This is a genomic window from Novilysobacter longmucuonensis (assembly GCF_046600735.1).
GTDB classification, from domain to species: Bacteria; Pseudomonadota; Gammaproteobacteria; order Xanthomonadales; family Xanthomonadaceae; genus Novilysobacter_A; species Novilysobacter_A longmucuonensis.
Genome location: NZ_JBJMAW010000004.1, coordinates 170944 through 225860, shown reverse-complemented (window position 1 = coordinate 225860; position 54917 = coordinate 170944). Strand labels below are relative to the sequence as shown.

Genomic DNA, 54917 nt, shown 5'->3' with positions numbered 1-54917 from the left:
CGCACGATCAGCAGCATCTTGGCGTGGGTCTTGTAGCCGACCACGCCGTAGACGACCTGCACTCCGGCCTCCTGCAGGCGGTCGGCGAAATCCAGGTTGGCCTCCTCGTCGAAGCGCGCCCGCAACTCGACCACCACCGTGACGTCCTTGCCGTTGCGCGCGGCCTGCACCAGCTGCTCCACGATCGGCGAATCCTTGCCGGCGCGGTACAGGGTCTGCTTGATCGCCAGCACGCTGGGATCCTCGGCCGCCTGGCGCAGCAGCTCCAGCACCGGCGCGAACGCGTCGAAGGGATGGTGCAGCAGCACGTCGCCCTGGCCGATGCGGTCGAACATCGCATCCACGCCCGCGATCAGCCGCGGCTGGAAGGGCGGAAACTTCAGGTCCGGACGGGCCACCAGGTCATAGACCTGGGTCACCCGGTTGAGGTTGACCGGGCCGTTGATGCGGTACACCGCGTTTTCGTTGAGGTCGAAGTTCTTCAGCAGGCTGCGCACGATCGGCTCGGGGCACTGCCCGGCGATCTCCAGCCGCACCGCGCGCAGGTAGCCGCGGCCGATGAGCTCGTCGCGCAGCGCCAGCGCGATGTTGTCCACCTCCTCCTCGTCGACCAGCAATTCGGAGTTGCGGGTCACGCGGAACTGGTACGCGCCCTTGACCTGCATGCCCGGGAACAGTTCATCGACGAAGCTCGACAGCACTGCCGACAGGAACACGAAGTCGTGCGGGCCGCCGGAGATGTGCTGGGGAATCTGGATGATGCGCGGCAGCGATCGCGGCGCGCGCACGATCGCCAGGTTGCCGTCGCGCCCGAACGCATCGCGGCCCTTCAGCACGACGACTATGTTCAGCGACTTGTTGAGGATCTTGGGGAACGGGTGCGCCGGGTCCAGCCCCAGCGGCGACAGCACCGGCATGACCTCGTCGCGGAAGTACGCGCGCAGCCAGCGCGTCTGCTTCCAGTTCCAGCTGTCGCGGGCGAGCACGCGCACGCCGGCCTCATCCAGCGCTGGGCGCAGCACGTCGTTCCAGCATTCGTACTGCGCCTCCACCAGCTCGGCGGCGCGGTCGTGGATGCGGCTCAGGACCGTCGCCGGTGCCAGTGCATCCGGGCCCGGCGTCAGTCCGAGGTCCTGCGCATGGCGCAGGGTGCCGGCGCGGATCTCGAAGAATTCGTCGAGGTTGGTGCAGGAAATGCACAGGTAGCGCAGCCGCTCCAGCAACGGCATCTGCGGGTCCTGCGCCTGGGCGAGCACGCGGAAGTTGAAGTCCAGCTGCGACAGTTCGCGGTTGAAGTACAGCGAAGGATCACGCAGCGGGTCGGACTCGCCCGCGGGTTTCGCGCTGAGCGCGGTCTCGTCGTTCTTTGCGGTCATGGCGTGGCCTCCACCGCTTCGCGTTGGCGCACCCGCTCGCCACCGAAGTGGCAGGAGAAGGTGCTGCCGCGGCCGACTTCACTGGCGATGGTGAGCCGGGCCTGGTGCAGGTTCAGCACATGCTTGACGATCGCCAGCCCCAGCCCGGTGCCGCCGCTCTCGCGCGAGCGGCTGGTGGAGACCCGATAGAAGCGTTCGGTGATGCGCGGCAGGTGGTGCGGCGGAATGCCGTAGCCGCTGTCGCTGACCGCCAGCACCACGCCCTTGCGATCGCCGGAGGCCTCGTCCCGCAGAAAGCCGATCGTGACCGTGCCGCCGGCCGGGGTGTAGCGCACCGCGTTGCTGACCAGGTTGGAGAACGCGCTGTGCAGCTCCTTGTTCGAGCCGAACAGGTCGACCTGGATACGGTCATCGAGCACGATCTCGTGGCGGCCCTGGCTGAGCGCGTTGGCCTCGCGGCGCAGCGTGTGCAGCATCGAACCCATCGAGACCGTTTCCTCGGCCGGCAGGCTGTCCTGCGACTCCAGCCGCGACAGGGTCAGCAGGTCCTCGACCAACTGGGTCATGCGCTGCGACTGGCGCTGCATCTCGGCCAGGATCGGTGCCCAGTCGGGGTGTTCGGCCGCATCGAGCATGTCGAGGTAGCCATGCACCACCGTCAGCGGCGTGCGCAGCTCGTGCGAGACGTTGGCGACGAAGTCGCGACGCATCTGCTCCAGTTGCAGCAGGCGGCTGACATCGCGCGCGACCAGCAGCCACAGGTGTTCGGAGTACGGGATCAGCCGCAGGCTCAGGGTGATGGAGGTGTCCAGCGGCGAGGGCGTCTCCAGCGGCTCGACGGTGCGCCCGCCGGCCATCCAGCGCGCCAACGGCAGCGGTTGCAGCCGCTGCACCAGCGAGGCGCCGATGTCGTGCGGGTAGCGCAGGCCGAGCAGCGGGGTGGCGGCTTCGCTGAACCACAGCACGCGCTGGCTGTCGCGGTCGACCACGATGATCGCATCGGGCAGGGCGGCCGCGGCGGCGCGGTAGGCGCGCAGCATCTCGATCAGGCGCCGCTGGCGCGCCTGGGTCTCGTGCTGGCTGCGGTGGAGCAGCCGGTCGAGCTCGTTCCAGACGCCCGTGCCGGTGGGCGCCGCCAGTCGCTGCCGTGCGGCCAGTCGCAGCAACACGCCGTGCAGCCGCCAGTGGTGCCAGGCAACCACGCCGAGTGCGGCCAGCGCCAGCATCGGCCACACCTGGCCGACAAGCTCACCAAGCAGCGCGGCGGCCGCCAGGATCAGGGCAAGCTGGCCGAGCGTACGAAACCAGACGGTGCGGGCACGGGAGGGCATGGGCCAAGTCTAAGCGCGGGCGGCAACCTGTGGGTGTAGAGCGGAGCTTGCTCCGCTGCCGCGTGCAAGGGCCAGCCGGGCAAGAGGTCGAGCAAGAGACGGCCGGGCAAGCTCGACTCTACCGCGCGCGCTCACCCCTCGACCGATGCCGAAAAGCGATACCCGGCGCCCCGCACCGTCTGCACCATGCCGTCGATCTGATAGGGCTCCAGCGTCTTGCGCAGGCGGCGGATGTGCACGTCGACCGTGCGCTCCTCGACGTACACGCTGCCGCCCCAGACATGGTCGAGCAGCTGCGTGCGCGAGTAGACGCGCTCGGGATGGGTCATGAAGAAATGCAGCAGCCGGTATTCGGTGGGGCCGATCTGCACGGGCTGCTCGTTGCCGTCGGCCTGCGCGAACACGCGATGCGCGGCGCCGTCGATGCGCAGCGAGCCGATCCGGACGCTGCCGTCTTCGTCGTCCTCGCGCGAGCGCCGCAGCACCGCGCGGATGCGCGCCAGCAGCTCGCGCGCCGAGAACGGCTTGACCACGTAATCATCGACCCCGGCCTCCAGTCCGCTGACCCGGTCGTTCTCCTCGCCGCGTGCGGTCAGCATGATGATCGGGACCTCGCGCGTGAGCGGGTCCTTGCGCCAGCGCCGGGCCAGTTCCAGGCCGCTGCTGCCCGGCAGCATCCAGTCCAGCAGGATGAGGTCGGGGACGTGGTCGGCGATCGCGTTCTGCGCTTCGCGCGCATCGCCGGCCTGGACCGGCTCGTACTCGCCCTTGCGCAGGGCGAAGGCAACCATGTCGCGGATGGCGGGTTCGTCCTCGACGATCAATATGCGTTTTTGCACGCGGTCACCGGAGCAGGTTTTTCAACGCCGCCAGTACACTACCGTTTTGTGACGTGGTGGTGACAGCGTGCTTCCGGCGCTGCAGGGTAGAGCGGTTTCGATGCAGTCCGCTTTTGTAGGCTGGGCTGCCAAGCCCAGCACCCGGAGCGTACGGAAAAAACGCTGGGCTTGGCAGGCCCAGCCTACGAATCCTGACCATTTACAGCTCGCGCAGCGAGCGACTTACAGGCCGCGCGCGGCCGACTTACCAGGCGGCGCAGCCGCCGATTCAACGTCGGCGCAGGTCTTCGTCGCGGATGCCCTGGCGGCGCAGCTCGAGCACGATCGGGGTGATCGCGGCGATGCGCGACTCGATCCGGGCGCGCGCGTAGTAGTCGACTTCCGGTCGCTTCTTCAGCGTCTTCAGCTGCACCAGCGCCTGTTCCGCGCGGCCACTGAGGAAGGCCGCCTCGGCGTGGGCCTCGCCGGCGCGCACCGGGTCGCCGGCGATGTCGCTGGCGCGGGCGAAGGTGCGGTGGAATACCGCGTCCTCCGCCGAGCGGCCCAGCAACGGGCGCAGCACCGCCTGCGCGCGTTGGCCGGCTTCGACGGTGTTGCGCTCGCCCAGCACGTCGGCGTAGGTCAGCGCGACCGCGCGGTTGTGCGGGCCCTGGCGCAGCAGGGCGTTGAAAATGGCATCGGCCGACTCGGCCTTGCCGCTGCGTGCCTCCGCCTGGCCCAGGGCGAGCTTCAGCCACAGGTGGTCCGGGCGCTCGTCCAGCAGCTCGGTCAGGTGCTTGGCCGCCGCCGCCGACTGATTGTCACGCAGCAGCGCAATCGCATGGCCGTAGCGCTGCGCCGGGCTCAGCCCGCCGGCCACGCGCAGTTGCCGGTACTCGCGGATCGCGGCCGAGGCGGTGTCGGCACTGAGCACGCGCAGCCGCTCGCGGGCGAACTCGAAATCGCCAGTGCCGCCGGCGGCCGGGGCGCTGCTCGACAAGGCGAATCCGCCGGGCAGCAGGGGGTTGTCGCTGCGGCCGACGTCGCCGAAGTAACCGGCCGGTGCGCGTGCGATCTGCTGCGATCGCGATTTGGCCTCGCCGATGCGGGTAGTCGTGACCGGGTGGGTCATCAGGTAGTCGGGGGTGTCGTAGTAGCCGGCGGCGTTGGTGCGCGAGGCGACCAGCATCTTCTCGAAGAAGTCGGCCATCGCCTGGGTGTCGTAGCGGCTGCGCGAGAGGGTCTGGATGCCGAGCCGGTCGGCCTCGTGCTCGTTGGAGCGGGTGTAGTCGATCTGGCGCTGCTGGGCCAGGCCCATCGCCGAGATGATCGCCGCCTGCGCGGCGTTGTCGCCGGAGCGCCCGCCAGCCGCCTGCGCGGCGACGATCGCACCGAGCATGCCCAGCAGGATCGGCAACTGGTCCTTCTGCGCACGCTCGACCCCGCGCAGCACGTGCAGCTGGGTGACGTGGGCGATCTCGTGCGACAGCACCGCGGCCACCTCGTCCTCGCGGTCGGCCTCGAGCACCAATCCGGCGTTGACCCCGATGTAACCGCCGAGGGTGGCGAACGCGTTGATCTGGCGCTGCCGCAGCATGAAGAAGGTGAACGGTTGGCCCGGCTGGTCGCTGTTGGCGGCCAGACGCGTGCCCAGCGTATCGAGCCAGTGGTCGATCAGCGGATCTTCAAGGATGTAGTCGTAGTGGCGCAGTTGCGCCAGGAACATCTCGCCGTATTCCTCCTGCTCGGTGGGGCTCAGCAGTGTGCCGGCCGAGGAGCCGATGTCGGGCAGCCGCGATTCCTGCGCGGGTGCACAGACGCTGGCGATGGCCAGGGTGAGGGCGGCGGTGAACAGGGCGATGCGGCGCAAGGCAAGCTCCAGGGCGGGTGGGGCGCGGTGGGAGCCGCAGGTGCGGCCACCATCTGCGGAGCGGGGTGAATCGGCGGTTAACCTTCACCCGTGGGTGAAGTCCATTATCGGCACGCCGGCTTGCCGGTTTGCGCGCGGACTGGAAATGCCGCCGTGGCGAACCCATATTCGACCACACCACACACTACAGGTTCACACCGGAGCACCGCCTTGAGCGATCCAGCCACCCCCGCAGACGACAATGCCCCCGCGATCACGATCTACAGCAGCGCAATCTGCCCCTATTGCGTGGCGGCCAAGAATTTCCTCAAGAGCAAGGGCCAGTCCTGGACCGAGGTGCGCATCGACCTGGATCCGGGCGCGCGCGAGCGCATGGTCGCCTCGACACGCCGCACCAGCGTGCCGCAGATTTTCATCGGCCAGACCCACGTCGGCGGCTACGACGACCTGATCGCGCTGCATCGCCAGGGTGGTCTGGAACCGCTGCTGGCGGGCGAAGCATGAACGGCGGTGCGTCCGGCCCCGGCGACGAGGACCGCGCCCCGGGTGAAAGCAGCGCATCGGGTGACAGCCGGGCGGCCGAGTTCAGCGCCTACCGCAAACGCATGAACGAGCGCATCCTGGCCGAGCCCAACCAGGTGGTGCGGCGCTTCTTCGCGCTCGACACGCAGACCTACCAGCCCGGCGCGCTCGACCTCAAGACCAAGGAGCTGCTTGGCCTGGTCGCCTCGATGGTGCTGCGCTGCGACGACTGCATCAGCTACCACGTGGCCCAGTGCCGGCAGGCCGGGGTCAGCCGCGAGGAGATGTTCGAGGCGTTCTCGGTCGGGCTGGTGGTCGGCGGCAGCATCGTGATCCCGCACATGCGCCGCGCGGTGGAATTCCTCGACGGGCTGGAGCAGGGCCAGGCGCAGGCGCCGACGGCGCACGAACACGGCTAGCACCGAGCCGCGTGGAGGGCGGCCTGCCGCGCGGGACCGCCTGTTACCGCCGCGGGGTCTGTGAAGTGGGGCCGCGGCGCGGCATAATTCCCCGGCTCACACACGCCGCCGTACGTCGCACTTGCGGTGGCCAACAGCTGGAAATCCCCCAATGACGCAAACCATTACGGTCATCCGTGGCGACGGAATCGGCCCCGAAATCATGGACGCCACCCTGCACGTGCTCGACGCGATGCAGCTCGGCCTGCAGTACGAAGGCGCCGACGCCGGCCTCGCCGCGCTGGAAAAACACGGCGAGCTGCTGCCGCAGGCGACCATGGACTCGATCCGCAAGAATCGCGTCGCGCTCAAGAGCCCGCTGACCACGCCGGTCGGGGAGGGGTTCTCCTCGATCAACGTCGAGCTGCGCAAGCGTTTCGACCTGTACGCCAACGTGCGTCCGGCCCGGTCGTTCGCCAACACCCGTTCGCGTTTCGGCTCGGGGGTCGACCTGATCACCGTGCGCGAGAACACCGAAGGCGCCTACAGCGCCGAAGGGCAGGCACTGTCGGAGGACGGCGAGACAGCCACCTCGATCACCCGCACCACCCGCCGCGGCTCCGAGCGCATCGTGCGCTACGCCTTCGAACTGGCCCGCAGAACCGGCCGCAAGAAGGTCACCGTGGTGCACAAGGCCAACATCCTGAAGTCGACCTCGGGCCTGTTCCTCAGGACCGCGCGCGGCGTGGCCGCGGAGTACCCCGACATCGAATGCAACGAGATGATCGTCGACAACACCTGCATGCAGCTGGTGATGCGCCCGGAGCAGTTCGACGTCATCGTGACCACCAACCTGTTCGGCGACATCATCTCCGACCTGTGCGCGGGCCTGGTCGGCGGCCTCGGGCTGGCGCCGGGTGCCAACATCGGCACCGACGCGGCGATCTTCGAAGCCGTGCACGGCAGTGCACCCGACATCGCCGGGCAGGGCATCGCCAACCCCTGCGCGTTGCTGCTCGGCGCGGTGCAGATGCTCGACCACCTCGGCCTGCCGGACAAGGCGGCGCGGCTGCGCGACGCCATTGTCGCCACGCTCGAAGCCAAGGACTCGCTGACCCCGGACCTGGGCGGCGACGGCAACACGATGGATTTCGCCAAGGCGATCGCCAGCCGGGTCTGATCCTGGCGGCCCCTCACCCGCCCGCGGGAGAAGGGCACAGCGCTCGCGCGCCGGCTTTCAGCCCCCCTCCCGCTGGCGGGAGAGGGCTGGGGTGAGGGCACGCGACACCACGGGTGCTACGCGAACGGCCAACCCGCGTGCCGTTGTGTCGTCGCAGCCCTCATCCGCCCTTCGGGCACCTTCTCCCGCCCGCGGGAGAAGGGCACTGCGCCCGCGGCACCACGGGTGTTGCGCGCGGCCGCCCCTTCGCGCATCCCGTTTCCGCACTCGACAAGCCCGGTGAAGCACCGCAGAATCCGCGTTTCTTTCCATTCGGATAAAGCGATGAATGATCCGGTGCGGCCTGCTCCGCCCGCCGCGCCGAGCGCGCTCGCCCTGACGCCGTTGCTGGTGTTCCTGGCGCTGTTCTTCGGCGCCGGCATGTACTACACGGCCCAAGGCGAGACGATGGGCTTCTACCAGTTGCGCGCGCCGGTCGCGATCCTGCCCGCGCTGGCGCTGGGGGCGTGGCTGGCGTGGCGTCGCGGGATCGCGCCGCTGGAGACATTGCTGGCCGGCATGGGCCACAGCAACATCATGCTGATGTGCCTGGTGTTCCTGCTGGCCGGTGCGTTCGCGGCGGTGTCGCGCGCGGTCGGCGCGGTGGATGCGGTGGTCGCGCTGGGCCTGGGTGCGCTGCCGCCGGCGCTGATCCTGCCGGGCCTGTTCCTGGTCGCCTGTTTCGTCGCGCTGTCCATCGGCACCTCCATGGGCACGATCGCCGCGGTGGTGCCCATCGCGCTGGGCGTGGCCGATGCGGCGGGGCTCGATGGGGCGCTGGTGCTGGGCGCGGTGGTTGGTGGGGCGATGTTCGGCGACAACCTGTCGGTGATATCCGACACCACCATCGCCACCACCCGCAGCCAGGGCTGCCGGATGCGCGACAAGTTCCGCGAGAACTTCAAGATCGCGCTGCCTGCGGCCGTGGCGACGATGGCGCTGCTGGCGGTGCTGGGCGATGCCGCCCCGGTGGTCGCGCCCGACGCGGCCTCGCCGTGGCTGGTGCTGCCCTACCTGGTGGTGCTGGCGCTGGCCCTGGTCGGGCTCAACGTGGTGCTGGTGCTTGCACTGGGCATCGCACTGGCGGCCGTCGCCGGCTTTGCGTCTGGTCCGGGCTATGACCTGGTGAGCTTCACCGGCGACATTTACCTCGGCTTCGAGAGCATGGTGGAGATCACCCTGCTGGCGCTGCTGATCGGCGGCCTGGCCGCGCTGATCCGGGCCGCGGGCGGGCTGGAGTGGCTGGCCGCGGCGATCGCCCGGTTCGCCCGGGGCCACCGCGGACGCCGCGCGGGCGAGGTCAGCATCGCCGCGCTGGCGGCCGGCGGCGATGTGCTGACCGCCAACAACACCGTCGCGATCCTGATCAGCGGCGATCTTGCCCGCGACATCGCCCAGCGCCACGACATCACCCCGCGGCGCTCGGCGAGCCTGCTGGATATCTTTTCCTGCGTGATGCAGGGGGTGCTGCCGTACGGGGCGCAGATCCTGCTGGCCGGTTCACTGGCCGGGCTGTCGCCGCTCGCGATCGCCGGCAAGGTCTATTACTGCTGGTTGCTGGCGGTGGTCGCGGTCGGCTTCATCGCGTGGCCGAGGCGCAGCGGGGCGGCGGAATCGCCGCCAGCGTAGTGCCGAGCTTGCTCGGCAGCGTGCGGGTCCGCTGGCGATTTATCGGGCAAGTTCGGAGGGTGCGGGCCCGCTAAGGCGATGTGCCGAGCAAGCTCGGCTCTACAGCCTCGGCATACAGGGCGGTCCGGGTGCACACACGCGAAACCGGCGGGGCAACGTCGCCGTTGCCCCGCCGGTGGCCTTTAGCCGCGCGATCGGTCAGTCGACCGCTCGGGCAAGCCGCTTCACGGGCTGCCGTTGCAGTTCACGCAGGGGCACAACGGGCATTCATCCGATGCGGTCTGGTACTGCAACTGGTCCTCGGCCGGGACATCGGGATTCAGCAGGGCCGGCACCGCCGAGACATTGACGATGTTCTCGAACTTGGCCAATGCCGGGTCGGTCACGCCGCCGTCGGGTCCTGCGGCGTTGAAGCACAGCTCCTCGTCGGCGTCGATCGTGCCGCTGTTGTCACTGTCACCGCCCAGCAGGATCGAGTCGTTCGCCGAGCCCTGTGGCCCAAGGCTGGTGCCGGACGGCACCAGCGAGACGGCACTCATCCGCGGGTCGTCGACTTCCAGGTCGTTGAGCTGCACATCGCCGGTGTTGGCGATCTCGATCGTGAAGCAGGCGCGTGCCAGCATCCCGTCGCTGGTATTGACCAGCCGGACCCCGTCACCCACGCAGTCCTTCTCGACCGACAGCATCGGGGAGATGGTGGCGGGGCATTCATCTCCGCTGCCCTTGACGATGTCGTAGGTGCGGATCAGGTCCGGCGGTGCGCCGGCGGAACTGCTCGAGCGAGCCTCGACCTTGTTGAGGAACGGATTGGACATCGAGTCGCATTCGACGGTGGCGTCGATGTAGCTCTTGCGGTTGATGGTCTGCGCCACCTCGACCGCGACGCCGGTGCTCAGTGCCAGGCCTCCGCTCGGGATCACCAGGGCCGGACTGGCGGGGGTGCCGCTGCCGGACGGGATGTCGACCGCAGTCAGCGCGCAGCTGTTGCCGGAGGTCCCGCCCAGCAGCGCGGTCTCGAGCAGTTGCACGTCGTTGATCGCACCGGCGCCCGGGTTGCTGATGCGGACCCGGAACTTGGTGTGGATGCTGGTGCCGTCGGGGTTGACGATCGGACTCACGTCCGGCTCGACCATGCAGGCCTTGGCCACCGCCATGTCGCACAGGCTGAAGTCGCCCAGCGCGAAGTCCTTGAGCTGGGCCGACGTCGACGCCGAGGTGCGGGTCATCGCCATGAACGAGCTGAAACACGGTGTTTCGCCTTCACCGAACACCTGGGTCATGTCGATGCCGCCTTCGAAGAAGGTCCGCTCGGGGAACTGCAGGCGCTTCTCGAAGGTGCCGCCTTCGCGATAGAAATAATCGCTCCAGGAATCCGGCACCGGTTCCACGCCGGAGTTCGATGCCGCACAGGCCAGCGGCTTGCCGCCCTCGAGGCAGAAGCGGTCGCCGACGGTGCTGCCGCCGAGGGTGGTCGATGAGCCGACAATCTCCAGCGGCTTCTGCCCGCCGATCCAGCGATACACGTTGACCTCGCCGATCGTGCCGCCCTGGACATAGTCGGAGGTGATCAGGATGTCGCCGATGGTGTGCCGGCCATTGAACGAGCCGTTCGACCCCAGGCTGACCTTGTCCTTGAAGAACCAGAACCCGGTCGCGGCATCGCCACCCGAGCCGGAGCGGTCCAGGCCGAAGTAGATGTGCAGGTGGTCGTCGGCCGGATCGATGTAGGCGGCGGCGAACGCGTGCCCGATCTCGTTCTTGATCGGGCTGACCTGGCCGGTGGTGTGTTGCCACAGGTCGAGGTCGCGCACGTCCTTGGAACCGCCGCCGGTGAAACCGGTATCGGTCTCGCCGATGCCGTCGCTCTGGAAGGTGAAGGCGATCGACTTGTTATCGAGGCTGACGCCGGAGCCAGGGCGGGCGGCGGCGATATTTTCCCAGTCGTCACCGGAGCCGCTGAAGCTGGCGTCGCCTTCGATCTCGAAAATATTGCCGTTGGAGACCGAAAGCACGGCCAGGGGGATCGCCAGCCCGGAGGCCAGCAGTGCCGCCAGGGCGCGTCTGCGCCAGAGGCGGGATTGTCCAGGTGTTTTCATCGCAGTAGTCCGGTTGCAAGGGGGGGACGTCCAAGTCGCCCCCCCGATCGGACGTGCCGCCAGAATCTTCTGTTCACGTGAGGTTTTGAATCACCCGCATGGGTGAGGTGCGGACGTACGGGTGACGCGCGGACTGGCCGCACGCGACCGCGGACGCCGTTCAGAAAATGTGGCGTGCAGGACGTCGTTCCCTGCCGGGCAGTAGGGCCAGCGCAATGGGAAAGGTGCCGATTCTGGTCATCGGGAGCGATCGCAGCTGGCGGCTGCGGATGGAGCGGGCGGTGGCCGTGCGCGGCGAGTTGTCCTGGTGCGGGGCCTGCGATGCCGATGCGGTGGCCCAGGCGCGGTGCCCGCAAGGCGCGGTGTGGCTGCTCGATGGCGACGATCCGGCAACCGGGCGATTGTGCCGTCGGCTGCATGCGCGGCAACCGACGCGTCTGCACTTCCACCGCAATCCGGACGCAACCCTGTTGCGTCGCACGGTGCAGGCCGGCGGCAGCGGTTGCCTGGATAAACTTGCGACGCCCGAGGTGGTCCTGCGCGCAGTCCGCGCAGTCAGCTCGGGGCTATTCGCGGTGGAGTCGGCTCTGCTGCTGCAAGCGTTTCTGGATGAAAGTATCCGCGTGGAGTTCAGCGCGGTCGCAGATCGTCTGCTGGTCGAAGACTGGCCGCGGTTGACCGATCGCCAGCGCGAAATCGTGCACTGCGTCGCGCGCGGGCTGAGCAACAAGCAGATCGGCCGGCTGCTGGGCATCAGCCCCGAGACGGTCAAGACCCATCTGCATCACGTGTTTTCGCGCGAAGGGATCAGTGGCCGGATGGCGCTGGCGGCGCAACACCGGACCGGCGAGATGCCCGCATTGCAGGCCTTGCCGCCAAGGCCTCCCGGGCCGTAGCCCCGCGAAGCAGCATCGGCCGCCGCCGGTGTAGCGGCGACGGCGATCAGACGGCCCGCCGGCGATCAGCGCGACTGCAGCTTCGACAGCAGGCGCAGGAACTCGATGTACAGCCACACCAGGGTGACCATCAACGCGAACCCGCCGTACCACTCCATGTACTTCGGTGCGCCCTGCGCCACGCCGGTGTCGATCAGGTCGAAGTCCAGCACCAGGTTCAGTGCCGCGATTACCACCACGAACAGGCTGAAGCCGATCCCGACCAGGCCCGACTCGTGGATCAGCGGGATCTGGATGCCGAAGAAGCTCAGCCCGATGCTGGCCAGGTAGACCAGCATGATGCCGCCGGTCGCCGCGGCCACGCCCATCTTGAACTTCTCGGTGGGCTTGATCAGGCCCGAGCGGTAGGCGAACAGCATCGCGAACAGCGTGCCGAAGGTCAGCACCACCGCCTGCATCACGATGCCGTCGTACATGTGGTTGAACATCGCCGAGATCGCGCCCAGGAACAGGCCCTCGACCAGCGCGTAGGCCGGCGCGGTGAACGGCGCCCAGTGTTTCTTGAACACGGTGACCAGCGCGATCACCAGACCGCCGATCAACCCGCCCCAGACATACGGCCCGGCGCCGACCACGCCGTCGGGGGTGCTGACCTGGGACCAGGCGAAGGTCGCCGTCACCACGGCGAGCAGCAGCAAAAAGCCGGTCTTGTTGACCGTGCCGGCCTGGGTCATCACCTGATCGCCACCGCGTACGACCGCGCCGCTGCCGGTGTCGAGGAACATGGACTCCTTCAGAGCCGGATTGCCGCTGCGCATGGTGGGACCCCTCGCTGATGATGTAGTGGCGTGATGTTGCCTGATCGCCGGCGATAATTGAACGATCCGGTCAATGCGAGGATACACGCCGGCCCTGAACGGCCATCGGGGCCGGAATGATTTCGTTGACAGCGGCGGGGGGGGGCGCCCAAAATGGCCGGCCTTTCGCGGCGCTGGCGCGCAGCGACTGGCCTGGCTCCGGGGCATAGCGCAGTCTGGTAGCGCATCTGGTTTGGGACCAGAGGGTCGGGGGTTCGAATCCCTCTGCCCCGACCATCCAGGCCCGGCCATCCAGGGCTCCGCCGGTTAAGATGCAGGCCACGCGCCCGTAGCTCAACCGGATAGAGCACCGGCCTTCTAAGCCGGTGGTTGCAGGTTCGATTCCTGCCGGGCGCGCTAGGTTTCCGTACCGATCGATGGTGGATGTAGCTCAGTTGGTTAGAGCACCGGATTGTGATTCCGGGGGTCGCGGGTTCAAATCCCGTCTTCCACCCCAGCATTCTTTGCAACAAAGTTATTTGCTACAATTTTGCGCATAGCGGGCCGTTAGCTCAGTTGGTAGAGCAGTTGACTCTTAATCAATAGGTCCAAGGTTCGAATCCTTGACGGCCCACCAGTTGAATCAAGCGCTTAGGAGCAATCCGAGGCGCTTTTTTTTGCCTCCGTAAAAGTCCTCCGTAAAAAGCGAACCGCAACCGGACCAGCGGCCTGGCATGCCGATCGCGGCTGAAGCCGCTCCTACAGGCCCGTTGCGATCTCGCGCTGGCGCGGTCGCGGCCCTAGAATGCTCCGCGGCGCACCGGACGGCTCCAGCGGCAGCGCGAAAGTGGCGGAATTGGTAGACGCCCTGGCTTTAGGTGCCAGTGAGGGTGACCTCGTGCGGGTTCGAGTCCCGCCTTTCGCACCAACCCAGGCAGAGAACCAATAGCCCGGCCGATCCAACGAGCGTTCGCGAGCGCCGTACCATCCCGTCGAGGTTGACTTTTCTCTTCGGGCAAGCACGCACGCACGGCCGGGCAGCGCACAACTGGCGGCGCCGGCAGGAATCGGCCAAACTAGTACGTTCCGCCGCGGCGGTCGCAGGTTTGTCCGACCGGTCGGCCAGATCATCAACACCAGATCATCAACATCGTGCCGCGGCCGCTCGCCGCGGTGGCAGGAGTGGATATGCAAGTTTCGGTCGAATCGCTCGGTAACCTCGAACGCCGTATGACCTTCAGCCTTCCGGCCGAGCGCCTGGAGATCCAGGTCGGCGGCCGCCTGCGCGAGATCGCGCGCGGCGCCAAGATCAAGGGGTTCCGTCCCGGCAAGGTGCCGACCAAGGTCATTGAGCAGCGCTACGGCCAGCAGGTCCGCGCCGAGATCCTCGATGGCATGCTGCGCGAGGAGTTCCGCAGCGCGGTGCGGCAGGAGTCGCTGCAGATCGCCGGCAACCCGCGGATCGAGCCGGCCGCCGAGGCTGCCGAAGCGCTGGCCTATGTCGCCACCTTCGAGGTGGTGCCGGACTTCGGCGAGATCGACGTGGCCAAGCTCACCGTGGTCCGCCACACCGCGGAAGTCAGCGACAGCGACATCGACGCGATGATCGAGAACCTCCGGATGCAGCGCCGCACCTGGAACCCGGTCGATCGTGCCGCGCAGGAAGGCGACGCGGTCGAGATCGAAACCTGGTCCCAGGCCGGCGACGAGCGCATTCCGGCCGAGGGCGTGGAGCGCGGTGCATCGGTGCTCGGTTCGGGCGGCATGTTGCCGGCGATCGAAAGCCTCATGGCTGGCCTCAAGGCCGGCGAGGAGAAGGAGGCGGAGGTCGAGTTCCCGGCCGACTGGCGCGTGCAGCAGTTCGCCGGCCGCAAGGTCCAGGTGCACCTAAAGGCGACCAAGGTCTCCGAGCCGGTGCTGCCGGAGGTCGATGCCGATTTCATCAAGAGCTTCGGCATCAAGAGCGGTGACGCCGAGCAGTTCCGCGCCGACATCCGCACCAACCTGGAGCGCGAACTCAAGGGCGCGCTGATGACCCGGCTGCGCCGTGAAGTCGGCGAGCAGCTGATTGCCGCGTACGAGCAGGTCGAGATGCCGCCGAAGCTGGTCGAGAACGAGGCCGGCGACATGGCCCGCCAGGCCGTCGAGCAGGCGCGCCGCCAGGGCCGCCAGATCGGCGAGCTGCCGGCTGATGCCCACCAGTCGTTCATCGAGCCGGCTCGTAAACGGGTACTCGTCGGCCTGCTGGTCGGTGAGGTAGCGCGCCGCAACGAGCTCAAGCTCGAGCCGGCGCGCGTCACCGAGACCCTCAAGCTGATCGCCTCGACCTACGAAGAGCCGCAGCAGGTGATCGAGCTCTACCGCAACGACGCCCAGCTGATGTCCGGCCTGCAGAACCGGGTGATGGAGGAGCAGGTGATCGACTGGATCGCCGAACGCGCCCAGCACACCGAGCAGCCGATGTCGTTCAGCGAGGCGATCCGGCAGTAGAGCCCAGATGGTCCGCAAAGAGCGCAAAGGTCGCAAAAAACAGCAAGGCAATCTCGTAGTTCTTTTGCGTCCCTTGCGTCTTTCGCGGACGGGTTTGCTCTGCAGCTCTTGCGACACCGTCCGATCGGCCCCAAGTCGATCGCATTGCAAACCACGTCAGCCACAGGTGCCGCACTGATGGACAACCGAACCCAAGCCCTGAACCTCGTGCCGATGGTGGTCGAACAGACCAGCCGCGGCGAGCGCGCGTACGACATCTATTCGCGCCTGCTCAAGGAGCGGGTGATCTTCATGGTCGGCGGCATCGACGACCACATGGCGAACGTCATCGTCGCGCAGATGCTGTTCCTGGAGGCCGACAACCCCGAGAAGGACATCAGCCTGTACATCAATTCGCCCGGCGGCGTGGTCACCGCGGGCATGGCGGTGTACGACACCATGCAGTACATCAAGCCGGACGTGAGCACGATCTGCGTCGGCCAGGCCGCCAGCATGGGCGCGCTGCTGCTGGCTGCCGGGGCCAAGGGCAAGCGCTATGCGCTGCCGAACTCGCGGGTGATGATCCACCAGCCGCTGGGCGGCTTCCAGGGCCAGGCCTCCGACATCGAGATCCACGCCCGCGAGATCCTGTCGCTGAAGCAGAAGCTCAACGAGATCCTGTCCACGCACACCGGCCAGTCGCTGGAGACGATCGCGCGCGACACCGAGCGCGACAACTTCAAGAGCGCCGAAGCCTCGCGTGAATACGGCCTGGTGGACGAGGTGCTCGAGCGTCGCCCGGACGAATCGGTCCAGCCGGGTTGATTCGCATCTTTCTTTGTAACTGTTTGAACATAAAGACATTTAGTTCCAGCGATCGGGTCCGGAGCCGGGCCGGATCGCTGTGCTATTCTCGGGCCGAACTGCAGGCACGGACACTGGAACGCGCCTGCGCAGGGCGGGTTCGCGATACCAGCACCATTTGGGCACAAGCATGAGCGACGACCGACAGGGCCGCAGCACGGGCGACAGCAACAAGATCCTTTATTGCTCGTTCTGCGGGAAAAGCCAGCACGAGGTGCGCAAGCTGATCGCGGGTCCGAGCGTGTTCATCTGTGATGAATGCGTGGAGCTGTGCAACGACATCATCCGCGAGGAGCTCGAGGAAAAGGCGCAGTCGGCCCGCAGCCACCTGCCCAAGCCCAAGGAGATCCTCGAGGTGCTGGACCAGTACGTCATCGGCCAGGCGCGCGCCAAGCGCACGCTGGCGGTCGCGGTGTACAACCACTACAAGCGCATCGAGAGCCGCCAGAAGAACGACGACGTCGAGCTGGCCAAGTCCAACATCCTGCTGGTCGGGCCGACCGGGTCGGGCAAGACCTTGCTGGCCGAGACCCTGGCGCGCATGCTCAACGTGCCGTTCACGATGGCCGACGCGACCACGCTGACCGAAGCGGGCTACGTCGGTGAAGATGTCGAGAACATCATCCAGAAGCTGCTGCAGAAGTGCGACTACGATGTCGACAAGGCGCAGCAGGGCATCGTCTACATCGACGAGATCGACAAGATCTCGCGCAAGTCCGACAACCCCTCGATCACCCGCGACGTGTCCGGCGAGGGCGTGCAGCAGGCGCTGCTGAAGCTGATCGAAGGCACCGTCGCCAGCGTGCCGCCACAGGGTGGGCGCAAGCACCCGCAGCAGGAGTTCCTGCAGGTCGACACCCGCAACATCCTGTTCGTGGTCGGCGGCGCGTTCGCCGGGCTCGACAAGATCATCCAGCAGCGCAGCACCGAAGCCGGCGGGATTGGCTTCGGCGCTAAGGTCAAGAGCAGCGAGCGCAAGCTTGAGGTTGGCAAAATCCTCGCCGGGGTCGAGCCCGAAGACCTGATCAAGTTCGGCCTGATCCCCGAGTTCGTCGGCCGCCTGCCGGTGGTCGCCACGCTGGAGGAGCTGGACGAGGCGGCGATGGTCACCATCCTGACCGAGCCCAAGAACGCGATCACCAAGCAGTTCAAGAAGCTGTTCGACATGGAGGGGGTCGAACTGGAGTTCCGCCACGACGCCCTAGTTGCGATCGCGCGCAAGGCGCTCAAGCGCAAGACCGGCGCGCGCGGGCTGCGGACCATCGTCGAATCGGTTCTGCTGGACACGATGTACGACCTGCCCTCGCTGGAGAACGTCAGCAAGGTGGTGGTCGACGAATCGGTCATCGACCACAAGACCGAGCCGTACCTGATCTATCAGTCGCCGCCGGCCGCCGTGCCCAAGGCAGCCTCGGGCGACTGAACCGGCGCGCGCCGGCCAACAACAGCGGCCGGCTAGTCATGACGCGATGCTGCCGACGCGGCAGTGTCCCCTGTAACGCGCCCCTGAATGCAGCGAGCTGCGGCGAATTGACGCGACTTTGCCACTGCGCAGGGCAAGGTGCTGACTGTCAACGGATCGGCCGCGTGCTGCGGTGCCAGCCGGCCGGGCACACCGCTTGCATCCATCGGCGTGGACCCCCATAACCGAGCCCAGGGCCGCCGCACGCACCTTTCTGACTTTCCGAGACGGGCGCGTTGGTGCCCGGCTCCCGCTTCGGAGCACGACCATGACCGAACACATCGAATCCGACACCTTCGCCCTGCCGGTACTGCCGCTGCGCGACGTTGTCGTCTTTCCGCACATGGTGATTCCGCTGTTCGTCGGTCGCGACAAGTCGATCCGCGCGCTCGACCTGGCGATGGAGTCGGACAAGCGCATCCTGCTGGTCGCGCAGAAATCGGCCGAGACCGACGACCCCCAGGCCCGCGACCTGTACGGCGTCGGCACGCTGGCGCACGTGCTGCAGCTGCTGAAATTACCCGACGGCACCATCAAGGTGCTGGTCGAAGGCGTGGCGCGGGTGGACCTGAGCCATGTCGCCGAACGCGCCGGTGCGCTAGCCGGCCACGCCGAGATCGTCGACCCCGTGCTCGACCGCGATGAGCGCGAACTGGAGGCCATCACCCGCTCGCTGATGGGCTTGTTCGAGCAGTACGTCAAGAGCAACCGCAAGCTGCCGCCGGAGCTGATGCAGACCTTGTCCGGGATCGACGATCCCGGCCGCCTGGCCGACACCATCGCCGCGCACCTGGGCGTGCGTATCGGCGACAAGCAGAAGCTGCTGGAAACGCACGAGCTCGGCACCCGGCTGGAGCAGCTGGTCGGCCTGGTCGATGGCGAGATGGACGTGCAGATGCTGGAGAAGCGCATCCGCGGGCGGGTCAAATCGCAGATGGAGAAGAGCCAGCGCGAGTACTACCTCAACGAGCAGATGAAGGCGATCCAGAAGGAGCTCGGAGACAGCGACGATGCGCCCAACGACATCGAGGAGCTGACCCGCAAGATCGCCGAGGCCGGCATGCCCAAGCCGGTCGAGACCAAGGCGCGCAACGAGCTCAACAAGCTCAAGCAGATGTCGCCGATGTCGGCCGAGGCCGCGGTGGTGCGCAACTACCTGGACTGGGTGCTGGGCGTGCCGTGGAAGAAGCGCAGCAAGATCCGCAAGGACCTGAGGGCCGCGCAGGACGTGCTCGATGCCGACCACTTCGGCCTTGAGAAGGTCAAGGAACGCATTCTCGAGTACCTGGCCGTGCATACCCGGGTCAAGAACATGAAAGGCGCGATCCTGTGCCTGGTCGGCCCGCCGGGCGTAGGCAAGACCTCGCTGGGCCAGTCGATCGCCAAGGCGACCAACCGCAAGTTCGTGCGCATGAGCCTGGGCGGGGTGCGCGACGAGGCCGAGATCCGCGGCCACCGCCGCACCTACGTCGGCTCGATGCCGGGCCGGGTGGTGCAGAACCTCAACAAGGTCGGCACCCGCAACCCGCTGTTCATGCTCGACGAGATCGACAAGATGTCGATGGATTTCCGCGGCGACCCGTCCTCGGCGATGCTCGAGGTGCTCGACCCGGAGCAGAACGACTCGTTCAACGACCACTACCTCGAGGTCGACCTGGACCTGTCGGAGGTGATGTTCGTGGCGACCGCGAACTCGCTCAATATCCCGGGCCCGCTGCTGGACCGCATGGAAGTGATCCGCATCCCCGGTTACACCGAGGAGGAGAAGCTCAACATCGCCATGCGCTACCTGCTGCCCAAGCAGATCAAGGCCAACGGGCTCAAGCCCGACGAGATCAAGATCGCCGAGGGCGCGGTGCGCGACATCGTGCGCTATTACACGCGCGAATCGGGCGTGCGCAACCTGGAGCGCGAGATCTCCAAGATCTGCCGCAAGGTGGTCAAGGAAGTCGCACTGGCCGGGCCGCCGAAGAAGGGCGCGGCAAAGAAGGGCGCGCTCAGCATCAACTCCAAGAACCTCGACAAGTACCTGGGCGTGCGCCGCTTCGACTTCGGCCGCGCCGAGGAAGAGAACGAGATCGGGCTGGTCACCGGCCTGGCCTGGACCGAGGTCGGTGGCGACCTGCTGCAGGTCGAGACCACCCTGGTGCCTGGCAAGGGGCAACTGCTGTTGACCGGCCAACTCGGCGAGGTGATGAAGGAGTCGGCATCGGCCGCGCTGTCGGTGGTGCGCGCGCGCACCGAGCGGCTCGGTATCGATCTGGAATTCCTGCACAAGCACGACGTGCATGTGCACGTGCCCGAAGGCGCGACGCCTAAGGACGGGCCGAGCGCAGGCATCGCGATGGCCACCGCGCTGGTGTCGATGTTGACCAAGAACCCGGTCAAGGCCGAGGTGGCGATGACCGGCGAGATCACCCTGCGCGGCCGCGTGCTGCCGATCGGCGGGCTCAAAGAAAAGCTGCTGGCGGCACTGCGCGGCGGCATCCGCACGGTGATCATTCCGGAGGAAAACGCGAAGGATCTGGTCGACCTGCCCAAGGCGGTGACCGACGGGCTGAAGATTGTGACCGCCAAGTGGATCGACGAAGTGCTCGACATCGCGCTCGAACGGCCGCTGTCGCCCGCGCCGGTTTCGGGGCAGGCCGAGGTACCGGTGCGTCGCGGCAAGACGCCGGCGGCGCAGGCAGGTGTCAAGCATTGAGCGACGGCACGTGTCCAAATCTGCCCTGATTCGCTGAAACCCGCGTCATTGCTGGCTTTCAGGCTTGCGCCCCCAAAATCCCGCTGGTATAACGAGGGCAACCGCACTACGGCTGCAGCAAGCAGGTGGTGCGGTCAATCGATCGGCGGGTCGTCCCGTGCGCGGGGCCCGGCGATTCTCAGAACATTGCGGCACTGCCGCACAGGGAGTCCATACGAATGAATAAGGCTGATTTTGTTGGTGCCGTCGCCGACGCCGCCGAGCTGTCCAAGACCGATGCCGCCAATGCCGTCGACGCGATGGTCGGTGTCATCACCAAGGCGCTGAAGAAGGGCGACACCGTGACCCTCGTCGGCTTCGGCACCTTCCAGGTGCGCAAGCGCGCCGCGCGCCAAGGTCGCAACCCCAAGACCGGTGAAGCCATCAAGATCAAGGCCTCGAAGAATCCGGCGTTCAAGGCTGGTAAGGCGCTCAAGGATGCCGTAAACTAAGCAGCTCGGCCGGCGACGCGAATGCGTCGGCGGCGGCTCGCAAAAGCGACATGCTTTGTAGAAGCGAGGGTGCTTAGCTCAGCGGTAGAGCGTCTCCTTTACACGGAGAGGGTCGGGGGTTCGAAACCCTCAGCACCCACCACCAGCACCTCGCCGCTACACCCGTCGGCATCGGCGGGTTGCTCGTTCAGGATGTTCGGTTCCAAGATGTTTGTTCCAACGTGTCAGTTTGCAACGTGTTCGTTCTAGACGTGGAGTGGTAGTTCAGTTGGTTAGAATGCTGGCCTGTCACGCCGGAGGTCGCGGGTTCGAGTCCCGTCCACTCCGCCAGTAACACCAGGGGCGCCGGGAGCATTTCCGGCGCCTTTGCTTTAAGTGAGAGCAGTGCGGACGCGTCCGCGTTCAATCATTGCCTCGAAATTCTGGAGCGGTAGTTCAGTTGGTTAGAATGCTGGCCTGTCACGCCGGAGGTCGCGGGTTCGAGTCCCGTCCGCTCCGCCAGTTCTGCTTCACGAAAGGCGCCGGTGACGGCGCCTTTTTTTGTCCAGTGCCCTACCGCCACCGCGGGTTGCGGGCCCGGACGCCTGCAAGTGCTCAGGGCCATCTGGCCGGCGCACTGGAGGCACTTCGGAGCCAACGCCTCGCGCGCCCAGAAACGCAGCGCTCGGCCGCGGCCATGTCGCAGCCCCCCGCCGCACGGGCCGAGGGCGTTGAAGCGCGTTAAACTGTGCGGCTTCCGTACCGACGCGATCCGAACATGCTGCTGAAAATCCGCGAAAAGACGACCGGCTTGATTGGCACCGCGATCCTCGTGATCCTGATCGTGCCCTTCGCCCTCTTCGGCCTCGATCAGTACATGGTGCAGGGCACCGACAACTCGGTGGCCCAGGTCGAGGCGCCGCCGGCCTGGTGGACCTCGGCGCCGTCGTGGTGGCCGGTGTCCATGTTCTGGGAGCGCGAAGAGGTGACCGTCACCGAGTACCGCAACCGCCTCGAGCAGGTCCGCCAGGAGCAGCGCGCGCAGCAGGGTGAAGCGTTCGATGCTCGCGGGTTCGAAAGCGCCGACAACAAGCGCCTCATCCTCGAAGGGCTGATCGACCAGAAGGTGCAGGCGCTGGCCGCGCGCAATGGCGAGGTCGCCGTCAGCGATGCGATGGTGCGCGACGCGATCCAGGAGATCCCGGGCTTCCAGGTCGACGGCCGCTTCGATGCCGACCGCTACCAGCTCACCCTGGCCTCGCAGGTGCCGGCGCAGTCGCCGCGCCAGTTCGAGCAGTTCGTGCGCGAGAATCTGCTGCAGACCCTGGCCGGCACCGGCGTGGCCGGCAGCAGTTTCGTCACTGCCTCGGAAATGGACCGCCTGGCGCGGCTGATGGGTGAGACGCGCGATGTCAGTGCGCTGATGCTGCCGGAGCCCGATGTCGCTGACGCGGCGGTCGGCGGCGCCGAGATCCAGGCCTGGTACGACAGCCACACCGAGGACTACCGCGCCCCCGAGTCGGTGACGCTGGAGTATGTCGAACTCGACGCCAGTGCGATGCCGGCGCCGCCGGCGGCCGACGAGGCCGTGCTGCGTGAGCGCTTCGAGCAGCGCCAGGCGCGGTCGGCCGCGCAGGAAGAGCGCCTGGCCTCGCATATCCTGGTGCAGGTCGAGGACGACGCCGACGCGGCGGCCGAGCAGGCCGCGCAGGCCGAGGCCGCGCAGCTCGCCGAGCAGGCGCGGTCGCCCGATGCGGATTTCGCGGCACTGGCGCAGGCCAGCAGCGACGACCCCGGCTCCAGCGCCGGTGGCGGCAATCTCGGCTGGATCAGTTCGGGAATGATGGAGGGCGCGTTCGAAGACGCGCTGTTCGCGATGGAAGCCGGTCAGATCAGCGATCCGGTCCGGACCGACTTCGGCTGGCACGTCATCCAGTTGCGCGAGATCAACGCCGGCACGCAGGAGAGTTTCGAGGACGCGCGTGAAGCACTGGCGATCGAGCAGGCGCAGGAGGATCGCGAGCGCGCCTTCAACGAATATTCCGGTGAATTGGTCGACCTGATCTACCGCAATCCGTCCTCGCTGGCACCGGCCGCGCGCGAGATGAACCTGCCGGTGCAGACGGTGGGGCCGATCTACCGCGACGCTCCGGCGGGCGCGGGAGACGGCATCGCAGCCACGCCGGCTGTCAGGCGCGCGGCGTTTTCCGACACGCTGATCCAGGACGGTACGGCCAGCGACCTGATCGAGATCGAACCCGGCCGGAGCGTCGTCATCCGCGTGGTGGAACACACCCCCGAGCGCACGCAGCCGTTGCCCCAGGTCCGCGAGCAGGTGATTGCCGCGATCCGGGCCGAGCGCGCGCGCGAGGCCGTTATCGCCGAGGCCGATGCACTGCTGGTGCGGCTGCGCGAGGGCGAGACGCTGGAGGCGATCGCCACCGCCGAGGAACTGCCGCCGCCGCAGTCGGTGCCGAACCTGCCGCGCGGCGCGCCGCTGCCGGAGCCGTCGGTGACCGAGGCGATTTTCGCCGCCGCCACGCCAGCCGAGGGCGAGGTCACCCCGGGCAAGGCGGCGCTGTCGGACGGCCGCATCGTGCTGTTCACGGTCAGCGCCGTGACCCCGGGTGATGCCAGCACGATCGATGATCAGCAGCGCGAAATGCTGCAGCAGCAGATTGGTCAAGTCGCGGGCATGGACGACATGCGCGCGCTGGTCAGCGCGTTGCGCCAGCGCATGGAAATTACCGTCAATGAGGCCAATCTTTGATTCGGCAAGTCGGCCGCTGCGCGGCCTGTGAGTCGCGCCTTCGGCGCTGTAAACGGTAAGCAAGAGCGCGAAGGAGCACCGTAGGCTGGGCTGACAAGCCCAGCTTCTTGGCGACTTGAGCGGTCTTGCCGGAGTGCTGGGCTTGTCGGCCCAGCCTCCGAAGCTCACTGGCCGCGCAGCGGCCGACTTACTGCGCAGCAACATCGGCCGACTTACGGCCTCACTCCTCGCCGATCCCGGTCATCCCGAGGATGTTGTAGCCGGCATCGACATAGGTCACCTCGCCGGTCACGCCGCTGGCCAGGTCCGAGCACAGGAACGCGGCGACATTGCCGACGTCATCGATGGTCACCGTGCGGCGCAGCGGGGCGTTCTCCTCGACGTGGCCGAGGATCTTGCGGAAACCGGCGATGCCGGCCGCGGCCAGAGTCTTGATCGGGCCGGCCGAGATCGCGTTGACACGGGTGCCTTCCGGGCCGAGGTTGTAGGCCAGGTATCGGACCGTCGCCTCCAGGCTGGCCTTGGCCACGCCCATGACGTTGTAGCCGGCGAGCGCGCGCTCGGCGCCGAGATAGGTCAGGGTCAGGATCGAACCGTTGCGCGCGGCCATCATCGGGCGCGCGGCCTTGGCCATCGCGGCCAGTGAGTAGGCCGAGACGTCGTGGGCGATCGCGAAGTTCTCGCGTGTCAGGCCGTCGAGGAACTGCCCGGCGATGGCCTCGCGCGGGGCGAAGGCGATCGCATGCACCAGGATGTCGAAGCCGTCCCAGTGCTGGCCCAGTTGCTCGAAGCAGCGGGCGATCTGGGTGTCATCGCTCACGTCCAGCGGCAGCACGATCTTGCTGCCGCACTCGGCCGCCGCTTTCTCCACCCGCGATTGCAGCTTCTCGTTCTGATAGGTGAAGGCCAGTTCGGCGCCTTCGCGGTGCATCGCCTCGGCGATGCCGCTGGCGATCGAACGCTGGCTGGCGATGCCGGTGATCAGTGCGCGCTTGCCTTGCAGGAAACCCATGGGGTGCTACCTCGATAGTGAGCGGCGGCCGCGGCGGCCGGGGCAAAGACGCTAGTTTGCCCTGCGCGCCGGGCGGCGGCCAATCACGTCTCACTCCGCGGCGCCGGCCTGGGCATCGATGGTGAGCACCTTGCCCGGCTGCAGCACGCTGCCGACCGCGAGCCCGTTGCGCTGGAGCAGGTCGCCCAGTCGGATTCCGTAGCGCCGCGCGATCGTCCAGGGGTTGTCGCCGCGCACCACGGTGTGTCGACGCGGTGACTCCGGCGGCGCGGGCGCGGCCGCAGTTGAGCCGCTCCGTAGGGACGCCGGAGTGGAGGCGGCAATCAGCGCGGAGTGGGTCGCGGTCAACCCGGTCCCGGCGGCGGCGAGCAGCTGTGCCGGGGCAGCGCCGGTCCGGCGGATCCGGCCCTTGCGGAACGCGGGGTTGAGCCGCTGCAGGCGGCCGGCGTCCTGGCCGGCAAGCTCGGCGAACTGCGCGATCCGGTCGATCTCGAGCGGCACCTCGACCGCCTCCAGCCGCGGCACCGGGCGCTCGAGCGCCTGCAACCACTCCTCGCGTGCCCCGGCCTGCAGCAGCAGGCACGACAGCGCATGGATCTTGCGAACGTACGCGTGGGTGATGCGCGGCAGCCCCGGCAGCTCGGCCGGCCGCGCGTCGCGGGCGAGCTGACCGCCGCGCTTGAGCGCGCCGAAGATGCGGTACTCGCCGGCGTTGTAGGCCATCGCCGCCAGGCGCCAGTCGCCGGCGAACATGCCGTGCAGCGTCTTCAGGTAGCGCACCGCGGCGCGGGTCGAATCGACCGGCGACAGCCGCCCGTCGTAGCCGGCGTCGATCGCGATGCGGTGGTTGCGGGCGGTGCGGGTGATCATCTGCCACATCCCGGCCGGGCCGGAGGGGCTGCGCGCGCCGGGCTGGTAGCCGCTCTCCACGAACGGGATCAGCGCGTATTCGGTCGGCAGGCTGGACGCGCGCAGTTGATCGACCACGTAGCCGAACAGCGGCAACAACTCGTCGCCGGGCTCGGCCAGCCGTGTCGGCACGGTCGCGAAGTGGCTGCGCCAGCGCGTGCTGACGTCGGCACCGCAGTCCCGGTTGGCGAGGCCGTCCTGGAAATTGCGGTAGATCTCGCGGCCGCTGCGGTGGTCGGCGTCCGCGATCGGGGCAGACGCGGCGTCGGTCGCAGGTGCAGGTGCGCTGCCGGCCCACGCCGGTACCGCGGCGGCGAAGCACAGGCACGCGACCGCGAGCAGGCGCCTCATGCGCGAAACCCGTCTTTCCAGCGCCGCAGCTCGGCGAGCGTCTCCACCGCATCGCGCGGTGGCCGCCCCAGCCGCGCATGGACCGCGGCGATAACCGCGGGGCAGTCGGTGCGCAGGAACGGATTGCCTGCGCGTTCCTCGGCGAGGGTGACCGGCAGTGAGGGGCGGCCGGCGCCGCGCAGGGTGCGAACCTCCTCGACACGCTGCCGTAGCGCCTGGTTGTCGGGTTCGACCACGCACGCGAACGCCGCGTTGGACAGCGTGTACTCATGCCCGCAGCAGACCGCGGTGCGGTCGGGCAGAGCCGCCAGCCGCGACAGCGAGCCGTGCATCTGGGCCGGCGTGCCTTCGAACAGGCGGCCGCAGCCCAGGCTGAACAAGGTGTCGCCGCAGAACAGCAGTCCTTCGCCGGAGGCGTCGACCAGATGGAACGCGACGTGGCTGCGGGTATGGCCTGGCACCGCGAGCACGTCCAGCGACCAGGGGCCGATCTGCAGCCGGTCGCCGTCGCGCACGCGCTCGGTGGCCGTGCTGATCCGGTCGTCGACCGGCGCGTAGACCGGCAAATCCGGCCAGCGCTGCAGCAGGGCCGGCGTGCCGCCGATGTGGTCCTCGTGGTGGTGGGTCAACAGCACCGCCACCGGTCGCAGGCCCTGCTCGGCGGCGGTGAACACCGGCGAGGCCTGGCCGGGATCGACGATCAGCGCACCGCCGTCATCGGCCGAGACGGTCCAGATATAGTTGTCGTCGAAGGCGGGCAGGGCCTGCAGATGCATGATGCGACACTCCCAGTGTGGGTCCGCCGGCAGTTGCCGCTGCGGTGGAATCGTTTCGGATCTCCCGCCACGGGCTTCCCACGGCACCGTGACCATGCCCGCGCGCTCCCCTCACCGTCAACAATGAGCATCAACGGACCCGCCCACGTAACCGTCAGCCAGACCGACCCGCTGGACTGGTTCGCCAGCCCGGCTGGATGCGGCCTGCTTGCGGCCGAGCGCAAGGCGATGGACCGCGTGCTGGCCGGCGTGCCGGCATTGCCGTGGGCGTGGATCGGGCCGGGGCCGGCGGCCGGTCCGGACCTGGCCCGGCCGCGCGGGGTGCTGCTGCATCGCCATGGCGACGGTTTCGCCGGAGCCCTGCGCTGCCGCCTGCCGTGGCCGCTGGCGAGCGAGACCTTCGGCGCGGTGTTGCTGCAGCACGTGTTCGACGACGGGCTCGATCCCGCGCCGCTTTTCGGTGAATGTGCCCGCGTGCTCGCACCGGGCGGCACCCTGTGGCTGTCGACGCTCAATCCGTGGAGTCCCTACCGCGGCCGCTGGTGGCGCAGCGGGCTGCGCGCGCGCGGGCCCGGCGCGTGGCAGGCACGACTGCGCCATGCCGGTTTCGCTGCCGCCACCGTCCACGTGCAGTGGCTGGGCCCGCGCTGGCGGATCGACCGGACCGGTGCCGGAGTTGCCGCGGCGGACCTGTCGCGCGCGGCGATGGCGATCACCGTCGGCAAGCGCGTCCATGCCGCGATTCCGCCCTCGCCCCTGCACAAACTGCGGCTGCAGACCGGCTGAGCTGTCGCGCCGCCTGCGCTGGCGGCGATAATGCGGCATTGACGAACGAGCAACCGAGCATCGTGGAAAGGAAAATCGTGGAGATCCATACCGACGGCGCGTGCCTCGGCAATCCCGGCCCCGGCGGCTGGGGCGCGCTGCTGCGCTGCAAGGGCCGTGAGCGCGAGCTGGCCGGAGGCGATCCGGCCACCACCAACAACCGGATGGAGCTGATGGGCGCGATCATGGCGCTGGAAACGCTCAGTGAACCGTGCAGCATCACCCTGCACACCGACTCGCAGTACGTGCGCAAGGGCATCACCGAATGGATGCCCAACTGGGTGCGCCGCAACTGGCGCACCGCCGCCGGCGCGCCGGTCAAGAACCGCGATCTGTGGGAACGGTTGCACCTGGCGACGCAGCGGCACGCGATCGAGTGGAAGTGGGTCAAGGGCCACTCGGGCGACCCCGACAACGAGCGGGTCGACGTGCTGGCGCGCAACGAGGCGGTCAAGTTGCGTGCTGCGCACGTTTGAATGCCGGTAAGGCCGCGGTTGCCGCTGCTCCACTTGCAGACGGCGTAGCCGGCGACTTCCCCCTTGCAGGCCGCGCAGCGGCCGACTCACCGCCGCCCGTCGCGGCCGCTTACACTGCCCGCATGCGCCAAGTCATCCTGGATACCGAAACCACCGGCCTGAGCTGGGAACGCGGCAACCGCGTGGTCGAGATCGGCTGCGTCGAGTTCGTCGAGCGCCGCCCCACCGGCCGTACCTTCCAGCGCTACCTGCGTCCGGACTGCGAATTCGAACCGGGCGCGCAGGAGGTGACCGGGCTGACTCTGGAGTTTCTCGCCGACAAACCGGGCTTTGCCGAGGTCGTCGACGAGTTCCTCGGCTTCATCGAAGGCGCGGAGCTGGTGATCCACAATGCCGCCTTCGACGTCGGCTTCCTCGACAACGAGCTGCGCCTGGCCGGCGCTTCGTACGGCTGCCTGGCCGACCGCTGCAGGATCGAGGATTCACTGCTGCTGGCGCGCCACCGCTATCCCGGCCAGCGCAATTCACTGGACGCATTGTGCAGGCGGCTCGGGGTCGACAACACGCACCGCCAATTGCACGGCGCGCTGCTCGACGCGCAGTTGCTGGCCGAGGTCTACATCGGTCTGACCTCGGGCCAGGACGAGATCGGGTTCGGCAGCGCCGAGGCCGGTGCCGAGGTGGTCGAGGCCGTGCAGTTCCAGCTCGATCCAGGACGCCCGCGGCCGCAGGTGGTGGTCGCACCAGAAGAGCAGCTCGCGCACGAGGCGCGCCTGGCAGCACTGCGCAGGAAAGCCGGCCGCGCGGTCTGGGACATCGCGCCCGATCCGGTTGAACTGGTGCCGGCCTGAGCCATCCGGTCGCGGCTTCAACCAGGCCCGCCTCGCCCGCCTCAGTGGCTGCGGACCAGCACCACGGTGACATTGTCCGAACCGCCGCCGTCCAGCGCCGCGGCGATCAGTGAATCGACGCATTCCTGCGCGCTGCAATCCTGGTGGCTGAGCACGCGCGCGATGCTGCGGTCCTCCACTTCCTCGGTCAGCCCGTCGCTGCACAGCAGCAATTGCATGCCGGGCTTGAGCTCCCCGGTCATCGCTTCGACGTTGAGATTGCGCGGGTCGGTCACGCCCAGCGCCTGGGTGACCACATTGCGGTGCGGATGGCTGCGGGCCTGCTCGTGGGTGATCGCGCCGGTGGCGATCAGCTCTTGCACGTAGCTGTGGTCCTGCGACAACTGGGCCAGTTGCCCATCGCGCCACAGATACACGCGGCTGTCGCCGACCCAGGCGACCTCGAAACGGCTGCCGCTGATGCGCGCGGCGACCACCGTGGTGCCCATCGGCAAGGCTTCGTTGCGGCGCTTGGAGGTGCGGATGATCTCCTCGTCGGCGATCCGGATCGCCTGCACCAGCGGGGTGCCGTCGCGGATTTCGCGGACGATCGCATCGCGGGCCAGTGCGCTGGCGACCTCACCGTACTCATGCCCGCCCATGCCATCGGCCACCAGCCAGAGCCCCAGCTCACTGTCACCGTAGTAGGTGTCCTCATTCAGGTCGCGGCGCAGGCCGGGGTGCGTGAGGTGTCCGAATTCGATCATGGGGCCATCATGCCGGTCGCGTCGTCGGGTCCATTCATCATCAGAAGATAAACGAAATCATCGGGGGGCGGGCGGCCGTGGGCGAGGTGTGAAGCGGCGCAGCCCGGCCTCTCCTAGGGGATACGCAAAAACCGTCGCAAGTGGGGCGTTGCGCCGGATATGGTGGACAAATGGGCGATCCGGGAGGCGCGAGCGCCGTGATGGACTGCGCCCGGGGGAAGCTCGGCTTGCGTACCTGCGGGCCTTTGCAGATACGCAAAACGCCCCTTGCGGGGCGCTGTGCGTATCTGGCGGAGAGGGGGGGATTCGAACCCCCGAGGCGCTATAAACGCCTGCCTGATTTCGAGTCAGGTACATTCGACCACTCTGCCACCTCTCCGGTGACTGGACCTGCCCATCGGCCGCGGTTCCATCGTCGGCGTCCGATCGAGCGCCCGCACGGGGCGGCCCAGCCGGCAATGATACGGGGGCGTTGGCGGCTCGACAAGGCGCTCGAACGGGCCGTTACACTGTCGGTCTCCCCCGACTGAACGGCTGCGTCATGTCCGAAATCCTGGTCCCGGTGTCCTTCGGCGAACTGCTCGACAAGATCGCGATCCTGCAGATCAAGTCCGAGCGCATGCACGACCCCGCCAAACTCTCCAACGTCCGCAACGAGCTGTCGGCGCTCGAGAAAACCTGGATGGCCCATCCCGCCGCCGGCCACGATATCGTGCGCCTGCGCGCCGAGCTCAAGGCGGTCAACGAACGCCTGTGGGTGATCGAGGACGACATCCGGGTGCAGGAAAAACAGCAGGCCTTCGACGCCGATTTCATCCGCCTCGCCCGCAGCGTCTATTTCGAGAACGACGAACGTGCGCGCATCAAGCGCGAGATAAACACTGCGCTGGGCTCGGCCTACGTCGAGGAAAAGTCCTACGAGGACTACAAGGGCGGCGACACGCCCTGACGCGGCATCGGGCGCCCACCGCCCGTAGAGCCGAGCTTGCTCGGCTGCCTTGGGCAACGACGCTGCCGAGCTTGCTCGGCTGTCCCTGGCAACGACGCAGCCGAGCAAGCTCGGCTCTACCGGGCCGATGCAGCCGAGCAGACTCGGCTCTACCGGCCGGTCAGCTCGCCAGCGCGTAGGCGGCCACGGCGAAACCCAGCAACGCCGCGGTGACCGCCACCAGCGACAGCCGCTCGGCGCGACTGAGTTGCCGCTCCAGTGTGCCGAGCTTGCGGTCCAGCTCGACCGAGGCCTGCTGCAGCGAGGCGATGGTCTTCTGCACCTCCTCGGCCAGCAGTCTGATCGATTCGGCATTCTGCGCCGCCGCGTCCTGCAGCTCGATGATCTGCTGCGGCACCAGGTCCGGTGCCTTGTCCGGATTCCGGCTCCGGGTGAAGATCGGTTTCGCCATCTGAATGATGTCGGGCAGGAACGGCGCGACCACCGTGAACCATGCGGCCATGAAGCACTCCCGTTTGTTGATGTGGATTGATGTGATGCGGCGCGGCGAAGGCCTTGGCGAGTATGCCTGCCTGACCGTGCGCCGCCCTCAGCGGTGGTCGGTGAGGTAGCGTTCGAACGCGGCGACCGCGTCCGCCACCGTGATCAGGTCCATCACGCCTTCGTGCTCGATTTTGCGGCCCCACCGGAGCTCGCCCGCCGGTTTGCCCAGGTATTTGCGCGCGGCATCGTCGTAGCGGTCCACGCAGTAGCGCCGGTCGCTGTACGGCCCGCTGCGCGCGGGGTTGCTGGCCGCGTGCAGGCCCAGCACAGCGGTGCCCATGGCGTTGGCGATATGCATCGGGCCGGAGTCCGGCGTCATCAGCAGTTGGCCGCGTTCGAGCAGCGCCGGCAGCTGCTTGAGCGTGTCCTTGCCGACCAGGTCCAGCGCCGGGCCCGGCATGGCGGCGAGTATGCGGTCGGCCGTCGCGCGTTCCAGCTCGCTGCGCCCGCCGCACAGCACCACGCGCCAGCTGCGAGCGGCCGCATGCGCTGCGACCGCGGCGTAGCGCTCGGCGCGCCAGTTGCGCAGCACGTGGCTCGAACAGGGCGAGACCAGCAGGGTCGGTGTGCCGTCGTCGGGCCACTGTGCGCGCGCCCACTCGCGGGCCGCCTCCGGCACCGGCAGGTCCCAGGCGACGGTGGTCTGTCGCAGACCCAGCGGCTCGCAGAAGCTGCCGATCGCATCGAGCACATGGATGCCGGGCCTTGCCGGAATGCGCTCGTTGATGAAAAGGCCGTGGCCGTCCCGGGCGCGCGCGCGGTCGTAGCCGATCCGCCGCCGGGCCGGAACGAACGCCGACAGCAGGTTGGCGCGCGCCGCGACCTGCATCTGCAGCAGCGCATCGAACCGACCCTGGTGAAGCCGCCTGTCGCGCAGCTCGCGGCGCAGCGCGCGCATGCCGGCCAGTCCGCTGTGCTTGTCGTACTCGATGAACTCGACCCCCTCCAGCCCGGCCAGCAGCCGATGCTCGCCCTTGCCGATCACCCAGGCCAGCCGGACGTGTGGCCAGTGGGCCCGCAGCGTTCGCACCAGCGGCACGACATGGGTCACATCGCCCAGCGCCGATAGACGGAGCAGGCACACGGACGCAGGTGCACGGTCGATTTGAATTGCTAGACTCCGGTTGATGACGGGGTATGACGCTGCTGAAGGACTGACGCCGTTCCGCGACGACAGCGGCTACGGCGCGATTCTGTTCGACCTCACCCGGGTGCGGCAAGCGAGCGCGGACTGGTTCTCGCCTTCGTTCTGGGGCGAACGTGCGCGGCCGGTGGAAAGCGGCGGCCGCGGGGGCGCCTGGTTCGTCGATGCGCCGTTCGGGCCGGCGCTGCTGCGGCGCTACCTGCGTGGCGGCCTGGTGGCCCATCTCAACCGCGACCGCTATCTCTGGCACGGCGCCAACAAGACCCGCAGTTTCGCCGAATTCCGACTGACCCGTGCGATGGCTGAGAAGGGCGTGCCGGTGCCGCGGCCGATCGCCGCCTACTACCGGCGCGTCGGCCTGCGCTACCAGGCCGCGATCGTGCTGGAGCGGCTCGACGATGTGCGCTCGCTGGCCGATCGCGCCGCGGTCGCCGGCGACGGTGCGCCGTGGGAGGAGGCCGGACGGCTGATCGCCCGTACCCATCGCGCCGGGCTCGACCATGCCGACCTCAACGCCCACAACCTGCTGTTCAACCCGGCCGGGCAGGGCTGGGTGATCGACCTGGACCGCGGGGAGGTGCGCATCCCCGCCACGCGCTGGCGGGAGGGCAATCTCATCCGGCTCAAGCGCTCGCTGCTGAAGCTGCGCGGAATACGGCCGGTCGGCGAGGTCGAGCGCGATTTCGCGCGACTGCGCGCGGCCTATGATCGGGTCTGGCAACGTGGCTATTGATGGGCCGGCCCTGATGAGCCGGCGTGGGTCGGCACATGTGGACATGAATTGATGGGTTGGCAATTGCGCCTGCAAGGCGTCGGAAATGCCTCGGCGGTCGAACTGGGTTCGGCGATGGCGACGATCGAGCGCGATGGCGCGCCGTGGCTGACGATCGACTGCGGCGGCGAGGGGCTCACCGCGTATCTCGCGCACTACGGCGAGGCCCCGCGTGCGCTGTTCGTGACCCACACCCATCTCGACCACGTGGGCGGTTTCGAGCGCCTGTTCGTCGAGACCTATTTCGACCCGGCGCGGCGCGGCCGGATGCGCCTGTACGTGCCAGCGAAACTGGTGGCGCTGCTGCACCAGCGCGTCGGTGATTATCCCAACGCGCTGGCCGAGGGCGGCGGGAATTTCTGGGACGCGTTCCAGGTGATCCCGGTCGGGGACGCGTTCTGGCACGACGGCGTGCGGCTGGAGGTGTTCCCGGCGCGGCATCACTGGCCCGACTCCGCCTTCGGCCTGCGCCTGCACGGCAGTCTGGTCTGGACCGGCGATACCCGCCCGATCCCCGAGGTGCTGGCGAAGTTCGCCGATGCCGGCGAGGTGATCGCGCACGACTGCGCGCTGCATGGCAACCCGTCGCACAGCGGCATCGAGGATCTGGAGCGCGAATATCCGCGCGAACTGCTCGATCGCTGCGTGCTGTACCACTACGCCAGCAGCCAGGACGGTGCGGCACTGGCGGCGCGCGGTTGCCGCATCGTGCATCCCGGCGAGGCGCTGGCGTTGAACGAGCCGACCGCACCGCGGTCGAATCGGTGATGAGCGCGCTTCATCCAACTCCAGTGCCACCGGCCGCGTCCTCGCCGCGTGACATGCTGGGCCGGCCTCTGCACGACCTGCGGCTGTCGGTGATCGAGGCCTGCAATTTCCGCTGCCCGTACTGCATGCCGGCCGAGCGCGTGCCCGACGACTACGGCTTCGATGCGGCTTCGCGGCTGTCGTTCGGCGAGATCGAGACGCTGGTGCGCGGCTTCGTGCGCATCGGCGTCAGCAAGCTGCGACTGACCGGCGGCGAACCACTGCTGCGCAAGCACCTGCCGCAGCTGGTCCGGCGCCTGACCGCGATCGAGGGGTTGGCCGATATCGCGCTGACCACCAATGGTTCGCTGCTGGCATCGCAGGCACAGGCATTGCGCGAGGCCGGCCTGGGCCGCATCACGATCAGCCTTGATGCGCTGGACCCGGTCCTGTTCCGCGCGATGACCGGCGGACGCGGCGAAATCGCCGACGTGCTGGGCGGCATCGAGGCGGCGAGGCGTGCGGGATTTGATTCGATCAAGCTCAACTGCGTGGTGCAGCGCGGCGTCAACGAGGATCAGGCGCTGCCGTTGGTCGAGCACTTCCGCGGCAGCGGCATCGTGCTGCGCTTCATCGAGTACATGGACGTGGGTACCTGCAACGGCTGGCGCCGCGAAGGCGTGGTGCCCTCGGCGGAACTGCACGCCCGCATCCACGCGCGCTGGCCCCTGCGGTCGCTGCAGCCGCAGTACCGCGGCGAAGTGGCGTCGCGCTATGCCTTCGTGGACGGCGGCGGCGAGATCGGGTTCATCAGCTCGGTGACCGCACCGTTCTGCGGCGATTGCCACCGCGCCCGCGTGTCGGCCGACGGTGCGCTCTACACCTGCCTGTTCTCCGGCGAAGGCACACCGCTGCGACCGTTGCTGGCCCAGGGTGATGCGGCCGTGGCCGACCATGTGGCGGCGCTGTGGTCTGCGCGGGTCGACCGCTACAGCGAGTTGCGCACCGAGGCGGGCAGCTCGCGCAAGAAGGTCGAGATGTTTCTGGTCGGCGGCTGAGAACCTGCCGTAGGGTGGGCACGTTTTTTTTGTGCCCACCGTTGCCGACGAGGATGGGCACAAAAGCGTGCCCACCCTACGGAGGCTTTCCGCTTGCAGCTGTCGTCTCCGCCGACGGGGAGACGACGCAAATTCTTTCGGATTTCGATGACCCAGACGTGAAGAAAATATTGAGCAAACTTACCCATCTCGACCCCGACCGCCGCCCGACCATGGTCGATGTATCCGGCAAGCCCGCGACTGTGCGCGAGGCCCGTGCTGAATGCCGCGTGCGTTTTCCGGCTGAGGTCGCTACGCAACTGCGCGCGAGCGGCCTCAAGAGCGCCAAGGGTGGGATCGTCGACACCGCGATCATTGCCGGGACCATGGCGGTCAAGCGCACCCACGAGCTGATCCCGTTCTGCCACCCGCTGCCGATCGACGGCTGCTCGCTGGTGATCGACTGGGATGGCCGGAGCAGCCTGCGGATCGAATGCGCGGTCAAGACCACCCATCGCACCGGGGTCGAGATGGAGGCGCTGACCGGCGCGACGGTCGCCGCGCTGACCGTCTACGACATGTGCAAGGCGCTGTCGCACAAGATCGTGATCGGCCCGGCCCGGCTGACCGGCAAGCGCGGCGGCAAACGCGATGTGGGATCGGTGTGATGGACAGTGCTGCGACGGACACGGTCACTGTGCTGTATTTCGCCAGCCTGCGCGACGCCGCGGGTGTCGCGAGCGAGTCGTTGCCCGCGCAGGGCGAACTGCGCGGGCTGTATGCGGCATTGCGCGGGCGGCACGGTTTTGCGCTGCCGATCGAGCGACTGCGCGTGGCGGTCGACGGTGCGTTCGCGCGATGGGACGATCCGGTGCGCGCCGGCAGCGAAGTTGCCTTCATCCCGCCGGTCAGCGGCGGCTGAGCCGCGACGGCATCGAAGTCATGGAAACCACCACCACCACCGACGCCGCTGGCGATCACCTCATGCAGCGATTTTGCCTCGCCGAAGCACCCTTCGAGATCGCCCCGCTGCGCGCAGCCTTGCTCGATGCGCGTGCCGGCGCTTATGCCGGTTTCGAGGGCTGGGTACGCGACCACAACGACGGCCGGGGCGTCCAAGGCCTGCGCTACCAGGCGTACGCCGCGCTGGCCCAGGCCGAGGGCGAGCGCATCCTGGCCGAGGCGCTGGAGCGGTTCGCGATAGTGGATGCACGCTGCGTGCATCGCGTGGGCGAGCTGGCGATCGGCGAGTTGGCGATCTGGGTCGGCGTGAGCGCCGCGCATCGTGATGCCGCCTTCGCCGCCTGCCGTTTTGTCATCGATGAGGTCAAGGCACGTGTGCCGATCTGGAAACACGAGCGCTACGCCGATGGCGCGGCCGACTGGCTGCATCCGGATACGTAACCTCACGGCCGCCGCGTACCCGTATGGAGGAAAGCCCCCTTGGTAAGGGGGCGCCCCGAAGGGGCGGGGATCGGAAGCACAGCCTGGGGCCTAAGATTGGCAAAGCCAATCTTGGGATTTCTGTGCGGAGTACAGAAATGGCGGTGACCCCGCCGGCTGACCTCGGCACCCGCGTCGATCGATACCGTTGCTGCCTTCCGGCCCTGGCGGGATTTTCGACCTAGCGTCGCGAGGGGCCGACGGAGCCACCATAGAACGAATAAAAAACTGGCGGAGAGAGGGGGATTCGAACCCCCGAAGCGCGGTTTAGACGCTTACACACTTTCCAGGCGTGCTCCTTCAACCACTCGGACACCTCTCCGGACCCGATGCAGCACCGTTCGGCCGCACTCAGGGCCGCAAAGTCTAGCTGCCGCGAGGGTTTCCGACAAGGTGCGGCGCGGGCGGCGGCTGTCCCCGCGCCGCCGCCGCCCGCAGGTCACGGCGGCGGCCGTGGCACAATGCGGGCGAGCTCGCCGGTGCCGCAACTACGCCGATCAACAGGCGGCCGGCACCGGGCCGACAGGCGCACCAAAGCACGTTCACGCAGGATTTTCCGAAGGCTCCGATGTCCTATCTCGTCCTAGCCCGAAAGTGGCGCCCGCGGCGATTCGCCGAACTGGTCGGGCAGGAGCACGTGGTGCGTGCGCTGACCAATGCGCTCGACTCCGGCCGCGTGCACCACGCGTTCCTGTTCACCGGCACGCGCGGCGTCGGCAAGACCACCATCGCGCGCATCTTCGCCAAGTCGCTGAACTGCGAGCAGGGCACCTCGGCCGAGCCATGCGGTGAGTGCGGCGCCTGCCGCGACATCGACGCCGGCCGCTTCCTCGACCTGCTCGAAATCGACGCCGCCAGCAACACCGGCGTGGACGACGTGCGCGAGGTGATCGACAACGCGCAGTACATGCCGTCGCGCGGGCGCATGAAGGTGTACCTGATCGACGAGGTGCACATGCTCTCCAAGCCGGCGTTCAATGCGTTGCTGAAGACGCTCGAGGAGCCGCCGGCGCACGTGAAGTTCCTGCTGGCGACCACCGATCCGCAGAAGCTGCCGGTGACGGTGCTCTCGCGTTGCCTGCAGTTCAACCTCAAGCGCCTGGACGAGGCGCAGATCAGCGGCCAGATCAGCAAGATCCTGGAAGCCGAGGACATCGCTGCCGAGCCCGATGCGATCCGCCAGCTCAGCCGTGCCGCCGATGGTAGCCTGCGCGACGGGCTGTCGCTGCTGGACCAGGCGATTGCCTACACCGGGGCCGGCAGCGGCGGCGTGCTGGCCGACGCCGCGGTCGCGGCGATGCTCGGTTCGGTCGACCGCACCCGCGTCGGCGCGCTGCTGCAGGCGCTGGCCGATGGCCACGGCGAGGCCCTGCTGGGCGAGGTCGAATCGCTGGCGGAGTTCTCGCCGGACTGGGGCAGCGTGCTCGACGCGCTGGCCGATGCACTGCATCGGGTGCAGGTGCGGCAACTGGTGCCCGAGATCGCCATTGAGGCCGATAGCATCGATATCGAGGACCTGGCCGGCAGGTTGCGGCCGGAAGTGGTGCAGCTGTGGTACCAGATGGCGATCAACGGCCGTCGCGACATCCCGCTGGCACCGAGCCCGCGCGCCGGTTTCGAGATGAGCGTGCTGCGGATGCTGGCGTTCCGGCCGGCCGGCAATGACGAGGCAGCGGCCGCTTCCCCGCCTGCCGCGCGCGCGGCAGGCGGGGGACGCAGTGAGGCCGCGCGTACGGCTGCGGCGCCTGCTGCTGCGGTCGAAGCGGCGCCGAGCGCCACCCCAGAGACCGCTCCGCCGTCCGAACCTGCCGCACCCGCCGTTTTTACGAGCGAACCGCCACTTGCACCCACCGCACCGGTCATTCCCGCTGCAGCCGTGCGCGAGCCGCGAGCGGCAGCCTCGTTTGCCAATGACGCCGCCGGCGCGATGACCATTGCCGACGCCGACGATTGGCACGACCTGATTGCCGCCAGCGGGCTCAAGGGCCCGGCGCGCCTGCTCGCCGAGCACGCCGGTTTCATCGGCTATGCCGACGGCGTGCTCAGCCTGAGCCTGCCCGCAACCGACGAGCATCTGCGCGCCGCGCCGCTGGTCCAGAGGGTGGCCGACGCGCTGGCGCCGGTACTGGGCAGCGCGCCGCAGATCCGCTTCGAGTCGGCGGCGCAGCCGGTGGAGTCGCTCAGCGCGCGCAACGAGCGTGCGCGCGACGAGCGGCAAAGTGCGGCCGAAGCGGCATTCATGAGCGATCCGGACGTGCAGCGGCTGATCTCGCAACACGGCGCCCGGCTCGTGCCGGACTCGATCCGGCCGCTCGACGAGCCACACTGAGTCCGGCGCGAAATCCATTTTCACGTTGCCGCTTCGCCAGCGGCCGTCATCCGACCCGGGACGGACCCGTCCCGCCCAACGCAAAGGTAGAGGACATGCGCGGAAACATCGCCCAACTCATGCAGCAAGCGCAGAAGATGCAGGAAGACATGCAGCGTGCGCAGGAAGAACTCGGCCAGCTCGAGGTCACCGGCAATGCCGGCGGCGGCATGGTCAACATCACCCTGACCGGCCGCATGGAGTGCCGCAAGGTGCGCATCGACCCCAGCGTGCTGTCGGACCCGGAAATGGCCGAGGACCTGATCGCTGCGGCGTTCAACGACGCGGTCAACAAGGCCAATACCGCCTCCCAGGACAAGATGGGCGCGGCGACGGCGGGCATGCAGCTGCCGCCCGGGATGAAGATGCCGTTCTGATGCGCGCTCTCTGTCGATGAGCTCGCTGCTGGAACAACTGATCGACGCCTTCCGCGTGCTGCCCGGGGTCGGCCAGAAATCCGCGCAACGCATGGCCTACCACGTGCTCGAACGCGAGCGCGCGGGTGGACAGCGCCTGTCGGACGCACTGGCCGAAGCAGTCGAGAAGATCGGCCATTGCGCGCGCTGCCGCGACTTCAGCGAGACCGAGGTCTGCGCGACCTGCGCCAGCGCCTCGCGCGATGCCCATCAGCTGTGCGCGGTGGAATCGCCGGCCGACCGCCTGGCGATCGAGCAGGCCACCGGCTATCGCGGGCTGTACTACGTGCTGCAGGGGCGGCTGAGTCCGCTGGACGGCATCGGCCCGCGCGAGCTCGGGCTCGACCGCCTGGCCGCACGCCTGGCCGAAGGCGAGGTGGAGGAACTGATCATCGCCACCAACCCGACCGTGGAAGGCGAGGCCACCGCGCATTACCTGGCGCAGCTCGCGCGCCAGCACGGGGTACGGCCGAGCCGGCCGACGCACGGCGTGCCGCTGGGCGGCGAGCTGGAGTACGTCGACCGCGGCACCCTGTCGCATGCATTCGGCTCGCGCAGCGAGATGCCGGGTTAGAGCGGGTGGTGAAGCGGGAACGGGGAACAGGGAACGGAGAGAGCGTTAGCGATTCCGGGCCGCGATGCGGTCGGGCAGCGCAGAAGCCCCGTTCCCTGGAGCTGGGAATGGTGAAGCGGGAGGGGCTTTTTCACTCCCGCTCTTCATTCCCGCACTTAACTTCGCAACCAACACGACCTGCAGGGCACACCCCATGAGCGACACCATCTTCGACAGGATCATCCGCCGCGAGATCCCGGCCGACATCGTCTTCGAGGACGAGCACCTGATCGGCTTCCGCGACATCGCGCCGCAGGCGCCGGTGCACGTGCTGTTCGTGCCGAAGACGCCAATCGCGCGGCTCAACGACCTCACGCCGGCACACGCCGAGATCGTCGGCCGGCTGGCGGTGGCGGCGGCGGATTTCGCCAAGCAGGAAGGCTTCGCCGAGGACGGTTACCGGATCGTCATGAACTGCAACGAGCACGGCGGCCAGACCGTGTTCCAGATCCACCTGCACCTGCTCGCCGGCGCACCGTTGGGGCGGTTCGGCACGTCAAAGTAAGCCCAGACTGCAACTCACTCCTTCCGTACTGAGGTCCCTCCTTTGAAAAAGGAGGGTTGGGGAGGATTTGCTGTTGCTGTTGCTGAGCGCCGATCAAGAGCAAATCCCCCAACCCCCTTTCCAAAGGGGGCAAAAGCGGAGTCGGGGCGATCGGAATGCCCTGCAAAAAAGCGCCAGCGAACCCCGGCGCTTCTCTGCATCGCGAGGTCTTGCCACCAGCCCCGCCATGACCACGCAGAGCGCGTTCTCCTGCCTTTCTTACCTCCTCAGAGCTAGCGCAGTGAAGCGACTGCGCGGTGCCGCCGCCGGACTCACGCGTCAGTCGGGGCTGCCACCACCCCCACCACGGCCATGATGCCGGCGCCTCGTCACGTTGGCGGGATCGCGTACGGTCAGAGCTAACCACGCCCGCGGCGACGCGAGGTAAGCGGATAGTCAAAGTTGCTCAACTTTTGTTTATGAGGTCGTTGGCAGCTGCTACGTTGACACCATTCGCAGGGGGGGGGTAGCGTGTCTCACTCGAGGGTGCCTGGAGAAGCCTCCAAGGGTCATTCTGAGCGCAGCGAAGAATCTACTTTTGAGCCAAGATGCGCCAAAACAGGTTCCTCGCTGCGCTCAGAGCGACAGTTTTTGTCTGACATTCATAGGTTTTTCGAGTTCCCTTGAACGAGGTTGGATGAACGACGCTGCGAGCCAGCACTTTCCCACGGGAAAAAGGACTTACACATGGAACGACGTACCTTATCCAATATCAGCAAAGCTTTCGCGCTTGCATCGGTTATTTTTTTGTGTGGCTGTGGTCTTCAGGTACAGGGAGCGAATACGCAGATCAATATTAAACTATTCGACTTAATCGACATTAAGGCGAGCATTCTATGGAAAAGAGTGGAGCAGCAGCAAGGTTGGTTCGGCGTAGGAACGATGTCGACCGCGGCCTCGCAAAGCTTCATGCAGATTTCGGGAGAGAATGCATCCATCCCGAATCAGGAACTCCTAGTCACGATCGCAATTGAGGACGCTGCTGGCACGCTTATGGCCGCGAGGCAGTTCGACGCAACGGTGCGCTCGGGCAAGGCCAGCTTCAACAATGCAAACGCCGTAGAGCAGTGGTTGTCCCAATACGATCACCTCGAGCAGGGCAATCTTGCGGTTTTCGCTCCGGACATTGTAGTGAATCCTCCGCGTGAAGGTTACTACACCATCGAAAATCAGACCTATGTTGGCGGGGATGAAGTTGCGAGCGCCTCCGTGACGGGTTACGTGTCTGACGGTGGTGGTGACTGGCAGCCGCCCACCGATCCCTACTGATTCGCAGCACGCTCATGCCGACACGCACAGGTGTGCCGCGGGGTCGACTCGCGGCACACTTGGCCATGGTGGTATGCGTCGCCGGCGCCTTGGGGGCGTGCGCACATTCGCAACATCCGTCTATCGAGCTTCTCGAGCATGCAGATGAGGCATCCGCGTATACGGCTTTTGGTCTCGGATACGTTCCTGCGCTCGATGTTTATCGCCTGCGAACGCACTCCAGAATCAAGGGGCGGCTGTCAGGCGATCTGCACCTTGAGACGCTCGACAAGCTCGATGTCGGCAGCGCGCGGGATTCGGTGCGTTGGGAGATAACGGGTGCAAGCAGCTTGAATGTGGTGCAGCATCGCGATGTCATTTCAACGCAGATCAGGAACGCCAGCAACATCATCCGAGAATACGACTTGCTGGACGAAAGTCTCAGCCCGACCATCCGCGTTGTGCTGGTTCCGGCGGATCAGGAGATAGATGTCGTACACCAGTCGATCTTCAAGCGAAGTCCGAAATTCGAATTCTACGTATCGGTCGCCGGAGCGGGTTCCGAATTCGAAGACCACCTGATTTCCGGCACGTCGAACATCATTCACGAGCTGGTCCATTTCAAGTTTGCATATGAACGGACCGACAGGCCCGGGCGAGGCTCTGAAGCCCACTTGATCAACGGAGAGCTTGTCGCATCCGCAGTAGATGAGTGCGCACGCATGGATTCGGCCATCAATGCACACTCCGGACGCCCCGATATCATGTTGCCGCCATTGCCGAAGCGTGCGACCGGGGACGCAGCACTGCGTGAAATTCACGCGATGTACGGCCCGTCCGTCGTCGGGCAGGTGTTGGCGTATCACGCACTCTCCTCGATACCGAAAGAGTCAGGCAAAGTCCTGAGCGCCCAGGATGTGGAGCAGATTTATTCAGCATGCAAAAGCATGATTGAAAGCCCCGCCGACTATTGGTCCAGGGCGCTCGCCGGTGAGAAACTCATCCGCTGACCTCACCACCAGCCCCACCACGGCCACGGGGTCGGGCGGGTCACCACATCCACCCGGTCGCGGATCGGCCACAGGTAGATCACGTCGGCCTCGACCTGCGGGAAGCGGTAGTCGTACCCGCCGATCTGGCGGTTCTCGTAGCCGGTGATGCGGCCGGTGAAGGTGACCTCGCGGTTGCGCTCGAACAGCGCCGGGTCGTAGAAGCCCGTGCGGCAGGCGATGAAGCGGCCGCCGACGTCGTCGGTGGCCCAGTAGGGCCGCGCGTACAGGTTGAGGTCGGTCGACAGCATCTCGAAGCAGGTGCGGTTGTCCTGCGGCTCGACCTGCACGATGCGCCCACCCCAGCGCACCATCGCGCCGGTGCGGTCGGTTTCGGCGGCGTCGCGCGGGCTGATCTGGGCGAATTCGCCCTGCAGCGGCTGCGGCTGAGAGGCGCACGCGGCTAGCAGGGCGCTGGCGAGGGCGAGTAGGACCAATCGGGTGTTCATGGGCGACCTCCGTTGCGACGGAAACGAACCGGGCGGGGAAACTCCGGTGCGGGGCGATGCTGGCGGAGCGCAGCGAGCAGTTCGCGGGCGCTGCGTCGCCCCGCCTGATCGCGAGCGTAGCGCCAATCGCTGAAACGCCGGGTGAGCGTGCGCAGCTCGGCGGCGAGGTCCGGCCGGGCGCGGGCGACGCGTTCAGCCCAGTCGCTGGCAGACTCGTGCGGCTCGCGCATCAGCCCGAGCCGCGCGTAGCGGCGGTTCAAGCGTCGCCAGGCGCGCAGGACCGGATCGCGCTCGCGCTCGCCACGCTGGCTGAGCCATGCCATCCACAGCAACGCCAGCGCCGCGCACAGCGAGAACAGCGCGACCAGCCGCGCCGGCTCGAGATGCTCGATGCCCAACGGCTGCAGCAGCCGCTGCTGACGGCGGGCGTCGAAGCCGAGCACGAAATCATTCCAGCCGCGCCGCAGCCAGTCGCTCATGTCGAGCATCGGCGCCAGCCGGACGTCGCCGAACACACCGTCGCCGAACCAGCCACCGGAGCCCGGTGCACGATCGGCCAGGGTGTCGTAGATGCGCTCCGGCGCGACCGCCGCGGTCGGATCGACCCGCACCCACCCCGGTCCGTCGAGCCAGACCTCGGCCCAGGCGTGCGCGTCGGAGCGCCGCACCAGCCAGTAATCGCCGATCCGGTTGCGGTAGCCGCCGGCATAGCCGGTCACCACACGCGCGGGGATGCCGGCCGCGCGCATCAACACGACGAACGCCGAGCTGTAGTGCTCGCAGAACCCGGCCTGGTAGTCGAACAAGAACTCGTCGACCGCGTGGCGGCCGAGCAGCGGTGTGGTCAGGGTGTAGACGAACTCGCGCCGGACCCACCGCATCGCCCGCTCGACGATGGCGGCGTCATTGGTGCCGGCATCGGCGCGCCACTGCCGCCCCAGCGCCAGCGTGCGCGGGTTGTAGCCGGCCGGCAGCTCCAGCGCGGCGCGCCGCAGCACTTGCCCCAGTTCGGGCGCGTAGGCGAGGGGCGGTGAGGACTGCAGGCGCCAGCGGGTGACCGCGTTCATCGGCCGGCGCGTGTACAGCCCGTGGTCGAGCGACAGCCGGGCGCCCTCCGGCGCGGCCAGCGGCAGGTCCAGCGCGACCAGTTGGCGCTGCTCGGTCGGCTCGACCTCCATTTCGTAGTCCCAGCGCACCGCCGAGGGCTGCACCGGCGCCGGCGGAAGGTTGCGGAACCAGCGCGGCTGGGTCCAGGTGCGCCCGTCGAAATCCCACAGCACCGGACCGCGCCAGTACATCTGCGATCTCGCCGGGCTATCGCCGAAGAACCGGACCCGCAGCGCCGGCGAATCGTCGGTCATCAGGTCGACCCATTCGCCCGGCGCCATGGTGTCTGACAGCCCCGGCCGCGCCAGCGCGCGCTCGGGCACGCCCCACAATGGCGTGCTGAGCCGCGGGACCAACCAGAATGCGGCCAGCGCCAGCGGCAGTCCGATGGCCAGCAGGCGCCCGATCCCGGCCAGGCGATGGCGCATCGCCAGCGCGTTGACCGGCTCGCCGGTGGTCGATTCGACCAGCCGCTGCAGCGCCGCCAGCGCCAGCACCGCCGCGCCCAGGCCGAGCACCAGCGTCAGCGGTCCCTGGTCCAGCAGGAACGCCCCGAATGGCGCGAACAGGGCGAAGCCGACCAGGCTGCGGGCATCGCGCAGGGTGAAGGTTTCGGCGGGTTTGGCCGCCAGCATCGCCGCCAGCAGGGCGCAGCCGGTATCGCGGCCGACCGAGAAGCCGGTCAGGCTCAGCACGATGCCGACCAGCGCCAGCGCCACGAGCAGTCGCAGCCAACCGGGCAGAGGTCGCCGCCAGGCCAGTGCGGTGACGGTCAGCGCAGTTGCCAGGATCACGCCGCTCAGCGCCGGCGGCAACTGCAGCAGCAGCGGCAGCACGCACGCGCCGGCGGCCGCCAGTGCCCAGCGGCGGCTGGTCGCATCCAGGGTGAGGCGCAGGCCGCGGGCGAGCACCTCAGCCATGCGGCAACAGCGCCAGTGCGCGTAGGCAGACGTGTCGGTGGTGCGCGCCCTGGTCCGGGCCGAGCGCCGGGTGCGCGGGCAGGTTCAGCCGATAGCGCCGGCCGTCGCGTTCGGCCTCGTCGACCCACCGCGCCAGCCGCGCGATGCGCGCCTCGTAGGCCAGGCCGTGGGTCTCGCGCCAGTCCAGCACCACCTCGGCGCCGAGCGGCTGCTCGTACTCGCGCACCAGCAGGCCACCGCGGCGCGCGGAGGCCTTCCAGGCGATCGCGCGGCGCGAATCGCCGGTGCGGTAGCCGCGCAGGTGGTGGACGTCGTCGCCGCTGGGGTGCAGCCGGCGCTGTACATGGTCGCCCGCGCCGATCGGCAGCGGCGGCCCCTGCGGCTCGGGCGCGGGGTAGATCAACAGGGGCATCTCCGGCCAGACGTACGCGCATGCGCGCGCCAGCCCGAGCGGACGGGTGGTGGAAATGCGCAGCCGCGGCACGTCCAGCCAGCCGCGCTGCTGCGTCTGCAGGCTGATGCCGGCCTCGCCACGGCCACGCTCGAGGTCGAGCACGGTGGCGCCGGTGTCGATGCCGGTGCCGGTGCTGGCGTTGAGGTCGACCTGCAGGCCGCGCCGGATCCGTGCACTCGGCGCCTGCGCGTGCACCCGCACCAGCAACGGCGAACCGGCGGCGACCGGTTCGGCATCGATCGCGATCACCGCCAGTCCGCTCAGTTGCAGCTGCGCGGCGATCAGGCTGGCCAGCCCGGCGCCGGCCAGCAGCAGCGCCAGCAGCAGCGCCGGATTGTTGTTGTAGTTCAGCGCGCCGACCAGCATCGCGCCCAGCAGGAACGCATAGAACAGGCCGAATCCGGTCGGCAGCACGTATACGCGGTGTCGGTCGAACCGCGCCGGCAGGGCTTCGGGCTGGCGCGGATGCGCCCACCGCAGCAGGTGCTGGCGCAGCCGCATTGCGTTTGCGGCGATCATGCCTGCCCCCGCGACGCCCTGCCGGTCTGCAGTCCGAGCATGCCGCTCAGTCCACCGGCACCGCGTGCAGGATCGCCTTGGCCAGCGCGGCATCGCTGCCGGCGTCGCTATCGGCGACTAGGCGGTGTGCCGCAACCTGGTTGAACAGGGCCTGCACGTCTTCGGGCAGCACATGGGCACGGCCGAGCAGCATGGCGTAGGCCCGCGCCGCGCGCAGCAGCGCCAGCCCGGCGCGTGGCGACAGGCCGACCCGCACGCCCGGATGCCGCCGGCTGCGCGCCAGCAACGCCTGCACGTAGCCGACCAGCGCCTCGCTGACGTGCACCGCATTGACCGCCTGGCGCGCCGCGAGGACCTGCTCGGCGTCGAGCAGCGCGGTGGTCCGGGCGATCATGTCGCGCCGGTCGGCACCGGCCAGCAGGTCGCGCTCGGCCGCCTCGCCCGGGTAGCCCAACGCCAGGCGCAGCAGGAAACGGTCGAGTTGCGAGTCGGGCAGGGGGTAGGTCCCCGAGAGGTCGACCGGGTTCTGGGTGGCGATCACGAAGAACGGATCGGGCAGCGCATGGGTGATGCCGTCCACGGTGACCTGGTGCTCGGCCATGGCTTCCAGCAGGGCGCTCTGGGTGCGCGGCGGCGCGCGGTTGATCTCGTCGGCCAGCAGCACCTGGGCGAACACCGGCCCGCGGTGGAACTCGAACCGCCGCGCCTGCGGATCGAACACCGATACGCCCACGACATCGGCCGGCAACAGGTCGGAGGTGAACTGCACCCGCTGGAACCCCAGTCCCAGGGTTGCCGCCAGCGCATGGGCCAGGGTGGTCTTGCCAAGCCCCGGCAGGTCCTCGATCAGCAGGTGACCGCTCGACAGCAGCGCGACGAACGCCAGGCGCACCTCGTGCGGCTTGCCCAGCACCAGCGCGTTGACCTGGGCCTGGGCGTCGTCAAGGGCGGTGCGCACGCCATCGGGTAGCATGCGCGCGGTCGAAGGAGATGCCGCCATCTGGATCAATCCCTTTATCGTTTGGGCGAGTTTAGCGAGGTGGCTGGTCGATGCGGGATGAGCTGTCGGCACGACGCCTGTTCTGGGCGCTGTTCGCCACCTTGCTGCTGGTCAAGGCGGTGGTGGCGATGCGCTTGCCGTTGTTCGTCGACGAGGCGTTCTACTGGTTGGAGGGGCAGCGGCTGGCAGCCGCGTATTCCGACCTGCCGGGGCTGACGGCGTGGCTGATCCGCATCGGCGTGGAGCTCGGCGGCAATCATCCGTTCGCGGTGCGCGCGCCGTTCCTGCTCATCGCCACGCTGCTGCCCCTGCTGGTGGTGCGCATCACCACGCGCGAGTACGGCCCATCGCACGGGTGGCAGGCCGGCAGCCTGGTCCTGCTGCTGCCGCTGGCCGGTACGCTGGGGCTGATGGCGCTGCCGGATGCCGCGATGGCGCTGGCGACGCTGCTGTGTATCGACGCCGGTGCGCGGCTGCTGCGCCGCGTCGATGCCGGCGCCGCACTGGAGCTCGCCCTCGGGCTGGCGATCGGTGCACTCAGCCACTACCGCTTCATCGCGGTGATCGGGGTTGGCTTCGTCGCGCTGCTGCTGCTGCCCGAAGGCCGCCGCATCCTGCGCGACATGCGCGTGTTGACCGCGGTTGCGTTCGGCGCCGCCGCCTGGGCGCCGCTGGTGGCGTGGAACCTGGACAACGCCGATGCCGGCCTGCGCTTCCAACTGGTCGACCGGCACCCCTGGGCGTTTCATACCGAAGGCCTGTGGTTCATTGCGATCCAGGCGCTGCTGGTCACGCCGCTGCTGTTCGCGGCGCTGCTGGCCGGTGGGTGGCGCGGTCAGCGCAGCACCGTGCCGGCCTCGCGCTACTTCGCGCTGACCGGCTCGCTGGTGGTGCTGGGCTTCTTCGTACTGGGTTTCTTCGCCGATACCGAGCGGGTCAGCTTCCATTGGCCGCTGCCTGGCTACCTCGCGCTGCTGCCGCTGCTGCCGGCGCTGCTGGCGGCGTGGCCGGGCTGGGCGCGCCGCCTGACCTGGATTACCGCCGCGCTCGGGCTGGTCGCGACGCTGGGCTACTACGTGGCGGTTTCGGTGCCGGAGCTGCGCGCACGCGCGGCGTCGGAAAAATGGTACCCGTCCAATTTCGCCGGCTGGGACCGGCTGGCCCAGGCGGTGCGTGACGAACTCGCCGACATGCCGGCGGACACGCAGGTGGTCGCCGACAATTTCAAGCTGGGCGCCGAGCTGGGTTTCGCGCTGGACGATGCATCGATCCCGGTGCTCGACCACCCCCTCAACCATCGCCACGGCCGTGCACCGCAGTTGCGCCTGTGGGGCCTGCAGACGCCGGGCCGCCAAGCCTGGGGCGATGCGCCGGTGCTGCTCGTGGTCGGCGCCAGCGAGGTCTCCTACAAGCACCTGTTGCGGCATTTCCATGCGCTGTGCGCAATGGTCGGGCCGCTGCCGCCACCGCGGGTGCTGAACGTCGACCACGGGCGCCAGCGGTTCCTGTTATTCAGGCTCCACCAGCCGCGCAACGGCCAGTGCGTCGCCCCGGCCATGGCCTGGATCGACACTCCGGCCGCAGGCGCGGTGGTGCCGCGCGACTTCGAACTGGCCGGCTGGGCGTTCAAGGAGGGCGTCGGGCTGGAGAAGGTCGAGGTGCTGCTGGACGGCGAGGTGCTCGGGCCGGTCCGATACGGCCTGGCGAGCCCCGGCGTGCAGGCGTTCTGGCAGATATCCAACGATCCGCAGCATCCGGCGGTGGGCCTTCGCAGCCGCCTCGACCTGGGCGACATCGAGCCGGGCCGCCATTGGCTGGGGCTGCGGCTGTACGGCCGCGACGGCAGCATCGAGGACTGGCCGGAGCAGCCCATTTTGATCGAGGATTGATTGATCGAGGACTGACGCGATCGCCCGATGAACGGCCGAGCGGCATGCGGTCAGGGCAGCGCGAAGCCCGCCTCGCGCAGCAGCCTGGCCGTGGCGATCAGCGGCAGGCCGATCAGGGCGGTCGGGTCTTGCGACTCGATCGCCTCGAACAGGCTGATGCCGAGCCCTTCGGCCTTGAAGCTGCCGGCGCACTCGTAGGGTTGTTCGGCGTCGGCGTAGCGGGTGATTTCATCGACCTGCAGCGTGCGGAAGCACACGCAGGTGGTGTCGAGTGCGGTGAAGACCCGCGTGGGATGGCCACCGGTTTCGCCGCGCATCACGCATACGCCGGTGCGGAACCGCACCGCACGGCCCGACATCGCGCTCAGCTGCGCGATCGCGCCGTCGCGCCCGGCGGGCTTGCCGATCGGCTGGCCGTCGAGTTCGGCCACCTGGTCCGAGCCGATCACCCAGGCGCCCGGGTGTTCGGCCGACACCGCGGCGGCCTTGGCGGACGCCAGGCGTTCGGCCAGGGCGGAGGGGGTCTCGTCCGGCCGCGGCGTCTCGTCGGTGTGCGGCCGCGCGGTATCGAACGGCAGTCGCAGGCGGCCCAGCAACTCGCGTCGGTAGATCGAGGTGGAGGCCAGGATCAGCCGGCTCGTGCCCGCATCGTTCATTCTCGAATTGTCCGCCTGCGGCAGCTCACGGGCTGGGCGCGCGGGCGCGCTCGATCCTGGACAACTGCAGTTCGATCCGGCCGCGCGCGGCGTCGATCTCGGCGCGGACCTCGGCGAGCTGGTCGATACTGGCCGCCTGGCCGTGATCACGCAGCCACAGCCGCTGCCGCAGCATCTCGCGCATCGCGTCGCGCACCGGATCGTCCACGTAGTCGCCCGCCACCGCCTCGATCTCGTCGCGGGCGACCCTGAGCCGGTCTTCCAGCGCATCGGCGGCGTCCAGCACCGCCCGGACCGCATGCTGTCGTCCCGCGCGTCGGCTGGCTGAACGGCTGCGCAGCATGAACACCACGCTTGCAGCGATCATCAGGATTGCCGCCGAGATGAGAAGAGCCCAGGTGGTGGTCACGAGGCCGGATGGTATGGGTGAGCCCGCAGTCTGCCGCGCAGGCCGGGGTCGGGGCAAATCGCCCTGACCGGACGCCCCGGCGCGCACGGCAACACCCGCGCTGCAAGGTTTGACAGGAAAGGGAGGCATCCCTAACATTCTCCGGCTTATGTCCGCTGACGTGCCAAATACGCGGCTGCCCGATCAGCTGGATGCCTGGCGCCTGGTGACGGCGCGGCGCGGGGTCGAGGGCCGCCTGCCGTTGTCGTCGCTGACGCGGCTGGGCGGCAGCCTGGTCGATGGCGAGGGCGAGGTGGTCTACGCACTCGATTTCGACAAGGATGCGGTGCTGCAGGTGCCTTACGCGGAACTGCGGATCCAGGCCAGCCTGCCGCTGCTGTGCCAGCGCAGCCTGCAGCGGTTCCTGTTTCCGGTGGATATCGTGCAGCGTCTGGGGCTGATCCGGGACGAGGCGGACGAAGCCGCGCTGCCGGAGGGTTACGAGCCGCTGCTGATGCCGGAGGACGGCATGCTGCAGCCGGCCGAGGTGGTCGAGGACGAGTTGATCCTGGCCATCCCGGTGGTGCCGATCATGCCGGGCACCGAAGCGATGGAGCGCGACTGGCCGGCCGAGGAGGCCGAGTTGGAGCGGGTCCACCCGTTCGCGGCGCTGTCGGCATTAAAGAAAGACAAACCCGGCTAGACGCATCGCGGCTAGGCGAAACACGACCAGGTGGCGGGAGTGGTCAGCGGCAATGGCCGCGGCACCTCGTCACACGATCCATCCAAACATCGCCATTCAAACATCGCCCATCGCGGCACCGCCATCCAGGCATCAACCCGAACCAGATTTTTCTTGGAGCAACACCATGGCAGTCCAGAAGTCCCGCGTCTCCCCGTCCAAGCGTGGCATGCGCCGCGGCCACGATTCGCTGACCAGCAAGCAGCTGGCGACCGATCCGACCACCGGCGAAACCCACATCCGCCACCACGTCACCGCCGACGGTTACTACCGCGGCAAGAAGGTGATCGAGACCAAGTCGGCTATCGTCGACGACGAATAAGCGGCGGGGTCGCCGGCGGCAGGCCGTGGATGGCATGCTCGCCGCACCCTCGACTTGCCCGAAGCGCGTTGTGCGGGCAGACCAGTGGCCGGGAGGCGCCGCGATCCGTGCGGCCCTTGGCGCTGGGGTGGCGCAGGTCGCTTCCGGCGGCTGCCGTCGGAGAAGTTGTCGCCAGCGTGCTGGCGGTCCTGTAACGACCCGCTGCGGGAGTGGTGATGACAGATCGTGCAGTAAATGAGCGTCCGGCAACCGGGTCGGCAGCCGTTGGACAGGCCGCTGACCGGAAGCCCTGGTCGCGGATCGCCGGCACCGGCAGCTACCTGCCGGAAAAGGTGCTGACCAACGCCGACCTGGCCCAGTTCGTCGATACCAGCGACGAATGGATCGCGGCGCGCACCGGCATCCGCGAGCGCCACGTTGCCGCCGAAGGCGAGACCACCGGCGACCTGGCCTATCACGCCTCGGTGCGTGCGCTCGAAGCGGCCGGCGTGGACGCTGCGGAGCTCGACCTGATCGTGCTCGGCACCACCACCCCTGATCTCATCTTCCCCTCGACCGCCTGCCTGCTGCAGCATCGGCTCGGCGCCAACGGCTGCCCCGCGTTCGACGTCAACGCAGCCTGCTCGGGCTTCATCTATGCGCTGACGGTGGCCGACAAGTTCATCCGTTCCGGCGCGGCCAAAACTGCGCTGGTGGTCGGCTCGGAGACGCTGACGCGGATGCTCGACTGGTCCGATCGCGGCACCTGCGTGCTGTTCGGCGACGGCGCCGGCGCGGTCGTGCTCAAGGCCGATGACGAGACCGGCGTGCTCAGCACCCATCTGCATGCCGACGGCGGCAAGAAGGAGCTGCTGTGGAATCCGGTCGGCGTCTCGGTCGGGTTCAAGCCCGAGGAGCACAACGCCGGGGTCAAGGTGCTGATGACCGGCAACGAGGTGTTCAAGCACGCGGTCAAGGCGCTCGATTCGGTGGTCGAGGAGACCCTGGAGGCCAACGGCCTGGATCGCCACGACATCGACTGGCTGATCCCGCACCAGGCCAACCTGCGCATCATCGAGGCCACTGCCAAGCGGCTGGACATGCCGATGGAACGCGTGATCGTCACCGTCGACCGGCACGGCAACACCTCCTCGGGCTCGGTGCCGCTGGCGCTGGACGAGGCGGTGCGTTCGGGCCGGGTGCAGCGGGGCCAGTTGCTGCTGCTGGAAGCCTTCGGCGGCGGCTTCACCTGGGGCTCGGCGCTGCTGCGCTACTGAGCGCGGGCGGGAGGGGGCTCGACCCGCCTGCGTGAAACAACTAGCCAAGGCTTCCGTCGCGCCCCACGCGCCGGCGCATCATACGGACCGGTACAGACGTTGACGCGCATTCACTCGTATCATGTCGCGTTCTCTTACACAGGGGCTGCCGAGTGAGCGACACGCGCACCGATCCACAGCGCACCGATCCACAGCTGGCTTTCGTGTTCCCCGGGCAGGGCTCGCAGTCGATGGGCATGCTGGCGGAGCTCGCGCAGGCGCATGCCGTGGTTGCCGAGACGTTCGCCGAAGCCAGCCAGGGCGCCGGCGCCGATCTATGGGCGCTGAGCCAGGCGGGGCCGGAAGAGCAACTCAATCGCACCGAGTTCACCCAGCCGGCGCTGCTCGCGGCAGGCGTGGCGGTGTGGCGGCTGTGGCTGGCCCGCGGCGGCGTGCAGCCGGCGCAACTGGCGGGACACAGCCTCGGCGAATACAGCGCGCTGGTCGCGGCCGGCACGTTGTCGCTGCACGATGCGGCGCGGCTGGTGCGGCTGCGCGGTCAACTGATGCAGGACGCTGCACCCGCCGGCACCGGAGCCATGGCAGCGGTGCTCGGCGCCGAAGAGGCGCTCGTGCAGGAAGTCTGCGACTCGGTGTCGGGCAAGGAGGTCGTGGTGCCGGCCAACTACAACTCGCCGGGCCAGATCGTGATCGGCGGACACGCCGCCGCGGTCGAGACGGCGCTGACCCAATTGGCCGAGCGCGGCGTGAAAAAGGCGGTCAAGCTCGCGGTCAGTGTGCCCTCGCATACGCCCTTGATGCGCGAGGCGGCCAAGCGGCTGGCCGAGGCCATGGCCGACCTCGACTGGCAGGCGCCCCGTCTGCCGGTGGTGCAGAACGTCGATGGCCAGGTGCACGAGGGCGTCGAGGCGATCCGTGATGCGCTGGTGCGCCAGCTCCACCTGCCGGTGCAGTGGACCGGTTGCGTGCAGGCGCTGGCCGCGGGTGGCGCGACCCGCATCGCCGAGTGCGGCCCCGGCAAGGTGCTGACAGGTTTGGTCAAGCGCATCGACAAGTCGGTCGAGGCGCGCGCGCTGGGCACTCCATCGGATTTCGAGGCTGCGCTTGCCGAGTGGAAGGGCTGAAAACTTTTTCGACGCGGATCAACGCGGATAAGAAACGCGGATAGAGCTCGTTGCGGATAGAGCTTTTTCTTGTTCTCTGCTTTTGGTCTGCCTTGATCCGTCTACATCCGCGTTGATCCGCGTCAAACGCTTCCGAGTGTCGAATGTTTAGAAAGGAGAAACCATGAGTCTTCCGTTGCAGGGCGAGATTGCGCTGGTCACCGGCGCCAGCCGCGGCATCGGCGCGGCGATCGCCGATGAGCTGGCGTCCCTGGGTGCCACGGTCATCGGCACCGCGACCTCCGAGGGCGGCGCGAGCGCGATCGGTGAGCGTCTGTCCGGTCACGGCGGCCACGGCCGGATGGTCGATGTCTCGGACGCGGCATCAATCGAGGCGCTGATCGATGGCATCGGCAAGGAGATCGGGCCGATCTCGATCCTGGTCAACAACGCCGGCATCACCCGCGACAACCTGCTGATGCGGATGAAGGACGAGGACTGGCAGGCGATCCTCGACACCAACCTGACCAGCGTCTTCCGCACCAGCAAGGCGGTGATGCGTTCGATGATGAAGGCGCGCAAGGGCCGCATCATCAACATCGCCTCGGTGGTCGGCGTGACCGGCAACGCCGGGCAGGCCAACTACGCGGCGGCCAAAGCCGGCATCATTGCCTTCAGCAAGTCGATGGCGCGCGAGATCGGCAGCCGCGGCATCACGGTGAATGTCGTGGCGCCGGGCTTCATCGACACCGACATGACTCGCGCGCTGCCGGAGGACGCCCGGAACGGCCTGCTCGGCCAGATCGCCCTGGGCCGACTCGGCGAACCGGCCGACATCGCGCGCGCGGTGGCGTTCCTGGCCGGGCCGGCCGCAGCCTACATCACTGGCGAGACCTTGCACGTCAACGGCGGCATGTACATGCCGTAGTCGTCGTGCTGGCTGTAAGCGGTTGAAGGTAAAGGGCTTTCATCGATACCTGTGGGTGCCCCGGTTCAACTGGACCTTCAACCGGAGTTTTCCGATTAAACTATTCCATCGAAAAATCCCTCCCGGGAGGAGTGAACACCCATGAGCAGCATCGAAGAACGCGTCAAGAAGATTGTGGTCGAACAGCTGGGCGTCAAGGAAGAAGAGGTCACGAACAACGCCTCGTTCGTTGACGACCTGGGCGCGGACTCGCTCGATACCGTCGAACTGGTGATGGCGCTGGAGGAAGAGTTCGAGTGCGAGATCCCGGACGAGGAAGCCGAGAAGATCACCTCGGTGCAGCAGGCGATCGACTACGTCAAGGCGCACGTCAAGTCGTAAGCGCGGCGGACGGGAGTGGCTTCGTGCCGTCTCCCGCAACGCCACACCGGGGCCGCATTGCGGCCCCGCGTGTTTAGGGTGCAGTGCCTGCAGCGGGGTTGCTTGCGCTTGGGCATCGGCCCCAGCGCCCGCCTGTCACCCGCTGGAAGCAGCGTGCTGTCCCGGTCAACGTGTCCAACCTGTGCCAAGCCGGCATACCGGCCTGGCGTCCGAAGCTGGAGTTTTCCATGTCGAATCGTGCTGCCTCCAACCGGCCTGCTTCCAGGCGCGTAGTCGTCACCGGCCTAGGCATC

General features: G+C 68.0%; 53 protein-coding genes, 10 tRNA genes and 1 other RNA gene (2 of these 64 only partly in view). 43 read left to right on the top strand and 21 right to left on the bottom strand.

Going from position 1 to position 54917, the window contains the following annotated elements:
• The 4 genes from ppk1 to ACJQWM_RS06630 all read right to left on the bottom strand — a co-directional run.
• Positions 1 to 1376, bottom strand: partial view of a polyphosphate kinase 1 gene (gene ppk1, locus ACJQWM_RS06645; protein WP_332707553.1) — the 5' portion only. Its footprint begins 730 nt before the window's first position; 1376 of the gene's 2106 nt are visible here — the first part of the coding sequence; the start codon lies at positions 1374 to 1376; its stop codon lies beyond the left edge, outside the window.
• The gene (gene phoR / locus ACJQWM_RS06640; RefSeq protein WP_332707550.1) at positions 1373 to 2707 is read right to left on the bottom strand and encodes a phosphate regulon sensor histidine kinase PhoR; all 1335 of its coding nucleotides are present in this window, start codon (positions 2705 to 2707) and stop codon (positions 1373 to 1375) included. Before phoR ends, ppk1 begins: the two co-directional genes overlap by 4 nt.
• A gap of 131 nt (positions 2708 to 2838) precedes the next feature.
• Positions 2839 to 3546 (bottom strand): phosphate regulon transcriptional regulator PhoB, encoded by a 708-nt coding sequence (gene phoB / locus ACJQWM_RS06635; RefSeq protein ID WP_332707547.1) that lies wholly within the window; start codon positions 3544 to 3546, stop codon positions 2839 to 2841.
• 268 nt (positions 3547 to 3814) lie between these two features.
• The gene (locus ACJQWM_RS06630; protein WP_332707544.1) at positions 3815 to 5395 is read right to left on the bottom strand and encodes a M48 family metalloprotease; all 1581 of its coding nucleotides are present in this window, start codon (positions 5393 to 5395) and stop codon (positions 3815 to 3817) included.
• A gap of 210 nt (positions 5396 to 5605) precedes the next feature.
• Between ACJQWM_RS06630 and grxC the strand changes: the two genes are divergently transcribed.
• The 4 genes from grxC (at position 5606) to ACJQWM_RS06610 (ending at position 9163) form a co-directional block, all read left to right on the top strand.
• Positions 5606 to 5899: a glutaredoxin 3 gene (gene grxC / locus ACJQWM_RS06625; protein WP_332707539.1), complete on the top strand. Its 294-nt coding sequence runs from the start codon at positions 5606 to 5608 to the stop codon at positions 5897 to 5899.
• Positions 5896 to 6336 carry a carboxymuconolactone decarboxylase family protein gene (locus ACJQWM_RS06620; RefSeq protein ID WP_411306727.1) on the top strand — a complete coding sequence of 147 codons (441 nt, stop codon included), beginning with the start codon at positions 5896 to 5898 and terminating at the stop codon, positions 6334 to 6336. Before grxC ends, ACJQWM_RS06620 begins: the two co-directional genes overlap by 4 nt.
• 151 nt (positions 6337 to 6487) lie before the next feature.
• Positions 6488 to 7495 carry an isocitrate dehydrogenase gene (locus ACJQWM_RS06615; protein ID WP_332707536.1) on the top strand — a complete coding sequence of 336 codons (1008 nt, stop codon included), beginning with the start codon at positions 6488 to 6490 and terminating at the stop codon, positions 7493 to 7495.
• 324 nt (positions 7496 to 7819) lie between these two features.
• The gene (locus tag ACJQWM_RS06610) at positions 7820 to 9163 is read left to right on the top strand and encodes a Na+/H+ antiporter NhaC family protein (protein ID WP_411306726.1); all 1344 of its coding nucleotides are present in this window, start codon (positions 7820 to 7822) and stop codon (positions 9161 to 9163) included.
• Positions 9164 to 9387: 224 nt separating this feature from the next.
• On the opposite strand, the gene ACJQWM_RS06605 is transcribed toward ACJQWM_RS06610, so the two are convergent.
• Positions 9388 to 11259, bottom strand: a complete 1872-nt coding sequence (locus ACJQWM_RS06605; RefSeq protein ID WP_332704556.1) for a hypothetical protein — start codon at positions 11257 to 11259, stop codon at positions 9388 to 9390.
• 215 nt (positions 11260 to 11474) lie between these two features.
• On the opposite strand from ACJQWM_RS06605, the gene ACJQWM_RS06600 reads away from it, so the two are divergent.
• A complete protein-coding gene (locus tag ACJQWM_RS06600; RefSeq protein WP_411306725.1) occupies positions 11475 to 12155 on the top strand; it encodes a helix-turn-helix transcriptional regulator in 681 nt (226 codons plus the stop codon).
• A gap of 65 nt (positions 12156 to 12220) precedes the next feature.
• Here the strand turns inward: ACJQWM_RS06600 and ACJQWM_RS06595 are convergent, their stop codons facing one another.
• A complete protein-coding gene (locus tag ACJQWM_RS06595) occupies positions 12221 to 12973 on the bottom strand; it encodes a Bax inhibitor-1/YccA family protein (protein WP_332704550.1) in 753 nt (250 codons plus the stop codon).
• 199 nt (positions 12974 to 13172) lie between these two features.
• Between ACJQWM_RS06595 and ACJQWM_RS06590 the strand changes: the two genes are divergently transcribed.
• From ACJQWM_RS06590 to ACJQWM_RS06525, 14 genes are all read left to right on the top strand, one after another.
• Positions 13173 to 13249 (top strand) — tRNA-Pro (locus ACJQWM_RS06590).
• A gap of 46 nt (positions 13250 to 13295) precedes the next feature.
• Positions 13296 to 13369 (top strand) — tRNA-Arg (locus ACJQWM_RS06585).
• Positions 13370 to 13392: 23 nt separating this feature from the next.
• Positions 13393 to 13469: transfer RNA gene (locus ACJQWM_RS06580), tRNA-His, on the top strand.
• Positions 13470 to 13513: 44 nt separating this feature from the next.
• A tRNA-Lys gene (locus ACJQWM_RS06575) sits at positions 13514 to 13589 on the top strand.
• A gap of 204 nt (positions 13590 to 13793) precedes the next feature.
• Positions 13794 to 13880 (top strand) — tRNA-Leu (locus ACJQWM_RS06570).
• A 260-nt stretch (positions 13881 to 14140) separates the two neighbouring features.
• Positions 14141 to 15442, top strand: a complete 1302-nt coding sequence (gene tig / locus ACJQWM_RS06565) for a trigger factor (protein ID WP_332704548.1) — start codon at positions 14141 to 14143, stop codon at positions 15440 to 15442.
• A gap of 177 nt (positions 15443 to 15619) precedes the next feature.
• Positions 15620 to 16246 (top strand): ATP-dependent Clp endopeptidase proteolytic subunit ClpP, encoded by a 627-nt coding sequence (gene clpP, locus ACJQWM_RS06560; RefSeq protein ID WP_332704546.1) that lies wholly within the window; start codon positions 15620 to 15622, stop codon positions 16244 to 16246.
• Between the two features lie 169 nt (positions 16247 to 16415).
• Positions 16416 to 17708: an ATP-dependent Clp protease ATP-binding subunit ClpX gene (gene clpX, locus ACJQWM_RS06555; RefSeq protein WP_332704544.1), complete on the top strand. Its 1293-nt coding sequence runs from the start codon at positions 16416 to 16418 to the stop codon at positions 17706 to 17708.
• Positions 17709 to 18015: 307 nt separating this feature from the next.
• Positions 18016 to 20451, top strand: a complete 2436-nt coding sequence (lon, locus tag ACJQWM_RS06550; RefSeq protein WP_332704542.1) for an endopeptidase La — start codon at positions 18016 to 18018, stop codon at positions 20449 to 20451.
• Between the two features lie 218 nt (positions 20452 to 20669).
• Positions 20670 to 20942, top strand: a complete 273-nt coding sequence (hbs, locus tag ACJQWM_RS06545; protein ID WP_332704540.1) for a non-specific DNA-binding protein Hbs — start codon at positions 20670 to 20672, stop codon at positions 20940 to 20942.
• Between the two features lie 67 nt (positions 20943 to 21009).
• Positions 21010 to 21084: transfer RNA gene (locus ACJQWM_RS06540), tRNA-Val, on the top strand.
• A 111-nt stretch (positions 21085 to 21195) separates the two neighbouring features.
• A tRNA-Asp gene (locus ACJQWM_RS06535) sits at positions 21196 to 21272 on the top strand.
• A 94-nt stretch (positions 21273 to 21366) separates the two neighbouring features.
• Positions 21367 to 21443, top strand: a tRNA-Asp gene (locus tag ACJQWM_RS06530).
• Between the two features lie 256 nt (positions 21444 to 21699).
• Positions 21700 to 23691, top strand: a complete 1992-nt coding sequence (locus ACJQWM_RS06525) for a peptidyl-prolyl cis-trans isomerase (RefSeq protein ID WP_332704538.1) — start codon at positions 21700 to 21702, stop codon at positions 23689 to 23691.
• A gap of 220 nt (positions 23692 to 23911) precedes the next feature.
• Here the strand turns inward: ACJQWM_RS06525 and ACJQWM_RS06520 are convergent, their stop codons facing one another.
• The 3 genes from ACJQWM_RS06520 to gloB form a co-directional block, all read right to left on the bottom strand.
• Positions 23912 to 24703, bottom strand: coding sequence for an enoyl-ACP reductase FabI (locus tag ACJQWM_RS06520; protein ID WP_332704536.1), 792 nt, complete (start codon positions 24701 to 24703; stop codon positions 23912 to 23914).
• Between the two features lie 90 nt (positions 24704 to 24793).
• Positions 24794 to 25963: a lytic transglycosylase domain-containing protein gene (locus ACJQWM_RS06515; protein ID WP_332704534.1), complete on the bottom strand. Its 1170-nt coding sequence runs from the start codon at positions 25961 to 25963 to the stop codon at positions 24794 to 24796.
• Entirely contained in the window at positions 25960 to 26739 is a 780-nt protein-coding gene (gloB, locus tag ACJQWM_RS06510) for a hydroxyacylglutathione hydrolase (RefSeq protein ID WP_332704532.1), read from the bottom strand. The genes ACJQWM_RS06515 and gloB overlap by 4 nt, the downstream gene beginning before the upstream one ends.
• Positions 26740 to 26862: 123 nt before the next feature.
• Between gloB and ACJQWM_RS06505 the strand changes: the two genes are divergently transcribed.
• From ACJQWM_RS06505 to dnaQ, 3 genes are all read left to right on the top strand, one after another.
• Complete coding sequence (locus ACJQWM_RS06505) at positions 26863 to 27525, top strand: methyltransferase domain-containing protein (protein ID WP_332704530.1); 663 nt, start codon at positions 26863 to 26865, stop codon at positions 27523 to 27525.
• Positions 27526 to 27587: 62 nt separating this feature from the next.
• Complete coding sequence (rnhA, locus tag ACJQWM_RS06500) at positions 27588 to 28040, top strand: ribonuclease HI (protein ID WP_332704562.1); 453 nt, start codon at positions 27588 to 27590, stop codon at positions 28038 to 28040.
• A gap of 122 nt (positions 28041 to 28162) precedes the next feature.
• A complete protein-coding gene (gene dnaQ / locus ACJQWM_RS06495) occupies positions 28163 to 28891 on the top strand; it encodes a DNA polymerase III subunit epsilon (RefSeq protein ID WP_332704528.1) in 729 nt (242 codons plus the stop codon).
• 41 nt (positions 28892 to 28932) lie between these two features.
• Here the strand turns inward: dnaQ and ACJQWM_RS06490 are convergent, their stop codons facing one another.
• Both ACJQWM_RS06490 and ACJQWM_RS06485 read right to left on the bottom strand, forming a co-directional pair.
• Positions 28933 to 29637, bottom strand: coding sequence for a PP2C family protein-serine/threonine phosphatase (locus tag ACJQWM_RS06490; protein ID WP_332704526.1), 705 nt, complete (start codon positions 29635 to 29637; stop codon positions 28933 to 28935).
• A gap of 288 nt (positions 29638 to 29925) precedes the next feature.
• Positions 29926 to 30016: transfer RNA gene (locus ACJQWM_RS06485), tRNA-Ser, on the bottom strand.
• Between the two features lie 162 nt (positions 30017 to 30178).
• On the opposite strand from ACJQWM_RS06485, the gene ACJQWM_RS06480 reads away from it, so the two are divergent.
• Positions 30179 to 30586 carry a DUF6165 family protein gene (locus ACJQWM_RS06480; RefSeq protein ID WP_332704524.1) on the top strand — a complete coding sequence of 136 codons (408 nt, stop codon included), beginning with the start codon at positions 30179 to 30181 and terminating at the stop codon, positions 30584 to 30586.
• A 160-nt stretch (positions 30587 to 30746) separates the two neighbouring features.
• On the opposite strand, the gene ACJQWM_RS06475 is transcribed toward ACJQWM_RS06480, so the two are convergent.
• Complete coding sequence (locus ACJQWM_RS06475; RefSeq protein WP_332704522.1) at positions 30747 to 31088, bottom strand: hypothetical protein; 342 nt, start codon at positions 31086 to 31088, stop codon at positions 30747 to 30749.
• A gap of 87 nt (positions 31089 to 31175) precedes the next feature.
• On the bottom strand, positions 31176 to 32234 hold the full coding sequence (locus ACJQWM_RS06470; RefSeq protein ID WP_332704560.1) for a glycosyltransferase family 9 protein: 1059 nt from the start codon (positions 32232 to 32234) through the stop codon (positions 31176 to 31178).
• Positions 32235 to 32256: 22 nt separating this feature from the next.
• On the opposite strand from ACJQWM_RS06470, the gene ACJQWM_RS06465 reads away from it, so the two are divergent.
• From ACJQWM_RS06465 to ACJQWM_RS06440, 6 genes are all read left to right on the top strand, one after another.
• Complete coding sequence (locus ACJQWM_RS06465) at positions 32257 to 33006, top strand: 3-deoxy-D-manno-octulosonic acid kinase (RefSeq protein WP_332704520.1); 750 nt, start codon at positions 32257 to 32259, stop codon at positions 33004 to 33006.
• A gap of 51 nt (positions 33007 to 33057) precedes the next feature.
• Positions 33058 to 33813, top strand: coding sequence for an MBL fold metallo-hydrolase (locus ACJQWM_RS06460; RefSeq protein ID WP_332704518.1), 756 nt, complete (start codon positions 33058 to 33060; stop codon positions 33811 to 33813).
• Positions 33813 to 34850: a GTP 3',8-cyclase MoaA gene (gene moaA, locus ACJQWM_RS06455; RefSeq protein WP_332704516.1), complete on the top strand. Its 1038-nt coding sequence runs from the start codon at positions 33813 to 33815 to the stop codon at positions 34848 to 34850. The genes ACJQWM_RS06460 and moaA overlap by 1 nt, the downstream gene beginning before the upstream one ends.
• 53 nt (positions 34851 to 34903) lie before the next feature.
• A complete protein-coding gene (gene moaC / locus ACJQWM_RS06450; RefSeq protein ID WP_411306724.1) occupies positions 34904 to 35497 on the top strand; it encodes a cyclic pyranopterin monophosphate synthase MoaC in 594 nt (197 codons plus the stop codon).
• Complete coding sequence (locus ACJQWM_RS06445) at positions 35497 to 35751, top strand: MoaD/ThiS family protein (RefSeq protein WP_332704514.1); 255 nt, start codon at positions 35497 to 35499, stop codon at positions 35749 to 35751. Before moaC ends, ACJQWM_RS06445 begins: the two co-directional genes overlap by 1 nt.
• Before the next feature lie 62 nt (positions 35752 to 35813).
• A complete protein-coding gene (locus ACJQWM_RS06440) occupies positions 35814 to 36233 on the top strand; it encodes a molybdenum cofactor biosynthesis protein MoaE (protein WP_411306735.1) in 420 nt (139 codons plus the stop codon).
• Between the two features lie 146 nt (positions 36234 to 36379).
• On the opposite strand, the gene ffs is transcribed toward ACJQWM_RS06440, so the two are convergent.
• Together ffs and ACJQWM_RS06430 are read right to left on the bottom strand one after the other, a co-directional pair.
• An RNA gene (gene ffs, locus ACJQWM_RS06435) (signal recognition particle sRNA small type) lies at positions 36380 to 36476 on the bottom strand.
• Positions 36477 to 36501: 25 nt separating this feature from the next.
• Positions 36502 to 36594 (bottom strand) — tRNA-Ser (locus ACJQWM_RS06430).
• 246 nt (positions 36595 to 36840) lie between these two features.
• Here ACJQWM_RS06430 and dnaX point away from each other — a divergent pair.
• From dnaX to ACJQWM_RS06400, 6 genes are all read left to right on the top strand, one after another.
• Positions 36841 to 38601 (top strand): DNA polymerase III subunit gamma/tau, encoded by a 1761-nt coding sequence (gene dnaX, locus ACJQWM_RS06425; protein ID WP_411306723.1) that lies wholly within the window; start codon positions 36841 to 36843, stop codon positions 38599 to 38601.
• A gap of 95 nt (positions 38602 to 38696) precedes the next feature.
• Complete coding sequence (locus ACJQWM_RS06420) at positions 38697 to 39017, top strand: YbaB/EbfC family nucleoid-associated protein (RefSeq protein WP_332704508.1); 321 nt, start codon at positions 38697 to 38699, stop codon at positions 39015 to 39017.
• Positions 39018 to 39033: 16 nt separating this feature from the next.
• Positions 39034 to 39630, top strand: coding sequence for a recombination mediator RecR (gene recR / locus ACJQWM_RS06415; RefSeq protein ID WP_332704506.1), 597 nt, complete (start codon positions 39034 to 39036; stop codon positions 39628 to 39630).
• 193 nt (positions 39631 to 39823) lie between these two features.
• On the top strand, positions 39824 to 40174 hold the full coding sequence (locus ACJQWM_RS06410) for a histidine triad nucleotide-binding protein (protein WP_332704504.1): 351 nt from the start codon (positions 39824 to 39826) through the stop codon (positions 40172 to 40174).
• Between the two features lie 726 nt (positions 40175 to 40900).
• The gene (locus tag ACJQWM_RS06405; RefSeq protein ID WP_332704502.1) at positions 40901 to 41482 is read left to right on the top strand and encodes a hypothetical protein; all 582 of its coding nucleotides are present in this window, start codon (positions 40901 to 40903) and stop codon (positions 41480 to 41482) included.
• 59 nt (positions 41483 to 41541) lie between these two features.
• Complete coding sequence (locus tag ACJQWM_RS06400; RefSeq protein WP_411306722.1) at positions 41542 to 42471, top strand: hypothetical protein; 930 nt, start codon at positions 41542 to 41544, stop codon at positions 42469 to 42471.
• Between the two features lie 2 nt (positions 42472 to 42473).
• Here ACJQWM_RS06400 and ACJQWM_RS06395 read toward each other — a convergent pair whose 3' ends face one another.
• The 4 genes from ACJQWM_RS06395 to ACJQWM_RS06380 are packed head-to-tail and all read right to left on the bottom strand — an operon-like array spanning position 42474 to position 46959.
• The gene (locus tag ACJQWM_RS06395; protein WP_332704497.1) at positions 42474 to 42959 is read right to left on the bottom strand and encodes a Slp family lipoprotein; all 486 of its coding nucleotides are present in this window, start codon (positions 42957 to 42959) and stop codon (positions 42474 to 42476) included.
• Positions 42956 to 44986, bottom strand: coding sequence for a transglutaminase TgpA family protein (locus ACJQWM_RS06390; protein WP_332704495.1), 2031 nt, complete (start codon positions 44984 to 44986; stop codon positions 42956 to 42958). The genes ACJQWM_RS06395 and ACJQWM_RS06390 overlap by 4 nt, the downstream gene beginning before the upstream one ends.
• Positions 44979 to 45956: a DUF58 domain-containing protein gene (locus ACJQWM_RS06385; protein ID WP_411306734.1), complete on the bottom strand. Its 978-nt coding sequence runs from the start codon at positions 45954 to 45956 to the stop codon at positions 44979 to 44981. The genes ACJQWM_RS06390 and ACJQWM_RS06385 overlap by 8 nt, the downstream gene beginning before the upstream one ends.
• 49 nt (positions 45957 to 46005) lie before the next feature.
• Positions 46006 to 46959 (bottom strand): AAA family ATPase, encoded by a 954-nt coding sequence (locus ACJQWM_RS06380; protein WP_332704491.1) that lies wholly within the window; start codon positions 46957 to 46959, stop codon positions 46006 to 46008.
• Between the two features lie 50 nt (positions 46960 to 47009).
• Between ACJQWM_RS06380 and ACJQWM_RS06375 the strand changes: the two genes are divergently transcribed.
• Complete coding sequence (locus ACJQWM_RS06375) at positions 47010 to 48848, top strand: ArnT family glycosyltransferase (RefSeq protein WP_332704489.1); 1839 nt, start codon at positions 47010 to 47012, stop codon at positions 48846 to 48848.
• A 50-nt stretch (positions 48849 to 48898) separates the two neighbouring features.
• On the opposite strand, the gene ACJQWM_RS06370 is transcribed toward ACJQWM_RS06375, so the two are convergent.
• Both ACJQWM_RS06370 and ACJQWM_RS06365 read right to left on the bottom strand, forming a co-directional pair.
• A complete protein-coding gene (locus ACJQWM_RS06370; RefSeq protein WP_332704487.1) occupies positions 48899 to 49504 on the bottom strand; it encodes a Maf family protein in 606 nt (201 codons plus the stop codon).
• Between the two features lie 25 nt (positions 49505 to 49529).
• Positions 49530 to 49913: a hypothetical protein gene (locus ACJQWM_RS06365; protein ID WP_332704485.1), complete on the bottom strand. Its 384-nt coding sequence runs from the start codon at positions 49911 to 49913 to the stop codon at positions 49530 to 49532.
• A 148-nt stretch (positions 49914 to 50061) separates the two neighbouring features.
• Here ACJQWM_RS06365 and ACJQWM_RS06360 point away from each other — a divergent pair, with 148 nt between their 5' ends.
• From ACJQWM_RS06360 to fabF, 7 genes are all read left to right on the top strand, one after another.
• Positions 50062 to 50595, top strand: a complete 534-nt coding sequence (locus ACJQWM_RS06360; RefSeq protein WP_332704483.1) for a YceD family protein — start codon at positions 50062 to 50064, stop codon at positions 50593 to 50595.
• A gap of 166 nt (positions 50596 to 50761) precedes the next feature.
• Entirely contained in the window at positions 50762 to 50956 is a 195-nt protein-coding gene (rpmF, locus tag ACJQWM_RS06355) for a 50S ribosomal protein L32 (RefSeq protein WP_332704481.1), read from the top strand.
• Positions 50957 to 51171: 215 nt separating this feature from the next.
• Complete coding sequence (locus ACJQWM_RS06350) at positions 51172 to 52212, top strand: beta-ketoacyl-ACP synthase III (protein WP_332704479.1); 1041 nt, start codon at positions 51172 to 51174, stop codon at positions 52210 to 52212.
• Between the two features lie 152 nt (positions 52213 to 52364).
• Entirely contained in the window at positions 52365 to 53336 is a 972-nt protein-coding gene (gene fabD / locus ACJQWM_RS06345) for an ACP S-malonyltransferase (RefSeq protein WP_332704477.1), read from the top strand.
• Positions 53337 to 53499: 163 nt separating this feature from the next.
• Entirely contained in the window at positions 53500 to 54243 is a 744-nt protein-coding gene (gene fabG / locus ACJQWM_RS06340) for a 3-oxoacyl-ACP reductase FabG (RefSeq protein ID WP_332704475.1), read from the top strand.
• A gap of 141 nt (positions 54244 to 54384) precedes the next feature.
• Positions 54385 to 54624, top strand: coding sequence for an acyl carrier protein (acpP, locus tag ACJQWM_RS06335; protein ID WP_031373652.1), 240 nt, complete (start codon positions 54385 to 54387; stop codon positions 54622 to 54624).
• A 227-nt stretch (positions 54625 to 54851) separates the two neighbouring features.
• Positions 54852 to 54917, top strand: partial view of a beta-ketoacyl-ACP synthase II gene (fabF, locus tag ACJQWM_RS06330; RefSeq protein ID WP_332704472.1) — the start only. Its footprint extends 1200 nt past the window's final position; the window shows 66 of its 1266 coding nt (coding positions 1–66); it begins with the start codon at positions 54852 to 54854; its stop codon lies beyond the right edge, outside the window.

What these genes read in the sequence shown, in the direction of transcription:
- ACJQWM_RS06525 (WP_332704538.1), top strand. Translation starts at nt 21,700, where the DNA reads ATGCTGCTGAAAATCCGCGAAAAGACGACCGGCTTGATTGGCACCGCG.
- ACJQWM_RS06420 (WP_332704508.1), top strand. Translation starts at nt 38,697, where the DNA reads ATGCGCGGAAACATCGCCCAACTCATGCAGCAAGCGCAGAAGATGCAG.
- ACJQWM_RS06610 (WP_411306726.1), top strand. Translation starts at nt 7,820, where the DNA reads ATGAATGATCCGGTGCGGCCTGCTCCGCCCGCCGCGCCGAGCGCGCTC.
- ACJQWM_RS06410 (WP_332704504.1), top strand. Translation starts at nt 39,824, where the DNA reads ATGAGCGACACCATCTTCGACAGGATCATCCGCCGCGAGATCCCGGCC.
- dnaQ (WP_332704528.1), top strand. Translation starts at nt 28,163, where the DNA reads ATGCGCCAAGTCATCCTGGATACCGAAACCACCGGCCTGAGCTGGGAA.
- ACJQWM_RS06460 (WP_332704518.1), top strand. Translation starts at nt 33,058, where the DNA reads ATGGGTTGGCAATTGCGCCTGCAAGGCGTCGGAAATGCCTCGGCGGTC.
- ACJQWM_RS06515 (WP_332704534.1), bottom strand. Translation starts at nt 25,963, where the DNA reads ATGAGGCGCCTGCTCGCGGTCGCGTGCCTGTGCTTCGCCGCCGCGGTA.
- ACJQWM_RS06480 (WP_332704524.1), top strand. Translation starts at nt 30,179, where the DNA reads ATGTCCGAAATCCTGGTCCCGGTGTCCTTCGGCGAACTGCTCGACAAG.
- ACJQWM_RS06350 (WP_332704479.1), top strand. Translation starts at nt 51,172, where the DNA reads ATGACAGATCGTGCAGTAAATGAGCGTCCGGCAACCGGGTCGGCAGCC.
- ACJQWM_RS06475 (WP_332704522.1), bottom strand. Translation starts at nt 31,088, where the DNA reads ATGGCCGCATGGTTCACGGTGGTCGCGCCGTTCCTGCCCGACATCATT.
- ACJQWM_RS06370 (WP_332704487.1), bottom strand. Translation starts at nt 49,504, where the DNA reads ATGAACGATGCGGGCACGAGCCGGCTGATCCTGGCCTCCACCTCGATC.
- ACJQWM_RS06405 (WP_332704502.1), top strand. Translation starts at nt 40,901, where the DNA reads ATGGAACGACGTACCTTATCCAATATCAGCAAAGCTTTCGCGCTTGCA.
- ACJQWM_RS06620 (WP_411306727.1), top strand. Translation starts at nt 5,896, where the DNA reads ATGAACGGCGGTGCGTCCGGCCCCGGCGACGAGGACCGCGCCCCGGGT.
- ACJQWM_RS06520 (WP_332704536.1), bottom strand. Translation starts at nt 24,703, where the DNA reads ATGGGTTTCCTGCAAGGCAAGCGCGCACTGATCACCGGCATCGCCAGC.
- hbs (WP_332704540.1), top strand. Translation starts at nt 20,670, where the DNA reads ATGAATAAGGCTGATTTTGTTGGTGCCGTCGCCGACGCCGCCGAGCTG.
- ACJQWM_RS06605 (WP_332704556.1), bottom strand. Translation starts at nt 11,259, where the DNA reads ATGAAAACACCTGGACAATCCCGCCTCTGGCGCAGACGCGCCCTGGCG.
- clpP (WP_332704546.1), top strand. Translation starts at nt 15,620, where the DNA reads ATGGACAACCGAACCCAAGCCCTGAACCTCGTGCCGATGGTGGTCGAA.
- moaC (WP_411306724.1), top strand. Translation starts at nt 34,904, where the DNA reads ATGGGCACAAAAGCGTGCCCACCCTACGGAGGCTTTCCGCTTGCAGCT.
- ACJQWM_RS06380 (WP_332704491.1), bottom strand. Translation starts at nt 46,959, where the DNA reads ATGGCGGCATCTCCTTCGACCGCGCGCATGCTACCCGATGGCGTGCGC.
- gloB (WP_332704532.1), bottom strand. Translation starts at nt 26,739, where the DNA reads ATGCATCTGCAGGCCCTGCCCGCCTTCGACGACAACTATATCTGGACC.
- recR (WP_332704506.1), top strand. Translation starts at nt 39,034, where the DNA reads ATGAGCTCGCTGCTGGAACAACTGATCGACGCCTTCCGCGTGCTGCCC.
- clpX (WP_332704544.1), top strand. Translation starts at nt 16,416, where the DNA reads ATGAGCGACGACCGACAGGGCCGCAGCACGGGCGACAGCAACAAGATC.
- rpmF (WP_332704481.1), top strand. Translation starts at nt 50,762, where the DNA reads ATGGCAGTCCAGAAGTCCCGCGTCTCCCCGTCCAAGCGTGGCATGCGC.
- ACJQWM_RS06375 (WP_332704489.1), top strand. Translation starts at nt 47,010, where the DNA reads ATGCGGGATGAGCTGTCGGCACGACGCCTGTTCTGGGCGCTGTTCGCC.
- ACJQWM_RS06490 (WP_332704526.1), bottom strand. Translation starts at nt 29,637, where the DNA reads ATGATCGAATTCGGACACCTCACGCACCCCGGCCTGCGCCGCGACCTG.
- ACJQWM_RS06440 (WP_411306735.1), top strand. Translation starts at nt 35,814, where the DNA reads ATGCAGCGATTTTGCCTCGCCGAAGCACCCTTCGAGATCGCCCCGCTG.
- ACJQWM_RS06615 (WP_332707536.1), top strand. Translation starts at nt 6,488, where the DNA reads ATGACGCAAACCATTACGGTCATCCGTGGCGACGGAATCGGCCCCGAA.
- ACJQWM_RS06390 (WP_332704495.1), bottom strand. Translation starts at nt 44,986, where the DNA reads ATGGCTGAGGTGCTCGCCCGCGGCCTGCGCCTCACCCTGGATGCGACC.
- fabG (WP_332704475.1), top strand. Translation starts at nt 53,500, where the DNA reads ATGAGTCTTCCGTTGCAGGGCGAGATTGCGCTGGTCACCGGCGCCAGC.
- phoR (WP_332707550.1), bottom strand. Translation starts at nt 2,707, where the DNA reads ATGCCCTCCCGTGCCCGCACCGTCTGGTTTCGTACGCTCGGCCAGCTT.
- ACJQWM_RS06505 (WP_332704530.1), top strand. Translation starts at nt 26,863, where the DNA reads ATGAGCATCAACGGACCCGCCCACGTAACCGTCAGCCAGACCGACCCG.
- acpP (WP_031373652.1), top strand. Translation starts at nt 54,385, where the DNA reads ATGAGCAGCATCGAAGAACGCGTCAAGAAGATTGTGGTCGAACAGCTG.
- ACJQWM_RS06595 (WP_332704550.1), bottom strand. Translation starts at nt 12,973, where the DNA reads ATGCGCAGCGGCAATCCGGCTCTGAAGGAGTCCATGTTCCTCGACACC.
- ACJQWM_RS06360 (WP_332704483.1), top strand. Translation starts at nt 50,062, where the DNA reads ATGTCCGCTGACGTGCCAAATACGCGGCTGCCCGATCAGCTGGATGCC.
- ACJQWM_RS06395 (WP_332704497.1), bottom strand. Translation starts at nt 42,959, where the DNA reads ATGAACACCCGATTGGTCCTACTCGCCCTCGCCAGCGCCCTGCTAGCC.
- ACJQWM_RS06465 (WP_332704520.1), top strand. Translation starts at nt 32,257, where the DNA reads ATGACGGGGTATGACGCTGCTGAAGGACTGACGCCGTTCCGCGACGAC.
- dnaX (WP_411306723.1), top strand. Translation starts at nt 36,841, where the DNA reads ATGTCCTATCTCGTCCTAGCCCGAAAGTGGCGCCCGCGGCGATTCGCC.
- ACJQWM_RS06445 (WP_332704514.1), top strand. Translation starts at nt 35,497, where the DNA reads ATGGACAGTGCTGCGACGGACACGGTCACTGTGCTGTATTTCGCCAGC.
- tig (WP_332704548.1), top strand. Translation starts at nt 14,141, where the DNA reads ATGCAAGTTTCGGTCGAATCGCTCGGTAACCTCGAACGCCGTATGACC.
- ACJQWM_RS06600 (WP_411306725.1), top strand. Translation starts at nt 11,475, where the DNA reads ATGGGAAAGGTGCCGATTCTGGTCATCGGGAGCGATCGCAGCTGGCGG.
- moaA (WP_332704516.1), top strand. Translation starts at nt 33,813, where the DNA reads ATGAGCGCGCTTCATCCAACTCCAGTGCCACCGGCCGCGTCCTCGCCG.
- lon (WP_332704542.1), top strand. Translation starts at nt 18,016, where the DNA reads ATGACCGAACACATCGAATCCGACACCTTCGCCCTGCCGGTACTGCCG.